This is a genomic window from Paraburkholderia sp. BR10872 (assembly GCF_040965835.1).
Lineage (GTDB): Bacteria > Pseudomonadota > Gammaproteobacteria > Burkholderiales > Burkholderiaceae > Paraburkholderia > Paraburkholderia nodosa_A.
Genome location: NZ_JBFRCN010000059.1, coordinates 1 through 56,803, shown reverse-complemented (window position 1 = coordinate 56,803; position 56,803 = coordinate 1). Strand labels below are relative to the sequence as shown.

Sequence of the window (56,803 nt, the reverse complement as noted above, 5' to 3'; positions counted from 1 at the left end):
TGCGGCTGGACGGCGGTCTGCGCCCGGGGTTCTCGGGCGCGGCGCTCGCCGATATGCGCGGTCAGGTCGTGGGCATCTGCACCTCGGGACTGATGCGCGGCGCCGGCATGGTGATTCCCGCGATGACGGTGGAGCGTGTCGCCGACGAACTGCTGGCCAAGGGACGCGTCTCGCGGGGCTACCTTGGCGTCGGCACACAGCAGGTCAGCCTGCCGAACGCATGGGCGGAGAAAATGAACCTGTCGTTCAATAGCGGATTGCTGATCAGCTCGCTTGCGCCGGGCGGTCCTGCGGAACAGGCTGGCGTGCTCATCGGCGATGTGCTGATCGAACTGGACGGCCAACCTTGCCGCGACATCGGTGACCTGCACGCCGCGCTGGGCTCGACGGGCATCGGGCAGCCGTTGCCAGTCACGTTGATCCGGGGCGGCGAGCGCCACGCGTGCACGGTCGCCGTGGGCGAACGGCCCCAACGGCATGCATGCAGGTGAGGTCCGGGACACGGCGATATGTCGGATGGCACGATGGAACCCATGGGGCCGGTGCGGGTCGCGGTAATCGCGGCATCGCCGGAGGTGCGCGCGAGCCTCGAGGCGATCGTCGAGGCGCAGCCGCCGCTCGCGTTCCTGGGTAGCGCCGCCGACGCCGAAGCGCTTGCCGCTTACCTCGCCGGTTCGGTGCCGGACGTCGTCGTGGCCGACATCGAGCCTCTGGCGAGCGACGCGCTCAGGACGCTGTTCGAACCTGGCCGCGTGCCGCCGGCGCGAGTCCTGTTGCTCGACGACCCGGACAGCGACGGCCTCCTCGACGACCTGCCTGCGGATGCGACGGCAATCCTGTCGCGCGACGTGACGCCCGTCGAGATCGTCGCGGCCATCGAAGCGGCGGCCGCCGGCCTGTGCGTGCTGTCGCCCGACATCCTCGCAAGGCTGCTCGCTGGACGAAAACCGTTGCGCCAGTCGGCATCCGGCGGACCGTTCGAAGCCTTGTCGCTACGGGAGATCGAAGTGCTGGCGATGCTCGCCGACGGACTCGGCAACAAGGAGATCGCCCGGCAACTCGACATCTCGGACAACACGGTGAAATCGCACCTCTCGTCCATCTTCGGCAAACTCGGCGCGACCAATCGCACCGAAGCGGTGATGCTCGGCATGCGGCACGGATACATCATGGTGTAAGCAGGCCACGACCGCACCGCGATAAAAGCGGCACGGACAGCGCTCAAGAAACCGTCAAGCTTGCCGATAACACACGGATAGGGCGTTATTCGGCAGCGCTGCGCAGCCCCTGACTTACGGCGAGAAAGATTCCATGCAGATTCAACCCATTACCGCGACGACGACCACGACGACCGCCTACGGCGGCGGCACGCAGGCTTCGACGAGCGGCGCAGGCAACGGCGCTTCCTCGGGCGCGGCATCGTCGAACTCGAATGACAGCAGCACGACGAGTTCGTCGACGAGCACACCCAGCAGCGGCACCACGTCGACGTCGACTTCGACGCAGAGCACTTCGGCGTCTTCGAAGTCGGGCGGCGGCGCTGGAGGCGCAGCGGCATCCTCCAGCAGTTCGTCTTCGAGCGAAGTCGACGAATTGAACGCGCTCATCGCGTCGCTTCAGGCGCAACTCGCACAGGTGTCGTCGCAGACATCCAGCGCCGCGGCGCAAGGCTCGAACTCGGGCGAGGTCAGCCAGATCAAGGCGCAGATCCAGAATGCGCAGAGCGCGTTGAGCTCGGCGTCGCAATCGGACGCGAGCCAGGTCAGCCAGATCGCGTCGCAACTGGCGAGCGTGCAGACTTCGCTGGCGCAGCTGATGGTCGCGAGCGGCAAGACCACGGGGCTGGTCTCGGCGACGGCTTAAGCGGGGCAGGCTGAGTCGATCAGCCTGCCGGTGGCCGAGCGCAACGGCGGCTGGGCTTGCTACTATCGTCGGCGCCAACAACGGAGCCGACTGTGACCAACCCCGCTCTCCACCTCTACGCCGACGCCCAGTACGCCAGTCCCTACGCGATGTCCGTCTTCGTCGCGCTGCACGAAAAGGCGCTCGCGTTCGAGCTTTCGACGGTCGATCTCGCGAAGAGCGAAAACCAGCAGCCGGAATTCGCGGCGAAGTCGCTCACGCGGCGCGTGCCGACCCTGATCCACGACGGCTTCGCGCTCTCGGAGTCCTCGGCGATCACGGAGTATCTCGAAGAAACCTTCCCCGGCGTGGCGTTTTATCCGGCAGACCGGCAACAGCGCGCCCGCGCGCGCCAGGTTCAGGCGTGGCTGCGCAGCGATCTCATGCCGATCCGCCAGGAGCGCTCGACCGAGGTTGTGTTTTACGGCCCGACCACGGCGCCCCTTTCCGGCGCGGCGCAACTCGCGGCGGAGAAGCTCTTCGCGATGGCCGACGCGCTGATCGCTCAAGGCGAGAAGCATCTTTTCGGCGAGTGGTCGATCGCCGACGTGGACCTCGCGTTGATGCTGAACCGTCTGGTGCTGAACGGCGATCCGGTGCCGCATGGGCTGGCGCAATACGCCCTGGCTCAGTGGCAGAGGCCCTCCGTGCAGCGCTGGCTCACTTTCGAGCGGCCGCCGCTCTAAGGCTGTGTCGTCACGCAGGGCTTGCGGATGCTGACCGGATGACGTTCACCCAGGCCTCAGAAAATCGAGCGCCCGGTGCGCGTCGTCAACCACTCCAGCGCCAGCGAGCCGACCAGCGAATTCCCCGTCGCGTCGAGGCCCGGCGACCACACGCACACCGCGAATTCGCCGGGCAGCACCGCGATGATCCCGCCGCCCACACCGCTCTTCGCGGGCAAGCCGACGCGGTACACGAAATCGCCGGCCGCGTCGTAGGTGCCGCAGGTCAGCATCAGCGCGGAAAGGCGCTTGGCCGAACTCGCGTCGAGCACGGGTTCGCCGCTCGCGGGCGAGACGCCGCCGTTGGCCAGAAAGAGTGCTGCGCGCGCCAGTTCCACGCAGCTCATCGAGATCGCGCACTGGCGGCAATACGCGTCGATCACGGTATCGGCGGGCATCTCCAGGTTGCCAAAGCTTGCGATGAAATGCGCCATCGCGCGATTGCGTTCGGCGTGCGCGAGTTCCGACTGCGCGACGCGCAGGTCGTAGCCGATGCCGGGCTCGCCCGAGAGGCGCCGCATGAAATCGACGAGCGCGGTTTCCGCCTGCACGAAGCGGCGGCACAGCACGTCGGTCACGACGAGCGCGCCCGCGTTGATGAACGGGTTGCGCGGCTTGCCCGCCTCGAATTCGAGCTGCACGAGCGAGTTGAATGCCGTGCCCGAAGGCTCGCGGCCCACGCGCTGCCAGAGCACGTCGCCGAGCAGCTGGAACGCGAGCGTGCAGGCGAACAGCTTCGAAATGCTCTGGATGGAAAAGCGCACATCGGCGTCGCCGGTGCGGTACACCTGGCCGTCCACCGTGACGATAGCCATGCCGAAGTGATCGGCGCGCACCGTGGCGAGTTCGGGAATGTAGTCGGCAACGCGGCCCGTGCCGATATACGGCTGCAGGTCGCGATGGATGGCGTCGAGGATGGGCGTGTAGTCGAACGTGTGATTCATGGGAGGGAGCCAGGCAATCGCGGCAGAGCGCCCGCCGCGGTCCCGCGATTGTAGCGGCTCGCGCTTACCGCCACGGCTTCATTGCGCGCCCTGACTCGACCTCTCGGGTCAATGCGCCCCTGCTGCGCCGCCGCCTGCGCCGCCCTTCGTCGACTTCGTGATCCAGATGAGCGGAATGATCACGAGAAAGATGATCGCCGAGATATGGAAAATGTCGTTCAGGCCCATCATGGCGGCCTGCGTGGTGAGCTGGAAGTCGAACAGCGCGCGTGCGGAGGGCTCGCTCATATTCAGCACCTTCTGGGTCTGGTCCATCGCCTGCACGAAAGTCGGGTTGTTGACCGAGGCTTGTTCCGTGAGTCGCGCGTGATGCAGGATCGTGCGGTTGTTCCAGGCGTTGGTCGCGATCGAGGTGCCCACTGCGCCGCAGAACACGCGCACGAAGTTCGAGAGGCCAGCCGCCGCCGGCACGCGGCTCGGCGGCTGCCCCGCGAGAATGATCGCGGTGAGCGGCACGAAGAAGAGCGCCATGGGGATGCCTTGCAGCAGCGTGGGCAGCACGAGATGGAAGGTATCGATTTCGATCACGTACTGCGAACGCATGTAGAACACCCCCGCGAACATCACGAACGCGATCGTCGCGATGATGCGCGCGTCGGAGCGCGGCAACAGGCGCCCCACGACCGGAGACAGGATCACCGCGAACACGCCGAGCGGCGCGGTCACGAGGCCCGCGTCCACCGAGCGATAGTTGAGGTACTCCTGCATCCATTGCGGCAGCAGCACCAGATTGCCGAAGAACACCGCGTACGCCACTGAAATCGCAATCGTGCCGCCGAGGAAGTTACGTTGTCCGAACAAACGCAAATCGACGATCGGGTGCTCCTCGGTCAGCTCCCACACGAGGAAAAACGCAAAACTGATGAGCGCGAGGATGCCGAGCGTCACGATCACCGGCGAGTTGAACCAGTCGAGGTCCTTGCCCTTGTCGAGCATGATCTGCAGCGAAGCAACCCAGGTGATGAGCAGACCGAGGCCCACGACGTCGATAGGCGGCTTGCGCGTGGGTGACTCGCGGTTGCGATAGATCGTCCACGTGACGAAGCCCGCGAAGAGGCCCACCGGAATGTTGATGTAAAAGATCCACGACCAGTTGTAGCTATCGGTGATCCAGCCGCCGAGCGCCGGTCCCGCGATCGGGCCGACGGTCGTGGTCATTGCCCAGAAGGCGAGCGCGGTGGACGATTTGTCTTTCGGCCAGGATCCGAGCAGCACGGCTTGGGAAAGCGGAATGAGCGGGCCGGCCACGGCGCCTTGCAGCACGCGCGCGACGAGCAGGAACGGCAGGGTCGGCGCGATGCCGCACAGCCACGACGCCAGCACGAACGAGAGGATCGAGGTGACGAACAGGCGCACCTGGCCGAAACGCTGCGTGAGCCAGCCGGTCAGCGGAATGGAAACGGCGTTGGCCGCCGCGAACACGGTGATGACCCATGTGCCTTCGTCGACGGAAACGCCCATGTCGCCAGAGATGGTCGGAATGGCGACGTTGGCGATCGACGTGTCGAGCACGTTCATGAAGGTCGCGAGCGAGACCGCGATGGTTCCGAGGACCAGACTGCCTCCCTGGAGCGGCGGCGGCGGCGCGGGCGGCGCCGATGATGCGGCGGGCTGATTCAAGCGTGTTCTCCGCGTATTCGGTTTGCGGCACAGGATACCTGTAATCGCCTTTTGTCATCGCCAGCCGCGGAGCATCCCCATGCGGCGCAGGGTCATGGGGCTTGCGAATGGCTTTCGCGCGCGATCGGGCTGCCGTTGCGGCTTTATGTAACGCCGGGAAATGGAGTCTTTCGTACACGCGTTGCGCGGCGAGCGTATCCTTGCGCCTGCCGCGCGCCGCGCAAAATGCGTGCGCTGGACACACAATACGATCGTCAGTACAGGGGAGGTCCGACCATGAGCTGGGAAGCATTCGAAGGGGGCTGGCGTCTGGCGCCGGCCGATGGCGCCGCGCACGCGCTCGTCGTGCTGCTGCACGGGGTAGGCAGCAACGCACAGGACCTCACGCCGCTCGCCGACGTGTGGCGCGACGCGCTGCCGGGGGTCGCGTTCTCGTCGCTCGACGGCAGCGAGCCGTTCGACGGCGGCTTCGGCGGACGCCAGTGGTTCAGCCTGCGCGACATCAGCGAGACCAATCGCGAGGCGCGCGTCGTTGCCGCCTCGCAGGTGTTCGAGCGGCGGCTCGCCGCCGAACTCGCCCATTGGGGGCTCGGTCACGACGCGCTCGCGCTGGTGGGCTTCTCGCAAGGCTCGATCATGTCGCTGTACCACGTGGCCACACAGGCGGCGGGCGCGGCGGCCGTGGTCGCGTATGCGGGCCGGCTCGTCACGCCCGTGGTCGCCAAAAGCCGCACGGTGCTCACGCTCGTGCACGGCGAGGACGACGAAGTGATTCCGGCGAGCGAACTGGAGCGCGCCGCCGCCGCGTTCAGCGACGCGGGCTTCGCGGTCACCGCTTTCGCGCTGCCGGGCGTCGGCCACACGATTACGCCGCAGGGCGTCATGCTTGGGCGCGACGCCCTGGTGCGCGCGCTCGCGCGCGGCTAATCGAGAGACCGATCCGGTCGCTGGCGGGGACGAGGTCGGTCCCCGTTAATCAGCAGGTATCGGCCGGCATCGGCGGGCTAAATCGGTACAAATTGGCAGTGGCATAAGCCCGTAGTGTCGTATTTCGGCCATATTTTCCGCATAACCTAGGCAGTTGTTTTTGGACCGGCTAAAGTTCGCGCCGGTCGCGGCCGTTAATACGGGGAGTCGCCGCGACCTTATGGGCCGCGTAGGCCCGTTCCGCCCGGCGCGCGGCTGGTTCGCGCTGCCTGGACGAGGCCGCCATCGGGAATGCCATCCGGCGGCGCGTCGTCTGCCGGGTCGCCAAAAAGAACCGAACTTCAGACCAATATGGCCCGAGCCAAGCCGCAATCCATTTTTTCCAAAAGGCTGTTCCGCCAGGACGTGGCGCTCGATCTCGGTACGGCCAACACGCTCATCTACACCGCCGACAAGGGCATCGTGCTGAACCAGCCCTCCGTGGTCTGCTTCGAGCGGCGCGCGGGGGCGAGCGAGACGACGGTGGCCGCGGTGGGCCGCGAGGCGAAGGATCTGCTTGGCCGCGCCCCGGCCAATATGGAGACGGTGCGGCCGCTCTCGCACGGCGTGATCGCCAACTTCTCTGCTGCCGAACACATGATGCGCCGCTTCGTGGCGATGGCGCAGCCGCGCCGTCTGCTCGGCCGCCGTGCGGCATTCACGGTGTGCGTGCCGGCGGGCGCGACGCGCGTCGAGCGCCGCGCGATTCGCGAGGCGGCCTTCGCGGCAGGCGCGGCGAGCGTGAACCTGATCGGCGAGTCGCTGGCTTCGGCGCTCGGTGCGGGTTTGCCGGTGCACGCGGCGACGGGCTCGATGGTCGTCGATATCGGCGGCGGCACGACGGAAGTGGGCATCGTCGCGCTAGGCGGCGTGGCGTGCAGCGGCTCGGTGCGCGTGGGCGGCGACCAGTTCGACCGCGCCATCGTCGATCATGTGCGCACGCTCTATGGCGTCGTGCTGGGCGACCAGACCGCGGAACACGTGAAAAAGACGATTGGCTGCGCGCTCTACGGCGAACCCATCGAACGCATACGCGCGACCGGACGCAGCATGGAAGACGGTCTGCCGCGCACGGTCGAGATCACGAGCCACGACGTGGTGGACGCGCTAGCCGCGCCCTTGCGCGTGGTGATCAACACGGTGCGGCAGGTGCTGGAGACGGCGCCCGCCGAACTCGTCACCGATATCGCCGATAGCGGCATCGTGCTCACGGGCGGCGGTTCGCTGCTCGGCAGGCTCGACCAGTGCCTAGCCGCCGAACTTGGCGTGACGGTGCGCGTGGCCGACGAGCCGCTCACCTGCGCGGTGCGCGGCGCGGGCGCGGCGGCCTCGCTCATGAGCGAGCACGCTTTCGAAATGGTCGAATAACGGCCCAAGCCGGCGCACGAGGCAAGGCCGCTTCGCGAGGGCGCCGGCTTGACCGCTGTTGGCGCCGCGGGCATGGGACAATACGCCACTTTGCCGGCGTGCGCCGCGATGGACTGCCCGTAGGCCGTTGTCCGTTGCAATGCGCCGCTGTCCCGTTGTCTCCACATCGTCCAGCCGTGAATCCAGCCGCCTTTCCGGCCCCCGGTACGTTCATCGAACTGCCCGGCGGCCTGCCCATGCCCTATGTCGAACGAGGCGCGGGCGAACTTCTTCTCTTCGTGCACGGCTCGCTTTGCGACTACCGCTACTGGCAGCCGCAGCTGGCCGGCCTCGCGCAGCAGTATCGCTGTGTCTCGGTGAGTCTCACGCACTACTGGCCCGCCGCGGAGGCGGCACGCGGCCTGCCGTTCAGCTGGCGGCAGCATGCGGATGAGCTTGCGGCGTTCGTCGATGCCCTGGGCGCCGGCCCGGCGCATGTGATCGGGCATTCGCGCGGCGGCCTCGTGTCGTTCCAGTTCGCGCGGCGCCATCCGCAGCACGTGCGCACGCTCACGCTCGCCGATCCTGGCGGGCCGGTCCAGCAGCCGGGCCAGACGCTCGCCACGCTGCCCGAGAACGTCAATGCGCTGCGCGCCCGCGCCGTGGCGCTGATCGAGTCGGGCCAGGTGGACGCGGGGCTGGAGTTGTTCGTCGATTCGGTGAGCCGGCCCGGCTTCTGGGCGAAGAGCACACATGGGTTTCGCCGCATGGCCACCGACAACGCGCACACGCTTGGGCCGCAGTTTCAGGATCCGCTGCCTGCGTACTCGCGCGAGCAAGCCGCCGAGGTGCAATGCCCCGTGCTGCTGATCGACGGCGAGCTGAGCCCGGAAGTGTTTCATCGGGCCGTGGCCGCGCTCGACGCCTGGCTGCCCGATGCGCGCCGCGCGAGTGTGGCGGGCGCATCGCATGGGATGAATCTGGCGCGGCCCGCGGCGTTCAACGAGTTGATCGACCGCTTCGTGAGCGGCCACGGGCGCTGACGCGCGCTGATTCACGCGATGCGAAAAAGGGGCGGCCACGCGATGCGGCCGCCCCTTTTCGTTGCTGCGAGAAATACCGTAGTCCGAAGGACTCTCGCCTAGTCGCGACCGTGCGCGTGGGCGTCGAGCTTGTGCTCGGCCGCCTCGCCGACGAGGCCCGCGTAGTAGAGGTGCACGCCGATCGCGAGCGAATCGTTGCGGATTTCGTGAAAGGCCTTCCATGCCTTCACCGGATCCTTGAACACGAGATAGTGCGCTTCCTGCGAAACGAGGCGGGCGACCTGGTGCAGGCCGTGGCCGTTGAGCGCGTCCACGAGGTGATCGAGGCTGCGGTGCGTGCGCGCGTCGGTGCGCGGATACAGCATGTGCAGCACGGCCACGCGTTCGCTGGCGAGCGCGGCCGACAGTGCGACCACGATGTCCTGGTGATTGAGTGCCGTGACAACGGCGCCCTCTGCTTGTTCGTCTTCTGCGAACAGGGTGTCGACCGAGATGTTCATCTGTTGCTTCCTTACGTTTTGCTTTAAGCGCGTGTGGCGGTGAAAACGGCCGCCCGTGAGATCCGGCTGGATTACAAAATGCAAGTAATGGAAAACCCTTGCATGTCAAGCAGTATCGCAAAGATGGGGTGCGACATGTTGCGCTGCAAGAGCAAAATATTGTTGCAGGAATCGGCGTTAAGGAAGCCGCAAGCTTCGCAGTGTTGCGGCGTTGAAGAGGGATTGTTGCTGGCTGCACTATCAATCGATGCTGCACCGCGCCGTAGAATGCGGCAAGCGGTCGCAGCGCTGCCGGCCATTCCGGCGGCTGCGTCCTGTTGCGCGAAGTTATGCGCGAAGTATTGCGATGTGACAGCAATTCAAGGACACACAATGATCGATTCGAAGACACACGCCACGCTCACGATCCCCGGCCACGCTGAAGGCGTGCAGTTGCCGGTCTACAAGGGCACCCAGGGCCCGGACGTGATCGACATCCGCAAGCTGTACGGCCAGACCGGCATGTTCACGTATGACCCGGGCTTCATGTCCACGGCGTCGTGCAACTCGGCGATCACCTATATCGACGGCGACAAGGGCGAGTTGCTCTACCGCGGCTACCCGATCGACAACCTCGCGCAAAACGCCGACTTCCTCGAAAGCTGCTACCTCCTGCTCAAGGGCGAGCTGCCCACGCAGCAGCAGAAGGACGAATTCGTGGCCTCGGTGACGAACCACACGATGGTTCACGAGCAGATGCACTTCTTTTTCCGGGGGTTCCGCCGTGACGCACATCCGATGGCGATTCTGGTGGCGGCGGTCGGCGCCCTGTCCGCGTTCTATCACGACTCGCTCGACATCAACAACGCGGAGCATCGTGAGGTGTCGGCGATCCGTATGATCGCGAAGCTGCCGACGCTCGTCGCCATGGCGTACAAGTACTCGATCGGCCAGCCGTTCGTGTATCCGCAGAACGACCTGTCGTACAGCGCGAACTTCATGCGCATGATGTTCTCCGCGCCGAGCGAGGAGTACAAGGTCAACGATGTGCTCGTGCGCGCGCTCGACCGCATTCTCATCCTTCACGCCGACCACGAGCAGAACGCTTCGACGTCTACTGTGCGTCTGGCCGGTTCGTCGGGTGCGAATCCGTTCGCGTGTATCGCCGCGGGCATCGCTTGCCTGTGGGGCCCGGCGCACGGCGGTGCGAACGAAGCCGCGCTGAATATGCTCGAAGAAATCGGCTCGGTCGATAACATCCCGAAGTTCATCGAGCAGGTGAAGGACAAGAACTCGGGCGTGAAGCTGATGGGCTTCGGCCACCGCGTGTACAAGAACTACGACCCGCGTGCGAAGCTCATGCGCGAAACGTGCTACGAAGTGCTGAACGAACTCGGTCTGCACGACGATCCTTTGTTCAAGCTCGCCATGCAGCTCGAGAAGATCGCGCTGGAAGACGAATATTTCGTGTCGCGCAAGCTGTACCCGAACGTCGACTTCTACTCGGGCATCGTGCAGCGCGCGCTGGGCATCCCGACCTCGATGTTCACCTGCATCTTCGCGATGGCGCGCACGGTGGGCTGGATCGCGCAGTGGAACGAAATGATCGCCGACCCCGAGCAGAAAATCGGCCGTCCGCGTCAGCTGTTCATCGGCGAAACGCCGCGCGTCGCGAAGCCGATTTCGCAACGCTGATCCTCACGGCGCGCGCCGCTTCCGGCGCGCGAGCGCATTGCCTACACGGGCGCCCGCACGTTACGTCGTGCCGGCGCCCGCAATTTTTTCCGCGCACGTTCCTTGCTCCGCACTGCGATTTGCCACTCATTTCGCGCGTATCTTTCGGCCGTTCTTTGCGCATTCGCCCAACGCGTGCGCCGAAGCCACTACAATCAACCGCAAGCGAACCGTACCGTAACCCTTTGCATGGCACCCAGGAGGCACGCAATGCAGGATCCTGAAACACTCGGCGGCGTCACGCGCTCAAGCGGCGTGGATCATCCCGACCAGGACACGCGGGAAACCGACAGCGCGTTCATCGCGCCCGAAACGCCGGAGGTCGCAAGCGCCGACCAGCATGTGCTGAAGTCGGGCGGCACCTTCATCGTCAACGATCCGCTCGGCGACATCACCGGCATCGACGACGGCCTGTTCGTCAACGACACGCGCGTGCTCTCGTCGCTGCGCCTCACTTTCGGCGGACGCGTGCCCTCACTGCTCTCGGGCAGCGTGAGCAGCGACAACGCCGTGTTCACGGCCCACCTGACCAATCGTCCGCTGCCGCCGCTCGGCGGCAGTACCACGCCCGAAGGCGTGATTCACGTGCAGCGCGAGCGCGTGCTCTCCGGCACGATGATGACCGAGGCCATCGAGCTCACGAACTACGGCACGGAAGACGCCGTGGTGCCGCTTTCCATCTCGTTCGCGAGCGACTTCCGGGACATGTTCGAAGTACGCGGCCTGAAGCGCGAAAAACGCGGCACGCTCATGCCGCCGCGAGTCGAAGACGGCGAGGTCCGGCTCGAATACGTCGGCCTCGACAAGGTTGCGCGGCGCGTGCGTATCGAGTTCTCGCCCACGCCGAACAAACTCCTCGCCGATCGCGCCGACTTCACGGTCGATCTGCCCGCGCAGGCCTGCGTCTCGATCTATCTCACGGTGGCGATCGAAGTCGAGGCCATGCCCGGCGCCGCGCCCGGCACACAGAGCGCGGGCATCTTCCAGCCGCCGCATTGCCTCGCGGACTCGCAGGAGCAGCGCGTGGGCCGCGCCGCTCAGCGCGCCGCGCTGGTGGATTCGCATATCGTGATGCGCGAACGCCGCCGAGCGGCGGCGCACTTGCGTTCGAGCAATCCGCTCTTCAATGCGTGGATCAACCGCTCGATCGCCGACCTCGGTCTGCTCACCACCGACCTGCCGACCGGCCCGTATCCGTATGCGGGCATTCCATGGTTTTCCACGCCGTTCGGCCGCGACGCGGTCATCACCTCGCTGCAGACGCTGTGGCTCACGCCCGCGCTCGCGCAGGGCGTGCTGCGTTTTCTCGCGGAACATCAGGCGCGCGAGGATTCGGCGTTCCGCGACGCGGCGGTCGGCAAGATCATGCACGAAATGCGCAAGAGCGAGATGGCTGCCACAGGCGAAGTGCCGTTTGCGCTCTACTACGGCGGGGTGGACACCACGCCGCTCTTCGTCGTGCTGGCGGGCGCTTATGTCGAACGCACGGGCGACGTTTCGCTGATCGACGAGTTATGGCCGGCGCTGGAGCGTGCGGCGGCCTGGGTCGCAGGTGTATGCGACCGCAATAAACTCGGTCTGCTCGACTACCGGCGCGAATCGGAGGGCGGGCTCGCGAACCAGGGCTGGAAGGACAGCCACGACTCTGTATTCCACGCGGACGGCCGTTTCCCCGATGGCCCGATTGCGCTCGTCGAAGTGCAGGCATATGCGAGCGCTGCGTTCGAAACGATGTCGCGCTTCGCCACGCATCGCGGCCAGATCGAAGACGCAGCGCGCTACGCCGCACGCGCCGCCAAAATCCGCCTCTGCGTAGAGGAGAAGTTCTGGATGCCGGAGTCGGAGTTCTACGGCATTGCGCTCGATGGCCACGGCGATCTGTGCCGCGTGCTCGCGTCGAACGCCGGACATCTGCTCGCCTTCGGGCTGCCCGAGGAGGAGCGCGGCCGCGCCGTGGCGGAAGTGCTCGAATCGGCGCTGTTTCACACGGGCTGGGGCGTGCGTACGCTCGCGGCGGGCCAGGCGCGTTTCAATCCCATGGCGTACCACAATGGCTCGGTCTGGCCGCACGACAACGCGCTGTGCGCACGCGGTCTCGCGCGCTATGGTCGCAAGGCGGCAGCAGTGCGCCTCTTGCAGGCGCTGTTCGAGGCTGCGGTGACGTTCGACATGCGTCTGCCCGAACTGTTCTGCGGGTTCCCGCGCCGGCGCGGCGAGCCGCCCACCGCGTATCCGGTGGCCTGCCTGCCGCAAGCCTGGGCCGCGGGCTCGCCGTTCATGATGCTCGAAGCGTGTCTTGGCGTGACGATCGACGCGGCGCGCAACGAGGTGCGTGTCGAGCAGCCCATGCTGCCCGAAGGCATCGACTGGCTGGAAGTGGACGATCTGCGTGTGGGCAAGAATACGGTGACGCTCATGTTCCGCCGTGTGGACGGCAAGGTGGTGGCATCGGCCGATCGCAGCGACGTGAAAGTCGTGGCGTTGCTGTGAATCTTGGCGCGGGCTTGCAAAGCCCGCGCGCTCATTTTGTGCTGGCTACGAAGCGACGCGCTCGAGTGAGAACTGCGGCGCGACGCAACCCGTCTCGACGCCCATCGTGTTGACGATGCGCGGGGCTTCGAATTTGCTTAGTTGTGCAAGCTGTTGTGGCGTGCCAATGCCCAGTTGTCTGAGCACTTCCACGACGGTGGCATGGAGCGCGGTCAAATCGCCGTCCTCGATCTTCACCGCGATACCCAATGCCGGGCCGCCCGTATGCGTTGCGGTCGCCGCGTTTGCGCGCACGCCAATCGCATAACTGCCCGCCGCGCCGAGTTTGCCGGCGAGCGCGCCTTCGAACGCGCTCATGAGCGTCGTGCAGAAGCGGCCTTCGCCCGCCACGAGTTCCGGATACGACGTCATGGCGCGATAGATGTGGGCGAGCGCCTGCGAGCGCGCATCGGCCGCGGCCGAGCCCGGCAAGGCCGCGTGGTCCTGCGCATCGGCGAGCTTCACGAACAGGCGGGCGAGCCGGTCGAGCGGGAAGGCGGGCGTGGGCAGATTGCAGCCGTCGATGCCCCACTCGACGCCCGTCTCGGGAAGATCGCAAACCTCGGCCACGACCCGCCTCACGTGTTGCTGCAAGGGGTGTGAAGGCAGATGGTAATCGGCCAGCGCCGCGCCGATGGCGCGGGCGCCGGCCAGCATGCCCGCGTGCTTGCCCGAGCAATTGCTGCACACCGCGCCCGGCGTGAAGTCGCGTTTGATCCACGCCTTGTAGACGGCGTCGGAGATCGGCACATGGCCGCCGCAGCGCAAATCCGATTCCGTGGCGGACACCTTGGCGAGCATCGCGCGCGTCCGCTCGATATGGCGGTCCTCGCTGCTATGCGAGGCGCACATGAGCGCGAGATCGGCGTCGTCGAAGCCAAAGCGCTCGAGCGCGCCGGTTTCGACCACGGCGAGCGCCTGCGCGGGCTTGGCCGCCGAGCGCACGAGCGTCATGCGATGCGGGTCGCCGAGCGCGTAGAGCAGGCGGCCCTGGGCGTCGACCACGGCAATGTGGGCGATATGCGTGGTTTCGATGACATCGCCGCGCAGGACTTTCACGGCGGGTTGGGGAGCGCTCGTCGTCATGGTGCCGTTTGCCTTGGGTCTCGGATGGGATCGTGCTGCGCGGTCGATGTGCGAGTCTAATCCGCGCGTGCGGGTCAGCGCATTTGCCGGGCCACGCGGCACGCGGCGAGATCCCAGGCGCCGCTGCCGACGGTCTTCAACAGCACCGGACTGCCGTCATGTGCCGCCCCGTCCGTTACAGCGGAGCCGATCGTGCGCACGTTCGCCCAGTCGACGCCTGCCTGCAGCAGGTCACCGGCTTCTTCGCGCGCGGCTGCGAAATCGTCGACGAACACGCGGCTCGCACGCACCGTCTCCTGGGCGATTTCGGCCGCGTCCGGCGTGAAGGCGCCCACGCCGATCACGAGCCGGTCCTTGCGTGCCGCTTCGTCGTACACGGGCGTCTTGCTCGTTGTCGCGGCGATGACGACGTCGACTTCTTTCGGAGCCGCACCGTGCGCGGGCGTCACGTCCACGCCAGCCTGCGCGAAGTGGGCGCGGAATGCCGCTTCGGACGCTTCGGTCCGGCCTTTCACGTAGAGCGTCGCCGACGGATACAGCTGGCCGATCGCCTGGGCATGAAAACGCGCCTGCTGTCCGGTGCCGACGACCAGAAACGCACGCGGCGCGCCCGGGTGAAAGAGGCGCACGCCCAGCATGGACAGCGCCGCGGTGCGGCGCCCGGTGACGGTCGGGCCGTCGAGGATGAACTCCGGCTGACCCGTCGCGCCGTTGCACACCGTCACCGCGCCGAAGATGGTCGGCATGCCGAGCGCCGTGTTGGCCGGGCACACGCTCACGAGCTTGTGGATGGCAATGTCGTCGGCGCTGGCGGGCATCGAAAGCATGACGCCGTTGCCCTTGAGCGGCACGCCCGTGCGCACGGGCGCGTGAATGCGGCCCGCGTCGTGATCCTGCGCGGCCGTGGCGAGGGCGTCGAGCAGCACGCCGAAGTCGAGCAGTCGCGCCGTGGCGGTTGCGTCGTAAATCGCGATGGGCTCCATCGAATCTTCTCTCCTGATGAATGATGCGTGGGTGTGGCGGCGTGCGTTCCTGCCGCCGGCCTCAAAAGCGGTCGATGCGAAACGGCGCGAGATCGACGGCGGGCGTCTCGCGCGCCATCAATTGTGCGACGAGTTCGCCGCTGAGCGGCCCGAGCGTGAGGCCCAGATGCTGATGGCCGGTCGCGACGAACACGTTCCGTGCGCCGCGCATCTCGCCGATCATCGGCAGATAGTCGGGCAGCGTGGGGCGCTCGCCGTACCAGCGGCTTGCGACCTGCGCCGCGCGTGCGCCGGGAAAGAGCGTCTGGAATTGCGTGGCGAGCAGATCGGCGCGGCGCCAGTCGGGTGCGCCGCGCGCGCCGAGTTCGACGGTGCCGGCAAGCCGGATGCCTTGCGCCATCGGGTTACAGGTGAAGCCGCGCTCGACGAAGCTCACGGGCACGCGCAGCGTGTCCTGCGAGGGTGCGCCGAGCTGCACGTGATAGCCGCGCTCGTTGGTCAGCGCAATCCTGGCGCCCAGTTGCTGTGCAAGTTCGGCGCTGCGCGAGCCGGCTGCTATCAGCACCTTGGCGGCTGGGTGCGTCGCGCTGCTCAGCGTGACGCCGATATGGCCATCGGGGAGGGCGCGCAAGGCGTCGACGGCAGCGCGCGTGTATTTCGCGCCCGCTGCGAGCGCCGCCTCGAAGATGCGCTCGACGACCTGCTGCGGATTCGTGACCGAGGCCATGCCGGGAAAGTAGCGCGCATGGCTGATATGCGGCGTGAGCGACGGTAGATAGTCGCGCCGTACCTGCTCCGCTGTGAGATTCACGTAGCGCACGCCGTACCGGTCTAGCAGATCGAGTTGCGCGCATTCCGTTGCGTGCGCAACGGGTTGCTCGAACACGTAGAGCGAGCCGATGTCGCGAAAGAGGTCGGCGGCGATGTGCTGATCGAGCAGACGACGCCAGGCCTGCGCCGCACCGGTCACGAGACTCGCGAGCGCACGCGTGTTGCGCCGAAAGCGCGGGCGCTGCGCCTGCGCGGCGAACTCCAGCACCCACGGCGCCATGCGCGGCAGGCTGCGTTTGTGCAGGCGCAGCGGGCTGTCGCGGCGCAGCAGCATGCGGGGCAGACCGGCCATCGTCTCGGGGCTCGCGAGCGGCGCGACGTGATCGACCGCGATCAGGCCCGCGTTGCCGAACGAGCAGCCCGAACCGGGCGGCGCGCTGTCGACGATATGCACGCGCATGCCACGCTGCGCCAGATTGAGCGCGGCGCAGACCCCGATGATGCCTGCACCGATGACGACGACATCTTCCATGTCAGTCTCGCGACGAAGAAGTGATTTCGTTCGATGCTAACCTAACTATTTCCTATAGGAAACTTTTTTCTGATCGTATATCACGCGTACTCGACCCGCCGATCAGCGTTGCACTTGCGAAGCGTTGTAGGCGCTCGCCTGCTCGAGCAGCCACGCGCGGAACATCTCGAGTGGCTTGCCGTGGCTGAGTTCGGTGGGATAGACGAAGTAGTAGCCGCCATCGGCAATAGCAGGGGCTTCGAACGGAATGACGACGCCGAACCGCTCGAGCTGGCCTTCAACGAAGAACTTCGGCACGAGCGCCACGCCGAGGCCGGCGGCGGCCGCGGCGATCAGCATCGTGTGCAGTTCGTAGCGCACGCCGTGCATGGTGGCGTTGTCTTCCACGCCGAGGTCGGAGAACCAGCGCGTCCAGGCGTCGGGGCGCGTGGTGGAGTGCAGCAGCGGGTAGGCGAGCAGTTCGTGCGCCTTCTTGACGGGGCGCGCAAGCAGTGACGGAGAACAGACGGGCACCACTTCCTCGCCGAACAGGAAGTCGGAGGACGTGCCGGGCCAGGTCGGCTTGCCGTAGTGGATCGCGGCTTCGAAATGCGACTCCTCGAACGAAAACGTCTCGGTGCGCACGCCCATGTTCACGCGCACGTCGGGCGTGCGGTCGTAGAAGTCCTTGAGGCGCGGAAGCAGCCATTCGGACGCGAAGGTCGGCAGCACGGCGAGCTCCAGATAACCGCCGCCGCTGCCGTGCGCGATGATGGAGAGCGTGTCGCGATCGAGGTTTTCGAGCGCACGCCGCACCTGGGTGCTATAGAGCCGGCCCGCGCGCGTGAGCACGACCCGCTGTTTGGCGCGCACGAACAGGCGCACGCCGAGATTCGATTCGAGCGTGGCGATCTGGCGCGAGACCGCGCTTTCGGTGAGGAACAGCTCCTTGGCGGCGTGAGTGAAGCTCTCGTGCCGCGCCGCGGCTTCGAAGGCCGTCAGCGCGCCGATATTCGGGATCTTGAACTTGCGCATGGTGATTCCAGAAACTCATCAAGTGACAATTTAAACTCGCTTTACGCGGTGCGCAACCATTTGAATAATGCGTTTTACGTATAGCTGGCCGAAACCGATGGCCAGAGGCCCCTTTGATGACTGCCGCCAGGCGGTCGTTTCCTGTGAGATTGGTGATGCGCAATTCGAACGTAGAACGCTTGTTGTCCGCGCTGCTGGGCCGCGAGAAAACTGAAACCCTGTTTGCAACGCTGAACTTTCCGTCGATGCTCGGCGACTGGGAAAGCGGCACCGTCACGCGTGCCGAACTCGCCCAGGCGATGAACATGGCGCTGTTCGAAGACCTGCTGGAGCGCTCTCCCAACGGCCGCACGTACACGAACGACACGGTGGCGCAGGGCGGTGCGGTGTACTTCGACCATGGCGCGCTGCGCACGGTGCGCTGGGCACAGAACGGCGCGCTGCCGCCCGGCGAAGCGGCGTTCACGCGCATTCTGCGGCCGCTCGGCTTTCGCCTGAATGGCCGCTATCCGCTGGACAAGCTCGGCATGACGGGGCGCGCCTACGCCCACGAAGACGCACCCGACGAGATCGCGCAGTTTTTCGTGAGCGAGCTGCACCCCGAGCGCTTTTCGGCGGCGTTCCAGCAAGCCGTGACGAACGTGGTGGGCGCATCGAAAGATCCGCTTACGCCGCTGGCCGTGGCGCAGCTCTCCGAACTGGAACGCGACGGCTCGCTGCCGCTCGACGCGGCGCTGCAACTGCTGCCCGTGATCGTCGGTGCATTCGCACGACAGCACGACGTGCCATCTATTTCGGACTACGAGACACTGCTGCAGGAATCGGCGGAAATGGCATGGATCGCGACGGAAGGCAACGCCTTCAATCACGCGACCGACCGCGTGGAAGACGTATTTCAGCTTTCGGACGACGAGAAGGCCAAGGGGCGCCCGATGAAGCCCAGCGTCGAGACTTCGCGCTCGGGCCGCGTGTTTCAGACGGCCTATCGAGCCGACACCGTGACGCGCGAGTTTCGCACGGCGGACGGCCAGCGTGTGACGCGTGAGGTGCCGGGCTCGTTCTACGAGTTCATCACGCGCAAGCGCACGTTCGATCAGGTCACGCGGCGCTGGCAGACCGATCTGCGCTTCGATGCGGGTAACGCCACGGGCATCTTCAAGATGACCGCGAACGCCGCGTAAGCATGAAGGATCAAACGCCCGGCGCGCCGTCCTGCGTGTCCGGGTGCGGTTCGTTGATGAGCCAGAGGACTTCGGCGTCCTCTTCGCTCGTGGAGACGGCCGCATGCCCCGTGCGGCTGTCGAAATAGAGACTGTCGCCGGTTTCGAGATGTGTCGGTGCGTAAAGCTCGGAGTAGAGACACACCGAGCCGCTCAATATGAAGAGAAATTCCTCGCCTTCATGCCGGCCCCATTCCGTGAACTCGTCGAGCGAGTGCGCCGTCACGCGAATGCGAAACGGGTGCATCGCCTTGTGGGCGAGTTCCGTCGCCAGCAACTCCATCTGATAACAGCCTGCTGAATGCTGTTGCCCATCGCCCTTGCGGTTGAGCGCGCGGCGTCCGCTCGCGCGCGGCCTGGGCGCAGAGCCGAACAGTTCGCCGAGGTCGATCTTCAGACCGTGAACGATCTTCTGCAGCACGTCGAACGTCGGCGACATGACGCCGTTTTCCACCTTCGAGAGCGTGGAGCGCGACACGCCGCACACGCGGCTGGCGGCCTCGAGCGTGTAATCGTGCTTCAGCCGGGCCGCCTTGACGCGCTTGCCAAGCTCCGCCGAAGCATTCTCGGCGGCCTTGAGGGACGGGGTTTCCATTCGGGAACTCGGGGTGTTCGCTGATGGTTCGTATCGTACTCTATGTTTCCGATAATAACATTTGCGTATCGCGCGACGTTTGGCGCGCCATCCAGCAATTAACAAGCATGGCTAAGTAAATCGATCGCCCCGAAGGTTGATGATTTCTGACGCAAACCCAGACGGCGCAAGGCCTGGCGTGCGCTCGATCCGGGCTCGCATGGCATCCACGCACAGGGAGCATATCGGCGTTATCGGGTATTTCCCAATGCCAGCGGGGCCGCGTCACGCCTTGCCGTATTCCCCGCGTGGACGGGCTTGATGAGAAAAGCGCATTACGTGGTGATTAGATTTCGTTTGATGCCGCCTGCACGGCTGCCGACAATCCGCTTACGTCCCGCCGCTCGGCATAGCGGGATGAATCCAGTGCGTCCGAAGGTCCGCGCGACCATTCGAACGCATCACGTGCCGGCTCCAGATACCGAAGGAATATCGCATGTCTCCTCGTTTCCTCGCTTCTCGTCGTGGCTGCGCGATCGCAGCGTCGTTGATGTTGGTTGCCGGCGCGGTGAGCGCACAGGAAATGGTCGTGAAGATCGGCGTGGCCAGCCCGCTTACGGGCGGCGGGGCAGCGTATGGCAAGGACATCGAGAACGGCGTGCGTCTGGCCGTGGACGAAGCCAACGCCGCGCATCCCACCATCGGCGGCAAGCCGGTCAAGTTCGTGATCGACTCGCAGGATGACCAGAGCGATCCGCGCATCGGCGTGCAGGTCGCGCAGCAACTCGTGGATGACAACGTGGCCGTCGTGATCGGCCACTTCAATTCGGGCACGACGCTGCCGGCCTCGAAGATCTACGCGAAGGCGGGCATTCCGATGATCACGCCGGCCGCCACCAACCCGGCCATCACGCAAAGCGGCGCGCCGACCATCTACCGCGTGATCGCCACCGACTCGCAAAACGCAGGCAACGCGGGCAACTATGCGGCGACGGTGACGAAGGCGAAACGCATTGCCATCATCGACGACCGCACGGCCTTCGGCCAGGGTGAAGCCGACGAGTTCGAGAAGGCCGTGAAGGCAAGCGGCGGCACGATCGTCGCGCGCGAGTTCACGAACGACAAGGCGGTGGATTTCAGCGCCCAGCTCACGAGCATCAAGCGCACGAATCCGGATCTCGTGTTCTTCGGCGGCCTCGACGCGCAGGCCGCCATGATCGTCAAGCGCATGCGCCAGCTTGGCCTGAAAGCGCAATTCCTCGCGGGCGGCGGCGTCATGGACGCGAACTTCATCAAGCTCGCCGGCGATTCCGCCGATGGCGCTTCGGTGTGGGAATACGGCCAGCCGCTCGGCACGCTGCCCAAGGGTAGGGGCTTCGAGGCGAAGTTCAAGCAGAAGTACGGCATCGACATGCTCGCCTACGCGCCGTTCGCCTACGACGCGGCGTGGGTCGCGATCACGGCGATGGAGAAGGCCGGCTCGGCGACGCCCGCGCAGTTCAACGCCGCGCTCAAGGCCACGAACTACGACGGCATTACGGGCAAGATCGCTTTCAACGCCCAGGGCGACCTGAAGAGCCCGAGTTCGACGCTGTATCAGGTCAAGAACGTGGCGTGGGTGCCGGTCACGACGCGAACCGCGGACTGAGATCACACGCCTCTGCTACCTTGAAGGGCGCCGGCACTGCCGGCGCCCCAATGCATTGTTTCCAATAGGAAAACAAAGGTGTGCCCGCAGTGCGGGCACATGCCATTTTCATGGCGCAAAGCCGGGCGGAAGCGGTACACGCGGCATGGCGAAATTACCGTCGATTTTCGTGTTGTCGCCGCAAAATTGCGCGTGTATAGTTTCCTAAAGTAGCAATGTTTCGTATCGGAAATTTTTAAGGGATTCTACCTATGAAAGCCTCCTCCATCCTCTCGGATCTCGGTATCTCCCAGCTCGCGGAAGCGGGCGACATCGCCGTGCATTCGCCGATCAACGGCGAACTGATCGGCCGCGTCGCGAGCCAGTCGGCGGCCGACGTCGACGCTGTGCTCGCGAAGGCGCAGGAGGCGTTCAAGACCTGGCGCAATGTGCCCGCGCCGCGCCGCGGCGAACTCGTGCGCCTGCTGGGCAACAAGCTGCGCGAACAGAAGCGCGCGCTCGGCAGCCTCGTCTCGCTGGAAACCGGCAAGATCTTCCAGGAAGGCTTGGGCGAAGTGCAGGAAATGATCGACATCTGCGACTTTGCGGTCGGCCTCTCGCGTCAGCTTTACGGTCTGACCATTGCTTCGGAGCGTCCCGGCCACCGCATGGCCGAATCGTGGCATCCGATGGGCGTGTGTACCGTGATTTCCGCGTTCAATTTCCCGGTCGCCGTGTGGTCGTGGAACGCCGCGCTCGCGCTCGTGTGCGGCAACGCTGTGGTCTGGAAGCCTTCGGAAAAAACGCCGCTCACCGCGGTTGCCGTCAACAAGATCATGCAGGACGTGTTGAAGGAATTCGGCGATGCGCCCGAAGGCCTCACGAGCCTCGTGGTCGGCGGCCGTGAAGTGGGCGCGAAGCTCGTGGCGGACCCGCGCTCGAACATCGTCAGCGCAACGGGCAGCACCGAAATGGGCCGCACCGTCGGCGTCGAGGTCGCGCGCCGCTTCGGCCGCTCGCTGCTCGAACTGGGCGGCAACAACGCAGGCATCGTCTCCCCGACAGCCGATCTCGAACTCGCGCTGCGCGGCATCCTGTTCTCGGCGGTCGGCACGGCCGGCCAGCGCTGCACGTCGCTGCGCCGCCTCTTCGTGCACGAGAGCGTGTACGACAAGGCAATCGAGCGCCTGAAAGCGCTCTACGGCAAGGTGGTGATCGGCAATCCGCTGGAGCAGGGCACGCTGATGGGGCCGCTCATCGACGAGCAGTCGTTCGCCCGCATGCAGTCGGCACTCGAGCAGGCGAAGCGCGAAGGCGGCAAGGTGTTCGGCGGCGAGCGTCACACGGTAGCGGGCAACGAGAAGGGCTTCTACGTTCGCCCGGCTATTGTCGAGATGCCGTCGCAAACGGAAGTTGTCCTGCAGGAAACCTTCGCACCGATTCTTTACGTCCTCAAGTACAGCGACTTCGGTGACGCGATCGATGCTAACAACGCCGCCCACCATGGCCTGTCGTCGTGCGTATTCACGACGGACCTGCGCGAGAGCGAGCGCTTCACGTCGGCCGCGGGCAGCGATTGCGGCATCGCGAACGTGAACATCGGCCCGAGCGGCGCGGAGATCGGCGGCGCGTTCGGCGGCGAAAAGGAAACGGGCGGCGGGCGCGAATCGGGATCCGACTCGTGGAAGGCTTACATGCGTCGTGCGACCAACACGGTCAACTATTCGTCGGCGCTGCCGCTCGCACAGGGCATCGATTTCAACGTCGAATAAGCGCGTTTGAGGTACGTGACCGGGTGCATCGTGCGCCCGGTCGATGGATCGATTCGCGCAAACCCAATCCCATGCGCGCTGCAGTTTTCCGCTATCTGGAGCAAGTCGTGAGTTCTCAAGTCGTTATCGTTGGCGGCGGGGTAATCGGTAGTTCTATTGCTTACTTTCTGCGCGCAGCCGACCCAACGGTTTCCGTGACCGTGTTCGAGCGCGACCCCAGTTATGCGCGCTCGTCGTCGGCGCTTTCGGCCGCGTCGATCCGGCAGCAGTTTTCCACGCCGTTGTCGATCCAGATGTCGCTGTTCGGCATCGAGTTTCTGCGCGGCATTGGCGAGCGGCTCGAAGTGAACGGCAGCCGCCCGTCGATCGATCTGCACGAGGGCGGTTATCTCTTCCTCGCCACCGAAGCCGGCGATGCGACGCTGCGCGAGAATCACGCGCTGCAAACGCGTCTTGGTGCCGACATCGAACTCATGTCGCGCGACGCGCTGCACGCGAAGTTTCCCTGGCTCAACGTCGAGGATCTCGCGAGCGGTGCGTATGGCCGCAGCGGCGAGGGGTGGTTCGACGGCTACGGCCTCGTGCAGGCGCTGCGCAAGAAGGCGCAGTCGCTCGGCGCGCGCTATGTGCCGGCGGATGTGACCGGCGTCGTGCGCAGTGGCCGCAAGGTCACGCACGTGATCGCGAGCGACGGCGAACGCCATGCGTGCGACACGCTCGTGAACGCAGCCGGCGCGTGGGCGCGCAAGCTCGCGGAAATGATGGACATCGACATTCCGGTTTATGCGCGCCGCCGCAGCATTTTCAACGTGTCATCGCCGGCGCGGCTTACCACCTGCCCGTTGCTGATCGATCCGTCCGGCGTGTATTTCCGCCCCGAGGGCAACACGTACATCACGGGAACGTCGCCGAGCGCGGAGAACGACCCCAACGATCTGCCGCTCGACGAAGTCGATCACGCCATCTTCGACGACGTGATCTGGCCCACGCTTGCGCACCGCGTGCCGGGCTTCGAGGCGCTGCGTGTGGAGAACTGCTGGTCCGGTTATTACGAGTACAACGTGCTCGACCAGAACGCCATCATTGGTTACCACCCGGCTATCGACAATTGCGTGTTTGCCAATGGTTTCAGCGGGCACGGTCTTCAGCAGGGACCGGCAACCGGGCGCGGCGTGAGCGAGCTGATCCTCAACGGCCGGTATACGACGCTGGATCTGTCTTCGCTCGACTGGTCGCGCGTGCTGGAAAACCGGCCGATCGTCGAAAAGAACGTCGTGTGACGGTGGCGCAGGCAGGCCGCACAACGCACAAAGTAGAGCCCGCGACAGCGGGCTTTTTTATTGCGCGCCGGCTTGATGAGCAAACCGCATGACGTGGTGATTAGATTTCGTTTGATGTGCCCGTGAGGGCTGACCACAATCGAAGCTTGTCCGTTGCCGCGCTTAACCGCCATCGACTCCATGTCCGCCATGTACGATTTCACCGCACCCTTTCAGCATCCCGCTGGTTCGCCCATTCGCGAGCTTTTCAAGTACCTGGGAGAACCAGGCATGATTTCCTTCGCTGGGGGCTACCCGGCCAGCGACCTGTTCGATGCCGATGGACTGCAGGCGGCAGCGGCCCAGGCATGGCAGGCTTCCACGCGCTGTCTGCAATATGGCCCGACCGACGGTTTGCCCGAATTGAAGACGCAACTGCTCGCGCTGATGGCGCGCCGCGGTGTGACCTGCGCTCCTGAGGAGATGCTCGTCACCACGGGGTCACAGCAAGGCCTCGACCTCTTGTTGCGTGTGCTGCTCAATCCGGGCGACACGGCCTTGACCGAGCAGCCCGCCTATCCGGCCACGCTGCAGGCGCTCAGGCTCCAGCAGGCGCATGTCGTGACGGTGCCTGTCGACGGCGACGGTCTCGACGTGGACGTACTCGCCGCGCAGCTTGCTTCGGGCGCGATCGTCCGGCCCAAGTTGCTGTACACGGTGCCGACCTTCGCGAATCCCACCGGGGCCACGCTCACACGCGAGCGGCGCGTTGCGCTCCTGCGTCTCGCCGTTCAGTACCGCTTTGTGATCGTCGAAGACGATCCGTACGGCGATCTGCGTTTCGCTGGCAACGCGGTGCCGTCGATGCTGGCGCTGGCAAGCGAGGTGCAGGGAGCACGCGATTGGCTCGTGCACTTCTCGAGTCTTTCGAAAGTCGTCGCGCCTGGCTTGCGCGTAGGCTGGACTATTGCGCCCGCTGAAATCGCGCGGCGCTGCGTGATCGCCAAGCAGACCGTCGACCTGTGCAGTACGCCGTGGACTCAGGCTATCGCCGCGCACTACCTGGCGGCGGGCTCGCTCGAACGGCACCTTCCGCACATCACGCAGGCGTATCAACGCAAGTGCAAAGCGCTTTGCGATGGCTTGCGCGCGCAATTCGGCGACGAGATCGCGTTTCATCAGCCCGAAGGCGGCATGTTCGTGTGGGCGCGCATTCCGGGTGTGGCGATCGATGCGCTCTTGCCGAATGCGATTGCCAACAAGGTGATTTTCGTTCCCGGCAAGGCGTTCTTCGCTGACGAGCCCGACACCGCGTCGCTGCGCCTTTCGTTTGCGGCGCCGAACGTCGATGAGATTCGCGAAGGCGTGACGCGTTTGAAGCGGGCCACGCACGCCACGCGAACGGCGGACGTCACGTCGGCACCTGTCTGAATTTCGCGCGGTTCATGAGGCGCCGCGCGTGTCCCGTTACGCGAGCGCCTGTGCAAGCTCGACGAAGCGCTCCACGTAAGGGCAACCGCCTGGTTGACAGCCCAAAGGAAGCGGCCGACAGTGAGGTGCCGAGTTATTGACCAGCGGAACAAGGGAGATCATCGTCGCGGTTGCGCGTAAGGACACCGATCTGGCCGAGAAGCTTACGCGCGAACAGTCGATGCTTTCCGGAAACGCTTCCTCGAGGCAATCGCCGCCATGCACTTCCGAAAGGAGTAACCGTGGAATTGACCGACTTCGACACACTGACTTTCGACTGCTACGGCACGTTGATCGATTGGGAAAGCGGCATCTACGCTGGCCTTAAGCCCCTGATCGAACGGGCCAGGGTGCAGCTGTCGAGAGACCAGGTTCTGGAGGCCCATGCGCGACACGAGTCGTCGCAGCAGAAGTACACGCCGGCCAAGCGATACCAGGAGCTGCTGCCCATCGTCTACAAGCGGCTGGCCGAGGAATGGGGACTGCCCTTCACGCACGAGGAGTGCATGGCGTACGGGCGGTCGGTGCGGAACTGGCCGGTATTCGAGGACACCGTAGCCGCGTTGCAGTACCTGAAGCAGCACTACAAGCTGGTCATACTCTCCAACGTCGACAACGAAACTTTCAGCTACAGCGATGCAAGGTTGCAAGTAGCGTTCGACGCCATTTTCACGGCGGAAGATATCGGTTCGTACAAGCCATCGCCGCGAAACTTCGAATACATGCTCGAGAAGCTGGGTGAGCGTGGCATCAAGAAGGAAAAGATCCTTCACACAGCCGAAAGTCTTTTCCACGACCACAAGCCAGCCAGTGAATTTGGTCTGGCGTCGTGCTGGATTTACCGCCGTCATTCGCAGCCGGGCTTTGGCGCGACCATGAATTCCGGATGGCTGCCGAACGTCGCTTTCCGCTTCAACAGCATGGCGGACTTTGCGAAGGCGCATCAGGAAGCCGCGGCGCAAAAGTGAGGCGCGATTGATGCCCACGCCCGCCGAACACGAATCGCTGAGAGCACGCCTCGCGCGGGCGCGCCGGCTACTGGCACTTGCGCAAACGGGGTTGCACTACGCCACGAGCCCATTCGACACGGAACGGTACACGGAAATCGCCAGCATCGCGCATCAGCAACTCGCGGAAATGGCGTCCATGCAAACGAGCGATCTCGCCGCGCTGTTTGCTCTCGAAACGGGATACGCGAATCCTAAACTCGATGTCAGATGCGCCGTATTCAACCAGTCCGGTCAAATCCTTCTCGTGCGAGAGTCCGTGGACGGCTTGTGGTCTCTGCCCGGCGGTTGGGCCGACGTGGGCGTTTCGCCCGCCGAGAACGCGGCAAAAGAGGCACGTGAAGAAAGCGGCTACACCGTGAACGTCGTTCGCCTATTGGCCGTGTGGGACATGCTCAAGCACGGGCATCCGCCTTCTGTGTTTCACATCTGGAAACTGGTTTTCCTTGGGGAAATCGTGCGCGCGGGGAAAATAGCCGGAGCCGAAACCGACGCCGCTCAGTTCTTTGATATCGATAACCTGCCAGCCTTGTCCCAAGGCCGGATTCTGCCGGAACAAATTCGACGACTGGATGCACTGCGCAATAACAGTGACGTCGAATTCGACTGAAGTTTTGCTTTAACGCCGGGGCGGCGTTTAACCCGTCATGCTTTCAGGCGGCGCCGGAGTGCTCTGTTCTGACTTTTGCCAGGCGGCTGCCGGCAAATGGGTCCTGTCGCCAGTCCACGCTTGGGGCTTTCACTGATTGCTGTTCAGGTTCAGCCGCCTCGCCGACTGCAAAATGCTCGAGCGACTGCCCCGCGCTTGTCGCCTGCACCACCCACCGCGGGGCGTCGCCCTTGCCGTCCCACGTGTGGCCAGCCGCATCCCGGTAACGGGCGGCGCGCATTTGCGCGGCGTCTGCTGCCATTGACGCAGCAACATCTTCGGGTTCAATACCATATTCGGCCATCCGACGCCGCAGATAGGCCACGATGCTTTCGCGTTTTCGTTCGTCCATTTCTAGTTGTGCTTCGCTCTGAATGCAACTCTTGAGCAGAATATAGCGCAAGTCGCGTGCCGCCACGATATCACAGCTTGCATAGGCGTCCCCGGCGGCTGTCGCGAAAGGTCCGGCGGGAATCAGGTGTTGAGCTTCTGGGTGCGCTCGGCTTGATGTTCTGCGGCCCGTTCCTCCGCATGCTTTTTCGCAACGTGATGCCCCACGATGCAGCCGCCAACGGCGCCAGCAACGGCGTGGTGGCCCGCATAATGTCCGGCTACACCACCCACGACAGCGCCTTTGAGGCAGCCGGCGGCATGTGCGCTGCTGGCTGCCGCGAGGCCTAAAGTTGCCGCCGCGGCAAGCACCCTGATTCGATTATTGACGTTCATGATAAACACTTGTGTGAAATATTAGCTTTGGAACCGGCTCAATAGCCCCAGCGGCCATTATCGTGCCACTCGCGCTCACGCCATTGGTGTTCGCGACGCTCGTGCTCCCGCCATTCGTGTTCCCGCCACTGACGCGCGCGCCAGTCGTCGTCGCCGCGCCAGGCCACCGCGACCGGAGGAGGCGCATAGGCGACAGGCGGCGGAGCAACGTACACGGGCTGAGCCGGAGCGTAGGCGGCGCCAGGCAGTGCGACGCCCACGGCCAGATCGACGTGCGCAAACGCTGCGCTCGAAGCAGCCAGTGCGGCCGCGCCCAGTACCACGCCGAGAATCGTCCTTTTCATTTCACTACTCCTTCGCACCTGTCGTGCGTTTCTGGTGAGCACGGTTCGGAGTGTAGGCGGCGAGCCCGGACACAGGTGCAACGGCCGTGCGATTTTCGTAACGGCGCGTTATTTCGCATGTTCCGATATGTAAAAAAAGCGCGGACGCTCATTCACAGCGTTCCGGGCTGCCAGGTACCAAGAGGAAGAGGGCTAGCGGACAAGGAATCCGTAAGTCAGCGGATCGCGCTCGTCTACGATCCAGGTCGCGAAGCCGCACACGAACGCGTTGCCTTCGACTTCGGGAATCACTGCCTCGAAGTCGCCGACGGTCGTTTCGCCGAGCACGCGTCCCTTGAAAACCGTGCCGATAATGGACTCGTTCACGAGGGTCTCGTCTTTGCCGAGTTCGCCACGCAGGTACAACTGGGCGACGCGTCCACCCGTGCCGGAACCGGTCGGTGAGCGGTCCACTTCGCGGTCCGCGAACACGCAGCAGTTGGCTTGCGTCGAGCCTTCGTGCCGCGGTGCATTGGCGATGATGGTCCCGTAAATGTGGTTGATTTCGGGAATCTCGGGATGCTCGACAGGGTAGGCCTTGTTCGCGGCTTCCTTCACCTCTGCGCCGAAGCGGATGAGTTCCTCGACCGACGACTCGCGCACGGCGAGCCCATGTGGCTGGCCGTCAGTATAGAAATAAAACGCGCCGCCGAAAGCAATGTCGACCTTCACCGTACCGAAGGACGGCGTCTCGACAGTCACATCGCGCTTCCAGATGAACGAGGGGACGTTCACGAATCGCACGTTGCCCGCGTGTTCGCCATCCCATTGAACGAAGGCTTCGATAAAGCCACAGGGAGCGTCGATGCCGACACGCGTTTCCGGAACACTGCGCTGCACCCAGCCAAGCTCGACCGCTGCGGTGGACAGCGCGATCACGCCGTGTCCGCAGTGGTCGCTATAGCCCTCGTTGTGAAGGAAGATGATGCCGAAGTCGGCGCTCGGGCTGACCGGTTCGGTCAGATAGCCGCCGTACATATCGGCGTGACCGCGCGGCTCGAACATCAACGCGGTGCGGATTTCGTCGGCGTTTTCCTTGAGCCACGCACGACGCTTCACGATCGTGTCGCCGGGCAGGCGAGGCAATCCGCTGGTGACGATACGGAATGCTTCGCCGCCGGTATGCACTTCGACGGTCGTTATCGTGCGAGTAGTCTTCATGATGTTTTTACGCTATTGACTCACTGGCCGTACGGAACCGGCAGGCCGTCCTTGATGACGTAGACGGTCGTCGGCGGCGAAAGCGATCTTGCACTGCTGCTGTGACGGCGAGGCGCCGTCACGAACGACGTTTAGCGCAGGGCGTCGCGAGCGACCGGCAAGCCGCCAGGTCCCATTCGGTAGCCTTGGGTTCTGGGTGTCGAAAACCGGCCGCATGGTGAGTTTCTGGCTTCAGTCCGAGCAATTTCTCGGGCGCAATGTGGAACCAATCTATACCACTTGTGGTGGATAGCACGAAATGTGTCAATGTGGACTTAAACTAGACCAAAAAGTCTCGTCAGGTCCGGAAAATTGGTTTCTTCGCATGAACATGCCGCCAAGGCCAGCAGGGAGTGGTCGCGAAAGTGGTATGTTTGAGAACAACTCAAGGCGCACCGAGAACTCACGATGACCGCTCGCGGAAGAAATTGCATCGACCATGGGCCAGTCGCTGTGCAAGCGACTCAAGGACGATGGGATTGACGACCCGGCTCGCATTCGGCTGTACGTTGCCGAGCATCGTCTGATTTACGAAGCCATTGTCTGCGGAGACGCCGATGCGGCGGCGTTCTATGTCGAGCAGCATATTCATCGGGTGCAGAGAGATATCACGCCGCAGTAAGTGACTTTATTGCGGCTCCCGGCAGCGTCATCGAAACGACATCCAGGCAACATGCTTCGTTCACCGTTTCAACAAACTGATGGTTGAAACTGGGGCCTTTGGCTAATACAGCAGAGGTGAACGATGTCGACGAAGGTCCGCAGCTATCTCTCCCCGACGCTGGTTTTACTCGCGCTCGACTGGCCGGACGGTGCGACACGTGCCGACTTCCTCGGTTTCGCTATTGAACGCGCCCCGGGCTTCACTAGCCCGGACGGTAAATCCCATGAGACGAGCAGCTGGCTCCCTAATCGAATCACGTTCAAGGGGCCCGTGCCGGACGGTAAACCCGATGCGCCTTCGAATATCGCGCCGATTCAAAAATTCATGTGGTGGGACGCGCGCATCGAGGAAGCCGACAGAGGCAAGCAATTCAGGTACACCATCTACCCGGTAGTCGGTACGCCGGACAATCTGAATCTGCTGAACGCAGAGGCGAGTTCGTGTGAGGTCACGTTACCGGCGCATATCGAAGACGGCGTGGGTACCTGGTTCAACCGCGCGGTGGTGAGCTCGCAGGCTTTCGCACGACAAGTGAAGGCGATGGGAATCGATCCGCATACCGCGCCGCCGGCCGCACAGGCGTTTGAACTTCGTACGTGGCTCGCCAACGATATGCAGCTCGTGTTCAAGGAAATATTCCAGGACGCGTCGCGCGCTGCAGCAGCCGTCTATCACCTGACCGACCCGCTTTGGGCGATCCCGGCGTTCAAGGAGTTCGGATCCGCTCACGGCAAAGCCAATGTCGCCGTCGTATACGACTCGCATCGGGTTCGCGAAAAAGGCAAAGCGCCCGCTGCATCGCCCAATCAACCCACGGTCGATGAACTGGGCAACGTCGTGACGTTCTGCCCGCGTGACAAGACGCACATCATGCACGACAAGCTCATCGTGACGGATAGGGGCGATCGGCAAGGCAACCCGGCATTCGTGGTTGCGGGTTCTGCGAATTTCACGACAGAAGGCATTACGGAGCAGGCCAACGTACTTCATCTGTTCGATTCGGCAGACCTCGCGAAACTGTACGACGACAGAACGAAAGCCATCGCCGGCAATCCGCCGATCAACCAGACCGCCGAACTCACGAATGGCTGGTCCGATTCCGTGACGGTGGGAAGCGCAGCCGTGCGCGTTTGCTTCTCTCCGGAAACGAAAACCAGACGTACCCAGATCGATACCATCGTCGAAGCGATAGGAAAGGCGCAGCATTCGGTTTTGTTCTGCCTCTTCATGCCGACAGACGAACCGCTTCGCGACGCCTGCTTTGCCGCCGGCGACAAGGGGCTCATGATGTTCGGCCTTGTCAACAATATCAGCGAAAAGTCCGCTGAGAATGCGCAAGAGGCGCAAAAAGCGGGAGAGGCAGTGAGTACGACTGCGCTGGTAAACCTCGCGCTCTATCATCGAAGCAGGGAAAACCGCGACGTCATCGATGCATCGTACTTTTCCCCGGCGACCGTGCCTGAAGGTTTCGAACCCGAGCTCCGCCTCTTTCCCGGCGAAGTCGCGCCCAGTTACGCGCCGGTCATTATCCACCATAAGTTCATCGTCATCGACGCCGAAGGAGACAATCCGATTGTCTACACGGGCTCGGCCAACATGAGCAACAACTCCGAGCATTTCAACGACGAGAATCTGCTCGAAATAAAAGACAAGCGAATCGCCGCCATTTACCTCGCTGAATTCATGCGGTTGTACGAGCACTATCGTGCGCGCGCCGTTGGCATCGAGGAGCAGCAGCATAGAACCGTGCAACGGCTGTTGCTGCAGCCCGACCGCGAGTGGGCCGACAAGTATTACAAGGCGAATAGTCCGGAGGAGAAGGCGCGGATTGCGTTGGCATCGGAGCCGGCCAGTTGATGCATTCGCTTCTGTGTTTGCGAAGTCACCGCGCACGCCTCGCACGACGAGGCGGCTGCGCGTTGCCGGCTAAAAATCCAGCGTGAATTGAGGCGACTCGTTACTGGAAGCTTCTCCGGTGTGTTGGAGGTTGCCGGCCTTCACCCCTAGCAGCCTGATGGATTTAACGAGTTCGACTCTTTTCAGGCACTCAGTCGCCGCGCGCCGCAACGCTTTCGCGTCATCAATAGGCTCGGGAAGCGTGACGTCACGCGTGACAGTCTTGAAGTCATTAAAGCGCAGCTTGATGCCGATCTTCCTGGCCAGATAGCCTTTTCGCTGGAGGTCGAGCGCCACCTGTTCGCATAGGCGGGTAAACGCTGCGCCCAGTTCCTGTCGATGCCGCACCGCGTGCAGATCGCGCTCGAATGTGGTTTCGCGACTCATCGAGACGGGCTCGCTATACGTCACCACCGGCCTGTCATCTAGTCCGTGTGAAACTCTGCGAAGCCACGCCCCGTAGCTTCGTCCGAAGTTTTCGATGAGCCAGTGCTCGTCGCGCGCAGCGATCTCACCGATGGTCGTGATTCCAAAAGACGCAAGCTTGGCGGCCGCCTTGGGGCCAACGCCGTTGATCTTGTTTGCGGCCATTGGCCAAATCCTGGATTGCACGTCCTCCGGCGTCAGGATTGTGATTCCGTCCGGCTTTTGCATATCGGAGCACAGCTTGGCGAGCAGCTTGTTTGGCGCGATACCGACGGAGCATGTGAGATTGGTTGCTTCGAAGACGGCGGATTTCAACTTGCGCGCGATTGCCTCCGAATCGCCATTCGTGAGTGAAACGTCTGCGTAGACCTCGTCGATTCCAACGTCTTCCATGTTCGAACTGATTGACCGGACGGCATCCTTGAACAGTCGCGAGTACGTTCGGTAGAGGTCGAAATTCACTGGAAGGAGAATCGCATCTGGCGCTAACCGGGCGGCTTTCATGGCGGGCATTCCGGAATGAACGCCGAGCGCGCGAGCCTCGTAGGTCGCGGTCGTCAGGACACCTCTGCCCACATAGTCGCGCAGGCGCGAGAATTCGCGAGTGCCGTCCGGCTTCGTTCGGGGCGTATCCGAGCGACGGCCAGCAACCACCATGGCTTGGCCTCGTAGCTCCGGATACTGCGAAAGTTCACACGACGCAAAGAATGCGTCCATGTCGATGTGGGCTATGCGCCGATCATCTGGCATGCCTTGGTACTCAAAAATAGCTCTCGATGGCTCCGCGCGACCGGCACGCTACTCATCATCGGGTATGGCGGCAGGAGCAGCGGGACGACGGCACCGTGCGTCCTGTGGAAAATTGAATGGAACTGTACATTTATACAGTCACTTTGTCAGGATACTGGAGCTGATTCGGAGATATTTTTTTGAGTGCGGAGATGTTCGCAAACGGCTCTTCCGCGGACGCCGCCGCTCTGACTGTGGAATCCAAAAAAAGCCCGCCATGCGGCGGGCTGTTGCGAACAGGCTGGTGGAGCAGCCTGTCATGTTTCAGTCCTGGCGCGGGTGCAAACGCCGGTAGACGCTCCAGATCGCCACGGCGGCGATGACGACGACAGCGGTGAGAATAAGCATGTTCAGTCCTCCGGTTGCTTGTCTGTTTGGTAATGCTTCAATGCTACGGAGCTTGGGTGCGCGCGAGGAGTGGCGCGACGTCGCGAATGGAATACCTGGTCGAATTCTGGTCCGCTACGGATTCCGCCTTCAAACGTCATCAGGAGCGAGGGTTCGCGAGCAGGCCCCGAATTACATGGCATCGACCGTCCGGTTTACTTTGCATGCGAACTACCTATATACTTCGCATGAAAACTAAATTTCAGGAGAGCACATGAGCGCGGAGATTCACGTCGAACAAGCCGATGGCATTCTGACGATTACGCTGGCCCGACCGGACAAGAAGAATGCATTGACGAACGAGATGTATGGCACGCTGGCAGACATCATCGAGAATGCGGAGCACGACAGCGATGTCCGCGTATTGCTGCTGCAAGGGGACGGAGACATGTTCACCGCGGGCAACGATGTGGGCGAGTTTGCAGCCATTGCATCGGGGAAGGGGCCCAGTGAGCGACACGTGCATCGCTTTTTGCACGCCCTGGCGAAGTCGAGCGTGTCCATCATCGCGGCGGTTCAGGGCAAGGCGGTCGGTATTGGCACGACGCTTCTACTGCACTGCGACTACGTCCTGCTCGCGCCAGACGCAGAACTGATCACGCCGTTCGTCAATCTCGCGCTCGTCCCCGAGGCGGCGTCCAGCTACCTGCTTCCGCTGCGCGTCGGCCACGTGCGGGCCTTCGAGATGTTTGCGCTGGGCGAGCCGCTCGACGCGCAAACCGCTGTCGCGTGGGGCCTCGCCAACAAGGTCTGCGCAAAGGATCAACTACGCGACGACGCGCGCAGGATGGCGGAAAGAATCGCCGCCAAGCCGGCCGGTTCACTGAGCGCCATGAAAAAGCTGATGCGCGAAGCCGAAACCCTGGTTGCGCAAATGGACAGCGAGAGCGCGAAGTTTCAGGAGCGGCTGACGAGCGCCGAGGCAAGAGAGGCATTCGCGGCCTTTGCCGAGAAGCGCAAGCCGGACTTCGCGAAGGTTGCCCGGCACTAGCCACTGCCTTGCTGGCCGGCCACGGTCGAGGTTACGCGTCGCCGTCTTCGGCGAGCGGAAACCTGGTCTGCAGGCTGGTCAGCCACCGCGCCACGACGTCGATCTCCGCTTCCGTAAATCCTTCGGTCAATCGGGCGTTCAAGTCTTTCATGCGAAGCTTCGACTTTTGGCGCGCGGTACGTCCTGCTTGCGTCAACCACAGGCGCGACACCCGGCCATCGGTCTCGTCAGCCCGACGTTCGATCAACCCTGCCTTTTCTGTCCGGTCAGCGAGACCGCTCATGCCTGGTGCGCCCAGATCCAGCGCAGCAGCGGCTTCGCTCATGAGTGCGCCGTTGCGATCACCCAAAAAAAACAGCAGCCCGGCCTGGGCTGCTGTGACGCCGCCTCCGGCCGCGCGTGTTTGCGACCACCGTTGCAGCCGGCGCTGTCCGACGTTCAATAGATAGACGAGGCGATGTTTCATTTCCGCGCAGATAACATTGTGCGATTTAGTTCGCGTGCGAATTATATCATGCGGTGATCGACCCTTTCGAAAGGGCGCGAAGACGTTCAATGGCTTGCGGCCGTCGCGACAATCCCACTGGCCACGAACGGCTGATTGAGCACGGGTACACCCGCCTCTTGGACCCACGGCGTAGTGGTGAGGTCCGTGCATGCGGGAACGCCTTGCAGCAGGCCCAGCTTCGCGAGTATCAGCGTGGCGGAGCACTGTGCTCCGAGCAGCTGGCGCGTTGGGTCGAGCCGGATTTGAGACATCAGCGCAGCATGGACTGGCGACGGCGGCTATTGAACGGCGCGCGGGATGACGAAATGCGTCTGGCAGGGCCGATCATGAATGAAAAAACACCCCAAAGATTGGATCGACGTCCAACTCTTGGGGTGCAATTCACTAGCCAGGATTTCTTTGTCGGGGCAATGCGTCCACGACCCCGAGCTTCTGAACCTGCTATTAGAACCGGTGGTACATGCCAATGTTGGCTTGAACCTGGTTGCCGCCCGACGCCGTGTTGCCGAAGTCAGCAGCCGAAGCCTGAGCGCCCTGAGCATGAACGTAGGCACCCATGACGTATACCGACGTGAGCTTCGACAGCGCGTACGTAGCACCCAGCGAGGCCTGGTTGATCGAAGCCATCGTGCGGCCCTCAGCGGCTTGCGCAGGCGTGGCTGCCGAACCGTAGACGTACGTGTACCCAGCAGCCAGCGACAGCGCCGGGGTTGCCTGGTACTGCAGAAGGGCGCCCACTACGTTGAAGTGGATCGACTCCTGGCCGTCGTTGCCCTCGTATTGAGCGTTCGAGTACCGAAGGCCAGCCGTGTACCGGCCAAACTCGTATTGGCCAGCGATTTGAGCGATGCCCGCGCTCTTGAACGCATTGCCACCGTAGTAGCCCGAGCTCGGATAGCCCAGCGCACCACCGAACGACGGTTGTGCCGTTGCGTTCTGCCAGCCGTTCTCACCCTGGTTTGCAGCATGGAAGTAGCCGCCAGCGACCGTCAGACCACCTTGAGCGTAGTCCGCAGCCACCGACCACGATTGACCCGAACCCATCGCACCGGCAACGCCGCCGAACGAGTACGCGCCTTCAGCCTGGAAGCCGTGGAAAATCGGCGAAATGTACTTGACGGCGTTGTTCTGGTTCGTCGTATTGTCGTTGTTGTCCACGTCGCCCGGGGTCGAGAATGTCGACGCCGAAACGGCGTCGCCGGTCAGGCCCTGAACCATTTCCGTTACGGCGTCGATCTGGCGACCCATACGCAGGGTACCGTACTGGTCCGACGTGAGGCCTACATAGGCCTGGCGGTTGAACAGCGAACGCGAGGAACCGATGGGGCCCTGGCCGCCGATGCCACCGCTGGCAATGTTGAAACCGTTTTCGAGCTTGAAGACCGCCTTGAGGCCGCCGCCGAGGTCTTCCTGACCCTGGAGGCCCCACTTGTTCGAACCCGAGGCGCCGCCAACGAGGCCGACCAGCGAGTGGCCACCGACGTTCGAGGTGTAGCTGATACCTGCGTCCAGCATGCCGTACAGGGTGACCGACGACTGTGCCATTGCTGCCGAGGATGCGGCGAAAGCGGCAACAGCGGTAACCGTTGCCTTGATGGTGATGTTCTTCATCTGTAATTCAGTGTCCCTGAGTATCTTTTGGATTGGTTTATTCGTTACTGCGCGCCGGAGGATACGGCACGTCCTGCAAACTCACGAAACGAAAAAAAAAGACTGTCGCGAAAACGTAACAAAAGGCCCAATGCCTTGTGCGGCGGGCGATCGATGGACTTCGTGCCAGATCGGCAACAGCGGATGGTGGGTGCTTTCCGGAGGCGACAGGGTTCGACGTCCGGCCGAAACATTCTGTGACCCTATCTTGTACGAGAATCAGCGGTCCCTGGAGATCAAAACATCGCGCAGTACGCTGACGAACGGAGTCTTCCTCCTGACAGTTTGACTGCTGCGTTCAGCGGCCGTAACGACGAGCGCATTCAGAGCGACTTCGCGAGTGGCATACGGAGTGGGGTGCATGGAACACCCACGCTGTTTATCAACGGCCATCTCTACGGCGGAGAGCACGACGCCCGAAGCTTGCTCGAAGCGTTGCAGGGTGCAGGGAAACGCTAGCGATCGTAACGATGCCAGGTTTCAAGTTCCGCACAGGCGCGATCTCAGTCTGCTGACGCCAGCGTTTTGAACTGTGCGGCGCGAGGCCGTCCCATCAGCACGGGCTGAAATACCACCGCGCCAATCAGCGTAGACACAAGCGACAACGCGAGCAGAGCACCCAGACTCGATGTCCCGGGATGATGTGAGAACCACAAGCTACCGAACGCTGCGCCCGTTGTCGCTGCGCTGAACACAACCGCATAAGTCAGGCTGGATTCCAGCAGCCGTGTTGCGCCACCTCGCCAGGCGATCACATAGTAGATCTTGAATGCGACGCCTACGCCAAGCATGAGGGGCAACGCGATGATGTTCGCGAAGTTCAACTGCAGATCGAGCGCTACAGACAATTCGAGTGTCAAAAGCGCGGAAACGAGCAACGGCACAACGGTTCGAAGGATGTCGTCGACCCGGCGCAGCGCGATCCACAAGATGACGACGATCGCTACCAGGGCGTATCCGCTCGCCTGAAGGAATGCCTTGATGACGAGGTTAGCTGAGTACAGGATCGAGATCGGACCGCCGATCGCATTCGGTTCCGCAGAACTCACTGCGTTGGCGAAGCTTCTCAACATCGCGTCATCATTGGGGTCGATACCGCTCGGGACGCGGGGAGAGATTTCGACGATTGCCTTGCCGTCGGCGGCGACCCAGTCTCTTGCGATCCCGGGCGGTAAATTGGCGCGGGTGATCTCGGCAGGATCGAGAAGCGCAACCAATCGCGCGAGCGCGATCTTCAACGGTGCCGTCATCGCATGGTCGGCGCGATCGCGTGTCGTGCTCGGCGCGTCGGCCAGACGGGTCAGCACGTGTGACAGTCGCGTCGCCTCGGCGGCGCCGGGCCCGGGGTGATCCTCTGCGGCAAGCGAGAGCTGGTGCGCCGCACGACGCAAGGCGTCGACGCGAACGGCGTCGCTTGCCGGCGGCGCGGGCGCCTGCGCCAGGACGGGGTCCAATACACGGGCAGCGTCTGCAATTGCGGCGAGTTTCTCTGCCTGGTCAGTCGGAATGAAAGTGGTGAGCGTGACCGTTCTGCCCACCTGCGGCAGCGTTGACAAGCGGGCGGCGATCGCATCGGCTTCGCTCAAGGAATTCGCCATGACGCGCACATTGTTGATGCCAATTTCGGGCGAGTCTTTCAGTGCGAGCAGGGTTGCCATCGATTCCGTGCGTGGATCCTTGAGATGCAGTGGATTGAAATCGAAGCGCAGGTGCAGCAGCAAGGGCGACGCGCCGAGAATGGCAACCGCCGCCACGGCCAACATGGCTTTGCGATGCCTGTCGAGGAAGTCGTCGGTTCCGGCAAGCCGCCTGAAGCCCGGCGACACTTTTTCGTCTCCTGGCCGCAGCACGCTGATGAGCGCGGGCAAGAGCGCCACACTGGTGAAATAGGCGACGATCATTCCCACTCCGGCGATCTTGCCCAGTTCCGACACGCCGCGATAAGCAGTCGGAATAAACGAAAAGAAGCTAACGGCGACGGCAATCGCGGCGAGGGACAGGCGACCGCCTAGCGTATTTGCCGTACTCATCAATGAGACGGGGATACGACTGTCCTTGTAGTGCTCTTCCCGATATCTCACGGTGAATTGCACACCGAAGTCGACGCCCAGGCCGACGAATAGCACCATGAACGCGACCGAGATCATGTTGAAGGCGTGCACCATCACCAGTCCCAAAGCTGCAGTGATGAGCAACCCGACGACGAGGCAGATAAAAACGGCCAGTACCAGTTTGGCGGACCGAAGCGCCACCCAGAGAATGCCGAGTACGACGAGAAGCGTCACGGCGCCATTCAATGCCGCACCGTCCTGGACCGATGCGAATTCGTCATCGGCGAGCGGTTGCTCGCCGGTAAGGCGCACGCGTGCGCCAAATCTCGCATCGAGATGCAGCGAGGCCGCCGTGTCGCGTATCAATGCCGATGCGTTGCCGCCTGCCCTCAGCGATGCGTAATCGAGCACGGGCTGCACGAGTACGAATGCGCGCGCAGGTGACGTCGCGTGGGAATCCATCAGCGACCGCCACGAAAAAGCGGCGGCCTGGTTCGCTAGCACGCGGTCCATGACGTCCGCGCTTTGATCGAGAAGCGGAGCCATCTGCTCCAGCTTGACCCGCCCGATTTGCAGCGGCAAAAGCAGGGTCGTCGTCAGCAAGTTGGCGAGACCGGTCAGACTGGGGTCATGCGAGAGCGCGTTGAGCAACGGGCGCGCTTGCGTCAACTGCGATGTCGTGGACTGCACGTCGCGCAACGACAGAAAAAGCAACCCATTGTGTTCGAAGAAGGGACCGGCACCCGGCTGCGTCACCGCAACGAACCGGTGCGTGTCCTTGCGCAATGCAGTGGCAAGCTCGCTGGCGGCGGTGTCGGCGAATTCCGGCGCACTCGATTCCACCACGACGAGAATGGAGCCCCCTCGTTGCGGAAAGGCGCGATCCAGCGACCTGGACAAGCTGTCCCACCGCTTGTCGACAGTCAGTAGCCGGTCCGTAGCCGTGTTGATCTTGAAGTGATGGGAGACGTAGTAACCGCTCAGCAGCGCGAGGACGAGCGATAGCGCAATCACGCTGATCCGGTGACGGATGGACCATGAAACAAGACGGGCAACCGACGACATGATGGCGAAGGTTCAGGCGCGACGGACATCCCAGTCTAGCGTAATTATCCGGAACGTGTCCGCACGTGGTCGAAGCGGTGCCGATCCGTCGATATCGCAATTGAACGGCTTGCGTACACGCACGAGTCGCGGCACGGATCAGCCGAATTGAATTAACGTTGACTGAGGAAATCGGGCTGGCGAACGACCCGACGAGTTGCATTCGATGATGGCGGTTCCGCTCATCGTGCGTGAGTCTTGCGGCAGCGCAATCAGACAGGCGTAGCCGCCGACATGGCTTTTACTCGCGTTTCCTGACTGGAAGTCAGACGACTTACCGATTTTGAAATAGAAAGTAATGTTTCTCAGTGCCTCGCGCAAACTAATTCGACACCAAATGTTGTATTCGTCGTTCGATGTGGCATAGTGGAAAAAACTAACTTATCAAAGGAAATCCACGAATGGCTACGCTCCAATCGATTCAGGCAAGAATCGCAAAGCTGCAGGCTCAGGCAGAATCGCTGGTAACGACGAAATCGTCGGCGGTACTCGAGAAGATTCGCGGCCTGATGGACAAGCATGCCGTGACGGTTGCCGACATCGAGGCGTTTGTCGGCAAGCGGCGCGGCCGCAAGCCGGGAAAGGCCGTTGTCGCGAAGCAGGGCTCGTCGGCAGCGAAATATCGCGATCCCAAAACTGGCGCGACCTGGACCGGCCATGGTCGTGCTCCCGCTTGGATTGCAAACGCCAAGGACCGAAGCAAGTTCCTGATTGCAGGCGCGGCGCCGAAACCGGCTGCTGCAGTGAAGGCGCCCAAGGCAGGTAACTACGTGCGCGGGCCGCAACCGCCAAAATATCGCGACCCGAAAACCGGCGCGACGTGGTCCGGTCGTGGCATCGCACCGGCATGGCTCGCTGGCGCGAAGGACCGGTCGAAGTTTTTGATTGAAAAGGCCGAGCCTGTAGTGAAGACAGCCAAGGCGCCGGCAGCGAGGAAGGCCGCCGCAAAAAAGAACGCTGCATCGAAAAAGGCTGCTGTCAAGAAGGTATCTTCGCCGGCACGCAAAGCTGCGCCGAAGAACGGCGCAGCGGCGAAATCGCCGGCCGTCCGCAAGGCCCGTGCGCCGAAGCTTGTGGTGAAATCAACGGCGCCCGTCGAAGTTGCCGCGCCTGCGGCGGCCACTGAAGCTGTGAGCACGGCCGCTGCGGCCTGAGTGGCGCACACCGGGCTCCGGAAGCCTGCTTCCGGCCCGGTTCAGCGCTTGTTACTCGTGGCGGGGACCGCTTGAACACACGGACGGTTGCTGGCATCGACGTAGGCGGTGACAAGAAGGGCTGCCATCTGGTCATTCTGGAGGGCAGTCGAGCTTTCCGGCCTGCCGATACCATAACCCCGCAGGAGATGCTGCGAGCCTGCCTCGAGTACGGCGTGCAGGCCGTCGGGATCGATGCTCCATGCCAATGGGGTATCGAACGTAAAGGGCGGCGTGCGGAACGGGAACTTGCGCGGCAACGCATCTTTTCCTTCGCCACGCCAACCCGACAACGGGCCGATGAGAATCCTGGGCGCTTCTACCGGTGGATGTTCAACGGAGAAGCCATTTACCAAGTCTTTTCTTCCGACTATCCGCTACTGTCATCTCGCGATTTCCAGGGCGGGCGTGTTAGCTTCGAAACATTTCCCCATGCCGTGACTTGCGCTCTCCGCGGCAAGGATGGGACGTCTGCGAAGGAGAAGCGCCGGCAACGGCCAGAAGTACTGGAAAGCGCTATGATCGACGCCTCTGGCTTGAAATCGATTGACGACTTCGATGCCGCGCTGTGTGCGCTGACCGCGAGATACCTGGTCGAAGGGCGCACATATGCTTACGGCGACGTGAAAGGTGGTTACATTCATGTTCCGATTCCACTGCCTTGAACACGTATTGACGCTGAAACCGTGCCGCCGTGCGGGAACGCGTTGCAGTTGGCTTGCCGTGCGTTATGTGCCACTGCAGTTGTCACAAAGGCAATCACAGCTATGGACTCGAGCAGCGAATTTACTTATTTCGCGTATGGCTCCAACATGTCGGTACGACGCCTCGTCGCGAGGCTGCCGTCAGCGAGTGTTGTCACCACGGGGTTCGTGACTGGCTACAAACTCGTGTTCGACAAATTGAGCAAGAAGGACGGCTCGGGGAAATGCGATTGAGTGTCCGGGTTGAAACCGCGACTGGCGGAGTGTATGCACTGACCTACGTCGCTGCGAAAAAGCAGCCAGGCCTTCAGCCCTACCTTCGTATAGGAATCCATGATGTCGTTGAGCACCTGGCTTCCGCTCCTGATACTATTGCTCACTCCCTAAGCAAACTCACTCAGCGACACCCGATCATCCCCGGACGTGTTGCGTTTCAGTGCGATTTTAAATATTGACTGGATTCTGCACCCTCACCCCTTTCCGAGCGGCGGCCGACGTGAGAATCCCGCCATATTGCTCAACTGGGCCAGTTCATTGGCCGCCTCGCGTAGCAGTCCAGAGTACTCGTGAATCTTCCCGGTCGTTAGCCGTACCCGGGGACCGGCAACACTGATGACGCCGACGCAGCGCGAACCGTTCACCACGGGCGCCGCCACTGCCGACATACGCGGGGCAAACACCTCGTCGATCATCGCGTAGCCACGCACGCGCGCAGCATGCACGAAACCCAACAGCGCTTTTAGTGTCGTCGGCGCATTGGGTCCGAACTCATTCGGCTGTCCGAAGCCTTGCTTCAAGACCAGCGAGGCCGCCTGTTCATCGGTCATCGTCATGAGCCATGCATGTCCGGTCGACGTGCATGAAAGTCGTGCCGCCTGGCCCATGTCGGGATCGTAGCGGAAGCCGGTGCGCTGTCCGTCCGCCTTCCCGACCCAGATGATCGCTTCGCCATCCACCAGCGACAGTCGCGCGAGTTCGCCTGTCTGGGCAGCGACGCGTTCGATGATCGGCTGGGCGATGTCCGCGATGCCCGTGAGGCTCAGGAATTCGAGTCCGTTCGACGTCATGCGCATGGTAAGGATGTAGCGGCTGTGATCGACCCGCTGCCTGACATACCCGCTTTCGATGAGTTCGGCGAGCAGGCGGTGGCAGGTGCTGCGCGGCAGAGACAAGGCATCGGCAATAGCCGCGAGGCCTGCACCTTCGCCTTGCGACGCCAGCAGATCGAGAATTCTCAGGCCGTTTCTAAGCGACATTTTTCGCCAACTTCCATATTATGAAATGGAGTTCCGGTGCGGAACGCCCCGCCTGTCCAGCGCAAACAATAGCACCTGTTCGTCGCCAGAAACGAACGCTTCGCCATATCGAGAATCCAGGAGACAACATGTCATTTTTCGCTGATTCGGACCTCGCCGGGGAAGGGCGGTCCGCGCAAGCTCACTTGATGGCGCGTCGGGCAGTAGCGGGGGCAACCGTCGGTACAGCGCTCGAATGGTTCGACTTTGCGCTGTATGGCGTCGTCGCGGCCACGATCTTTCCCAAGCTGTTTTTTCCGTCGCTCGACCCGACTGCTGCGCTGCTCGCGTCGCTGGCGAGTTTCTGGGCTGGATTGGCCGCCCGCCCGCTCGGCGCGGTGATCTGCGGGATGCTCGGTGACCGTTGGGGACGCCGCAAACTGATGCTGATCACCGTATCGGTGATGGGCGCGTCGTCGTTCCTGATGGGCTTGCTGCCCACTTACCACCAGGTTGGCATCCTCGCGCCGACACTGCTGGTGTCGCTGCGCATCATTCAAGGTTTCGCGCTTGGCGGCGAATCGACGGGCGCGCAACTGATGGCGGTGGAGCATGCCTCTGCTAACCGGCGCGGCTGCTATTCAGGTCTGCTTGGCATTTGTTCGCCACTCAGCCAGATTCTCGCCAACTTTTCGCTCTTTACATTGGCCGCGTTGCTTTCATCGGACGACTTCGATACCTGGGGCTGGCGAGTGCCGTTTCTCGCGAGCTTCGTTCTGGTGCTGCTCGGCATCTACATCCGCAGGAAGGTGAGCGAGACACCGGCGTTCGAGGTGCTCAAGAGGACTGGCGCATCCACACGCGCCGCCAATCCGCTCGGCACGGTCTTCAAATATCACTGGCGCACCGCGCTGCGCCTGACGCTGTTCTTCTGCGGCCCGGCCGCGCTGTTTTATCTGATCGTGGTCTTCTCGCTCAGCTACCTGACGAAACACCTCGGCGTGCCTAAGCAGACCGGTTTCATGCTGTTGATGGTGGCGAATGTCTGCGCCATCGTGGGCGCGCTGGCGGGCGGCTATCTGAGCGATCGGATCGGACGCAAACGTGCGCTGATGATCGGTTCGGCCTGCACGCTGATCTGCTGCCTGATTTACTTTCCAATCCTCAACCACAACTCGATCGCGATGACGATGGCAGTCATGGGCGCGTTCCTCGGCTTTACACAGTTCCAGAGCGGCATCCAGCCAGTCTGGTTCGCCGAGTCATTCCCGACCGAGGCGCGCTACACAGGGTCCGCACTGTCGTATTCGGGAGCCAACCTGCTCACCGGCGGCCCGATGCCTATCGTCGCCGTGGCGCTGCTCAATGCCTTTCACGGTTCCCCGTGGGCCATCGTAGCGGTCTGCGGCTCGCTGAACCTGATCTCCTTCCTGATGATCGCAATGTCCCGGGAAACCAAGGACACGGTCCTCGAACGCTCTTCTACACACTGACACCATGACGCGCAAACTCTACATCCTCAATGGTTCCAACCTGAACATGCTGGGCGCGAGGGAGCCTCATCTTTATGGCAGCACTACGCTGAAGGACATCGAACAGAATTGCCTCACGCTGGCCGACGCGCTCAAGTTCGACTGCGTATTTCGTCAAACGAACAGCGAAAGCGAGTTGATCGACTGGATTCAGGAAGCATTCCTGCAGGACGCCGCGCTGATCATCAATCCGGCCGGCTTTTCATTCGGTCGGATTCCGGTGCTCGATGCAGTCAAGCTCATCCGCCGGCCAGTCGTGGAATTGCATATCACCAATATTCACCAACGCTCGGAAGAATATCGTCACTCGACGATTTCGGTGGCGGCCACCGCGGTAATTTGCGGGGCAGGAGCGAACGGATACTTGCTCGCGATCCGAGCGATTGACGATCTGTGGGGCAAACAGGCTTGAACCGACTCTTCGATGTATGAAGCACGCGGGCGCCTGGATGGAGCCCGCGTCCGTCGGCATGCGCGACATCGTCATCTGTCCCGACTTGCAACATCCGGCAACACCGGTGGTAACATTTGTTGTCACCCACTGCCAGAGCGACGCATGCCAGACAGTTTCGACCAGCTCGCCGCGCTGATCCGCGCGCGTTTCTCCGATTTGAGCCCGCAGTTCCAGACCGGCGCTGCCTTCCTGCTCGACCATCCCGACGAAGTGGCCGTTTCGTCGATGCGCAAAGTGGCCGAGCGCGCCCGCGTGCAGCCTGCTTCGCTCGTGCGGCTTTCCCAGCAACTGGGCTTTCCGGGCTGGAACGAGCTGCGGGACCTGTTCGTCGCGCGCGTGCGCACGCGGCCGGAGCCGCTTTCCTCGCGGGCCCGCTCGCTCGTGGCGGGCAATGCGAAGGACGGCCTTGCGCGCGACCTGCTCGTCGCACAACAGCACAATCTGGAGGCGAGCGCCGCGCACAATACCCGCTCGATGGTCGAGGCGGCGCGCGTGTTGCGTCGCGCGAAGCATGTGCACGTGGCGGGCTTTCGCTCGTGCTATGCAGTGGCGTTCGGGCTCGTCTACGGATACCGCCTGTTCCGGCCTTCGGTTTCCTTGCTGGGCGGCGAGGCGGGGACGCTGGAGATGCAGTTGCTCGGCATCGAGCGCGACAGCGCAACGATTGTTGTCAGCTTCGCACCGTATTCGGTCGAGGCGGTGCGCGTGGCCGAGGCCGCGCTCGCCAAAGGCAGCCGCCTGATCGCGATTACCGACAGCGCCGTCTCGCCCATTGCGCTGAACGCCGACAAGGCGCTGATCTTCACGCACGAAAGCCCATCGTTTTTCCCTTCGCTCGTCGCTGCGACGGCCCTGGCCGAGTCGCTCGTCGCCCATCTGCTGGCGCTCGAAGGCTCGGGCGCGATCGCGCAGCTCGAACAGGCCGAGCGTTCCTTGAACGCACGCGGCGCTTACGTGCCCTGAGCGCCACCCCCGGCATTTCCGCGCCATTTCGCGCCTGTTTTCCCGCAGCCGGATGTCGTTGTGAGCAGGCATCCGGCTTTGCTTTGCTCGTTTCCATCGCATTTGTTGTGATCGATTTTTAATTTGACAACATATGTTGCGGTGACGTATAAAGCGCACTATAGGAAGAGGTAGACCCATACCGGTAGCAAAAGCGAGAAACAGATGCAGGAACTCAAGACTATCCGCGTGGCCGGTTCGCCTGAGGCGATCGGCCGGCAGCTCGGCGCACTCGTGAAGCCGATCTTTGCGGATTACATGGCGCAAAGCAGCGCCTGGCGGGCGGTGAGCCGCTGGCGCGGCAGTGCGTTTGCGCAGCAGTTGCGCGCCGCAGCCGCACAGTATTTTCCGACCTATGTCGCGGAAATCGACGCAATGGCGCAGGCGCTGGACTGGTCCGCGGAAGACCTGTTCCTCTGGAATTGCCGCGGTGAACTGATCCACCACGCACCGGACGGCTGCACGACGCTCGCGGTGCGCACGCCGGGTGTGGGCCTGATCGCGCACAACGAAGACGGCGACCCCTGGCTGCATGGCCACTGCAGCGTGGTCGAGGTCGAACCCGACGGAAAGCCCGGTTTCCTCAGCTTCTACTATCCGGGCTCGCTGCCGGGGCATACCTTCGCAGCTACGCGTGCGGGACTTGCGCAAGCGATCAACAACGTGCGCATCCGCGAGCCGCGCGTGGGTGTGCCGCGCATGATCCTGGCGCGCGCCGTGCTCGATTGCGCGACGCTGGAAGAAGCCCTCGCGCTGCTGCGCGACACGCCGCGCGCGAGCGGCTTCCACCACACGATCGGCGGGACCGACGAGGCGGGCGAGGTGCGTGTGGTTAGCGTCGAAGCCACTGCGCAGCGCGCTTCGGCGCGCGAAGTGAGCGCGCCCTCGGGACACGCGAATCACCTCATTCACTCGGGCTGCGAGCGTGAGGCGCAGATCGTCACCGACTCGTCGCGCGATCGCCAGACCCGTCTCGCCGAGCTGTTGCCCGCGCTTGGCGCGCAGCCCGACGGCGCGGCTTTCGTGCAGGTGCTGCAGGATCGCGCGGGCGCCGGCCTGCCGATCTTCCGCGACGATCCGCACGACCCCGACGACGAGAACACGCTCGCCACCGCCTGCATGCGCGTCGAGCCGCGCGGCGTGGCGTTCGACGTCTGGCAGGGCGGCGAGCGCGTGCTTGGCCGCTTTATCGATTCGAACGCGCGCCATGCAGACGGCGCGAACCGCTAAATATTCACGGACTTCATCGAGGACACATATGACCAAGGTGTTTCACCGGATGCCGAAGCAAAGCTTGCCCGTCGCGGTGGCAGGCGAAGGCATCGAAATCGTCGATTCCACCGGCAAGCGCTACATCGACGCAAGCGGCGGCGCCGCGGTTTCATGCCTCGGCCACAGCAACCAGCGCGTGATCGACGCGATCAAGCGTCAGGCGCAGCAACTGCCGTACGCGCACACCTCCTTCTTCACGACCGAGGTCTCGGAGCAACTCGCCGATCACCTCATCGCCGCGGCGCCCAAGGGGCTCGACCATGTGTACTTCGTGTCGGGCGGTTCGGAGGCGATCGAGGCCGCGCTCAAACTCGCGCGCCAGTACTTCGTGGAGAAGGGCGAGCTTGCGCGCCGCCACTTCATCGCGCGCCGGCAGAGCTATCACGGCAACACGCTCGGGGCGCTCGCGATCGGCGGCAATGCGTGGCGCCGCGAGCCGTTCCTGCCCATCCTGATCGAATCGCATCACGTGAGCCCTTGCTTTGCGTACCGAGAGCGCCACGAAGGCGAGACCGACGAGGCCTATGCGCAGCGCCTCGCCGATGAACTCGAGCAGAAGATTCTCGAACTCGGTTCCGAAACGGTTGCGGCCTTCGTCGCGGAAACCGTGGTGGGCGCAACGGCCGGCGCGGTGCCGCCCGTGCGCGACTACTTCCGCAAGATCCGCGCGGTGTGCGACCGCTACGGCGTGCTGCTGATCCTCGACGAGATCATGTCGGGTATGGGCCGCACCGGCCATCTGTTCGCCTGCGAAGAGGACGGCGTTGCGCCGGACCTGCTGACGATCGCGAAGGGCCTGGGCGCAGGCTACCAGCCGATCGGCGCGACGCTCGTGAGCCAGCGCATCTACGAGACGATCGTGGGCGGCAGCGGCTACTTCCAGCACGGCCACACGTATATCGGCCACGCCACGGCCTGCGCGGCGGCGCTCGAAGTGCAGCGCGTGATCGCCGAGGAGAAGTTGCTCGCCAACGTGCTCGCCCGCGGCGAACAATTGCGTGCGCGTCTGCGCGAGCGTTATGCGGACCATCCGTACGTGGGCGATGTGCGCGGCCGCGGCCTGTTCGTCGGTGTCGAGCTGGTGAAGGACCGCGCCACGAAGGCCACCTTCGACCCGGCGCTCAAGCTGCACGCGGCGATCAAGCGCGAGGCGTTCGCGCGCGGCCTGATGGTCTATCCGATGGGCGGCACCGTGGACGGCCGCAACGGCGATCATGTGCTGCTCGCGCCGCCTTTCATCTGCACGGAGCAGAACATCGACTCGATCGTCGAGCGGCTTGCCGCGGCCGTCGACGGTGCGCTCGACGTAACGGGCGTGGCGCGCCCGGCGTAAGCTTCGCTGTATGGAGTTGAAGTGCAACTAACTGTCCGCCGCTAGCGGCGGCCGAGATCGCGGCGACCGCAAACGGTCGCGCGCGCCGGTCATAACCTCCAACGGAGTCCATTGATGACGCAAAACCCGACCTCGCGGCTTCCCGCTTTCGACGCTGCCCAGGCGACGCCGGAGCAGAAGGCGGTGCTGGACGAGATCCTTTCCGGTCCGCGCGGCAACCTCAACGGTCCGTTCCTCGGCTGGATCCACAGCCCGGAACTGGCGCAGCATGCGCAGCGCCTTGGGGCGTTCTGTCGTTACCAGACAGGCCTGTCGCTGCGCCTCTCAGAACTGGCGATTCTCGTCACGGCCGCGCGCTGGCAGGCGCAGGCCGAGTGGTACATCCATTATCCCATCGCCCTGAAGGCGGGCGTGCCCGAGGTGCTGGCCGAGCAGATCCGCACGGGCGTCGCGCCCCGGTTCGACGAGCCCGACGACGCGCTGATCTACGCGTTCACCACCGAGCTGTACGACGCGAAGCGTGTGTCCGACGCGACCTACGCGCGTGCTGTCGAGCGCTTTGGCTACGAAACCACGATCAACCTGGTCGGGCTGCTTGGCTACTACGCGCTCGTCGCAATGACGCTCAATGTCTTCGCCATGCGCGCGGAAGGCCAGACGACCTTGCCGTTTGCCGAATAAGCGGACTGACCGCGTCCTGCGCGCGCAGCCCCATCCGGTTTTGCCGGATGGGGCATTTTTTTGCACCGCACTGCAATTCCATTTAAGTGACAACCGTATTTCAACCGCAGAATTTTGAGGGCATCGGTAAAACATGAGGATTTCCCCCCAGGAGAACAGTTCAAGTGCGGCGTGGGCGAATTAATCGAACGGACGGTTTATCCGTGTAGAAAACGTTTCCACTCGCTCTGGCAGGGCTTCCGGTTTTTGGACGAAATCGTTAATGCAGTTGCCGTGTGCCATGTTTATTGCCGCTGCATTGCGGGATTTTCTGGTTGGGGATTCGAAATAATATGACTGTTTTGGGGGAAACCTTGCCCGGTAGCTTTTTCCAGCCATGTACGGCTTTCCGCGTAAATTGTGCGGGAAGGGATTAAACGGGGGTTTCGGCGTGCGTCGAATAACAGGGTTTTCAGCAGGTTTAATGGAAACCACTTGCACGCATTAATTCGAGTTGTTAGTCTTGCCAAACTTATTAATGACCGTCCCATTCTGATTATCGAAAGGGCGGGCGGGAGCCAGGGGCTAACCCGCCCGGGTTTTTTCTCTGTGCGACTTTTTTAACGGGGCACATCATGCTTGATACGACCATCGACGTAGCCGAAAAGCCGCTCGCTGCCATGGCCGGAATTGGCGACGTTGTCACCCTGAAATCGGGCGGTCCGCGCATGACCGTCATGTATGCCGGTCCGGTTGGCTTTGCCAGCGGTCACTGGCTGATCTGCCAGTGGTTCGACGAGCAAGGCGAACTGCGCCAGGACATGTTCGCTCAGGACATGGTGCAGATCGAACCGCGCTCGATTCCCGCGGCGTTCGTCAAGATGCGCAGCCCGGCTGGCGGAAGGGCCATCGGCAGGGTCTGAGGCGTAGACCCACGCAGACTGCACACGCGCCACAGGCGCGTCAAATACGATGAAGTAGCGGCCGGGCCGGATGCGCCCGGCCGTTTGCTTTAGCGCTGGCCTTCGGCGGCGATACGCACGGCGAGTCCGGCCAGTACCGTCCCCATGAGCCAGCGTTGAAGCTTGAGCCAGCCCGGCCGGTCGCCGAGAAACGCTGCAATCGTGCCCGCCGTCATCGCCACGGCGGCATTCACGCTGATCGAAAGCGCGATCTGCACGCTGCCGAGCACGATGGACTGCGCGAGCACGCTGCCGTGATGTGGGTCGATGAACTGCGGCAGCAGCGACAAATACAGAATGGCAATTTTCGGATTCAGAAGGTTCGTGACGAACCCCATCAGAAAGAGCTTGCGCGGGCGGTCGGCGGGCAACTCGCGCACCTGGAACGGCGAGCGGCCGCCGGGCTTGAGCGCATGCCACGCGAGCCAGAACAGATAGAGCGCGCCGCCCAGGCGCAGCGCGTCGTAGGCGAACGGCACGGCCATGAGCAACGCGGTAATGCCGAAGGCGGCGCACAGCATGTAGAACACGAAGCCGAGCGCGACCCCGCCCAGGGAGATCAGGCCCGCCTTGCGCCCCTGGCAGATCGAGCGCGAGATCAGGTAGATCATGTTGGGTCCGGGCGTGAGCGCCATGCCGAGTGCGACGGCGGCAAAGGCGAGCAGCGGGGCGGCGTGTGGCATGACGAGGCTCCGTGTTGATGTTTGCTTGGGTTGCTGATGGGTGTGAAGGCGACTCGAGCGATGGGCACAACGCTGTGCGCTTCAGCCTGATATAGGGCGATCAAAACGATCAAAACGGCGCGGCCAACGCAGCTTGATTCCCGGTGATTATTTCATGCGACGGCAGCGCTTGCGCGCCATGGCCTGAAACGTTGGCCAAACGGATAAGCCGCGACGGCCTCAATGCGGCGAGCGCTTGCTCTCAGTGGCGCGGCTTTCGCGCGCCTGGACCCGGTCGTCGAGCCGGCGCGAGAAGAGCAGCATCCCCAGCCGGCGGCTGCGAATCCTGGTCTGGCCGCCGAGATCCTTCGGCGGATTCGGTTGCAGCGCCCAGAAGAGCGCCAGCAGCCAGCCGAGCAGTGTCCAGCCGAGCACGGCATTGAAGACTGCGATGACCAGCAGGTCGTGTCGCTGACGCCTGTCGGCGATCAGCGCTGGGAGAAAGTAGAGCGCGACCACCGCTGCGAGAACGATGATCTCGAAGACGGAACGGCTCACCATATTTCCATTCTCCAGAAAAAAGGGCGGAATATGCCCGAACGATCATTGTCGCGCGGATTGGCCCTGAGCGCACGCCATGCCCTGGCCGGACGGCCATCACCGGGCGCGAGGGGTGTCGGCCGGTGGGGGTTCGGGTCTATCATCGGGTTTTTCATCGCTGGGAACCCACACCATGATCACCGACCCGTCCGAGGCCACCCGTCAACTCGACCACGACGAACTGCGCGCCTTCGTCGAACGGAAATGGCATGACGAGATCGTGCCCGCGTTGACCGACTACATCGCGGTGCCGGCCAAGAGCCCGGCATTCGATCCGCAGTGGGCCCAGCACGGCTATCTCGAGCGCGTCGTGCAGGAGGCCGCGAAGTGGGCGGAACAGCAGCCGGTGCGCGGCCTGAAGCTGGAGATCGTGCGGCTGCCCAATCGCACGCCGGTGATTTTCTTCGAGGCGCCCGCCACGCGCTCGGGAAGCAGCGAGACGGTCGTGCTCTACGGCCACCTCGACAAGCAGCCGGAATTCGCGGGCTGGCGCAACGACCTCGGCCCCTGGACGCCGAAGCTCGAAGACGGACGCCTCTACGGGCGCGGCGGCGCTGACGACGGCTACGCGATCTACGCGAGCGTCACGGCGCTCGCCGCGCTCGACGCGCAGGGCATCGAGCGTCCGCGTTGCGTGGGTCTCATCGAAACCTGCGAGGAGTCGGGCAGCTACGACCTGCTGCCTTATGTCGACGCGCTGCGCGAGCGGCTCGGTAACGTCGGTCTCGTCGTGTGTCTCGATTCGGGCGCGGGCAACTATGACCAGCTCTGGCTCACCACGTCGCTGCGCGGTCTCGTGGCGGGCGACCTCGAAGTCGAAGTGCTCGAGGAGGGCATTCACTCGGGCTCTTACGGCGGCATTGCGCCGTCCAGTTTCCGCGTGATGCGGCAGCTCTTCGAGCGTCTCGAAGACGCCGCGAGCGGCACGCTGCTGCCCAAGGGTTTCCATTGCGCGATCCCCGCGCAGCGCTTGAGCGAGGCCGAGGCCACGGCGAAGATCCTTGGTGAAAGCGTCTGGAAGACCATGCCTTGGGCGTGCGGCCAGGACGGCCGGCGCGTGCTGCCCACCACCACGGACCCGCAGCAGGCGCTGCTCGACTCCACGTGGCGGCCTTCGCTTTCGGTCACGGGAGCGGCGGGCCTGCCCGCACTCGCCGACGCCGGCAACGTGCTGCGGCCGCGGACGGCGTTCAAGCTCTCGCTGCGCCTGCCGCCGCTAGTCGAGGCTTCGAAGGCCGTAGCCGAACTGAAGGCGCTGCTCGAACTCGATCCGCCGTATAACGCCAAGGTCACCTTCAGGCCGGACGCGGGCGCGGCCAACGGCTGGAGCGCGCCGGAACTCGCTCCGTGGCTCACGGAAGCGCTCAACGCCGCCTCGCGCACGCATTTCGGCGCGGACTGCGCGTATCTCGGCCAGGGCGGCACGATCCCGCTCATGAACGTGCTGCAGGCAGGGTTTCCCAAGTCGCAGTTCATGGTGTGCGGCGTGCTCGGCCCGAAGTCCAACGCGCACGGGCCGAACGAGTTCCTCCATGTGCCCTACGCGAAGAAGCTCACGGCCACGGTGGCCGAAGTGATCGCCGCCGCGCCTTGAATTGCCCCTTGAGCGGCTAGTGGCGCTGAGGGGATGGCGCGCCGTCTGCAGGCGGCGCGTCCTGTGCAGCGTGCCCGTCACCATGGCATGAGCAGCTTTCGTCGTCGACGGGCTTTTCGAGACTCTTCATGATCCCGCACTCCGCGCTGCTGCTCTGATTGGCATGGCAGCTCTCGCGCAGCGTGCGTAATTGCTGCTCGAGTACGCGCATCGCTTCGATCTGCTGATGGATGCGCTCGATCTGGCTGTCGATCAATTCGTTGACTTCGTCGCAGGGTTGGCTCGGGTCGGCCTGGAAGCGGCGCAGCATGCGAATGTCCGTGAGCCCGATGCCGAGTGACCTGCAATGACGGATAAAGTTGAGCTGCGCGGCGTGCACGGCCGTGTAGCTGCGGTAACCGTTGGTTTCGCGCGCGGGCTCGTCCAGCAGGCCTTCGCGCTCGTAAAAGCGCACCGTTTCGACGTCGCAGTGCGCGCAGCGCGCCAGTTCACCAATTCGCATGGTCGCGGCTCTCCCAAATCACTTGACCCTGTAGCGGCTACAGGCTGTTCAATGATTGTGTCACTTTTGGGAGAAACCGGCTATGAACCAGAGCTACGTGTCGCGGCTCGGCATTGCGCAGCGCCTTCGCGCGCGTGATGAGGAACGGACGGTGGGCGGCGCTCACGGGTCTGGTGGCGTGGGCGGCGCGTGCGGCGGCCACGGGCATAGGCACGACCAGGATCAAGGGCACGACCATGATCGTGCCCATGGTCACGAGCACGCCCACGACCAAGGCCATGCGCACGGCCACGACAACGATCAGGGCCGCGGTCACGGCCACAACCATGACCACGACAACGAGCACGGCCACGGACAAACCGAGCCGAACAGTCACGCGCACGCCCATAGCTGCTGTCACGGCGACACTGCGCACAGCACGCCGCCGCAAAGTCAGCGCAACACGGCTCCGGCGCCCGAAGGCACGCGCCGCGCTCGCTGGCGCATCCAAAACATGGATTGCCCGACCGAAGAGCGCCTGATCCGCAACCGGCTCGAGTCCCTGCCGGGCGTCGTGCGCCTCGATTTCGACCTGCTCGCGCGCGAGCTGACTGTCCATCATCGGCTCGACGATACACAGCCGGTCGTCGCCGCGCTGCGCGCACTCGACATGGCGCCGCGTGAGTTGGATGAAAGCGCGTCCGCGCAAGACGCCCCGCCTGCGCCGGTCGGTCTCGTACTGCGCCAGAAGCTGCTGCTGGCGGTGAGCGGCGTGGCAGCCGCAGGCGCCGAGGTGCTCGCCTGGCGCACCGGCCGGGAAACCAGCCTGCTCGTACTCGCTTGCGCAGCCATCTCGATCGTGTGCGCGGGTCTGCCCACGCTGCGCAAGGGCTGGATCGCGCTGCGCAACTTCACAATCAACATTTATTTTCTGATGTCGCTGGCGTTGATCGGCGCCATTGCAATCGGCAAGTGGCCGGAAGCGGCGATGGTGGTGTTCCTGTTCGCCCTTGCGGAGGAAATCGAGGCGCTGTCGCTCGAACGCGCCCGTCAGGCCATCCGTGCGCTGACCGCGCTCGCGCCTGAGGCCGCCGAAGTCTGGCAACCCAGCGAGGGCGCATCCGGGCAAGGCGAATGGTGCGAGTGCGCGGTGGGCGATGTGGCTGTCGGCAGCCGTGTTCGTGTACGTACAGGCCAGCGCGTGCCGCTCGACGCGCGCGTGATCGCCGGCCGAGCCGCGCTCGATCAGGCGCCGATCACGGGCGAAAGCCTGCCTGTCGACAAGGAAACCGGCGCGGTGCTTTACGCGGGCAGCATCGTCGTCGATGGCGTGGTCGAAGCGCTCGTCACCGCGACCGCGAAGGACAGCACGCTCGCTCGCATCGCCGCGGCGGTGCAGGAGGCGCAGGCGCAGCGCGCGCCCACGCAGCGCTTCGTCGACCAGTTCGCGCGCTACTACACGCCGGCCGTGGTCGTGCTTGCCGTGGTGCTGGCGCTGGCCGGGCCGCTCGTCTTCGGTGGCGCGTGGAGTGCATGGCTCTACAAGGCGCTCGTTCTGCTCGTGATCGCCTGCCCGTGCGCGCTCGTCGTCTCGACGCCGGTGACGGTCGTGAGCGGGCTGGCCGCCGCCGCGCGCCACGGCATGCTCGTGAAGGGCGGCGTGTGGCTCGAACGCGGCCGGCTGCTCAAGGCCGTCGCGCTCGACAAGACCGGCACGCTCACACGCGGCGAACCTGTCCTGACCGATGCGCTCAAGGCGCCGATTCGGGCGCTGGTCGGCGCAGGGGAGTCCAGCGAACCGCCGCTTTCAACAGAACAAGCACTGCGCATTGCCGCGAGCCTGGACGATGCGAGTACGCACCCCGTCGCCCGCGCGGTGGTCGAAGGCTGGCGGGCGCGACAGCCGGAGGCACGCCTGCTCGCCGTCGATCAGTTCGCGGTGCTGAACGGTCGCGGCGTGCAGGGCCGCGTCGACGGCACGCTCTGGCGCCTCGGCAATCACCGTCTGGTGGAGGAGCTCGGCTTGTGCTCGCCCGAACTCGAAGCGCAGCTGGCCGCGCTGGAAATAGCGGGCAAGACGGCGATCGTGCTGTGCGCGCCGCAGGAGGCCGTCGCCGTGTTCGCCGTGGCCGACGCGCTGCGTACGGAAAGCGCACCGGCCGTGCGCGCCTTGCGCGCGCTCGGCGTGACGCCCGTCATGCTGACCGGCGACAACGCGTCGACCGCGCGGGCGATCGCCGATCAACTCGGCATCGACGACGCGCGCGGCGATCTGCTGCCGCAGGACAAGCAGGACGCGATCGCCGCGCTCTCGAAGCAGTACGGGATGGCGGCAATGGTCGGCGATGGCGTGAACGACGCGCCCGCGCTCGCACGCGCCGACATCGGCTTCGCGATGGGCGCGGCGGGCACCGCGACCGCACTCGAAACCGCCGACGTCGCGATCATGGACGACGATCCGCGCAAAATCGCCGCGTTCATCGGCCTCTCGCGCAAGACCGCGAGCGTGCTCAAGCAAAACATCGCGCTTGCGCTCGGCATCAAGGCCGTGTTTCTCGTGCTCGCGATGGCGGGCGAGGCCACGCTCTGGATGGCCGTGTTCGCCGACGTGGGCGCGAGTCTGCTCGTCGTGGCGAACGGCCTGCGCGTGCGCCGGCATTTCGACGGCACGCGCAACGTGCTGAAGCCTTGCGCGCAGGCAGAGCAACGCAACTAACAGCCAGTCCCGCCCGCGCGCCCAGCGCGCCTCACCAGGGCTTCGCGAGGCGGGCTCGGAGTTCGGCGCGGGTGCTTTCGTCGAACTCGCCGAGAAAGCCGAAGCGGCCGGCAATCAGGGTGGCGGCCGGCACGCCGTCGCGGAACACGATACGGTTGCCGGCGAGCGCGGGCACCTTCTCGCCAGGCAGCAGCGTGCCGAGAAGATTGAGGGGATCGGCGGCGCTCACGCAGACGAGCGCGCCGCCTTCACCTTGCGCTGCTGCACGCCGCCGCACGTCGCGCAGGAGCGCCACGGCTTCGGGCAGCGCGAACT

At 63.7% G+C, this 56,803-nt stretch carries 51 protein-coding genes and 3 pseudogenes; 31 read left to right on the top strand and 23 right to left on the bottom strand.

The window, feature by feature from the left end:
• A partial coding sequence (locus tag AB4Y43_RS33435) for a S1C family serine protease (protein ID WP_368729725.1) occupies positions 1-491 on the top strand: 491 nt, incomplete at its 5' end.
• A gap of 42 nt (positions 492-533) precedes the next feature.
• Complete coding sequence (locus AB4Y43_RS33430) at positions 534-1,178, top strand: response regulator transcription factor (RefSeq protein WP_368729728.1); 645 nt, start codon at positions 534-536, stop codon at positions 1,176-1,178.
• A 177-nt stretch (positions 1,179-1,355) separates the two neighbouring features.
• Here AB4Y43_RS33430 and AB4Y43_RS33425 read toward each other — a convergent pair whose 3' ends face one another.
• Positions 1,356-1,607 carry a hypothetical protein gene (locus AB4Y43_RS33425; RefSeq protein WP_368729724.1) on the bottom strand — a complete coding sequence of 84 codons (252 nt, stop codon included), beginning with the start codon at positions 1,605-1,607 and terminating at the stop codon, positions 1,356-1,358.
• Between AB4Y43_RS33425 and AB4Y43_RS33420 the strand changes: the two genes are divergently transcribed.
• On the top strand, positions 1,594-1,863 hold the full coding sequence (locus tag AB4Y43_RS33420) for a hypothetical protein (RefSeq protein ID WP_069262009.1): 270 nt from the start codon (positions 1,594-1,596) through the stop codon (positions 1,861-1,863). The two genes, AB4Y43_RS33425 and AB4Y43_RS33420, sit on opposite strands and share 14 nt — an antisense overlap.
• A gap of 92 nt (positions 1,864-1,955) precedes the next feature.
• A complete protein-coding gene (yfcF, locus tag AB4Y43_RS33415; RefSeq protein ID WP_368729723.1) occupies positions 1,956-2,588 on the top strand; it encodes a glutathione transferase in 633 nt (210 codons plus the stop codon).
• Positions 2,589-2,644: 56 nt separating this feature from the next.
• On the opposite strand, the gene AB4Y43_RS33410 is transcribed toward yfcF, so the two are convergent.
• Positions 2,645-3,571 (bottom strand): glutaminase, encoded by a 927-nt coding sequence (locus tag AB4Y43_RS33410; RefSeq protein WP_069262008.1) that lies wholly within the window; start codon positions 3,569-3,571, stop codon positions 2,645-2,647.
• Between the two features lie 108 nt (positions 3,572-3,679).
• Positions 3,680-5,251 carry a DHA2 family efflux MFS transporter permease subunit gene (locus AB4Y43_RS33405; protein WP_368729722.1) on the bottom strand — a complete coding sequence of 524 codons (1,572 nt, stop codon included), beginning with the start codon at positions 5,249-5,251 and terminating at the stop codon, positions 3,680-3,682.
• A gap of 276 nt (positions 5,252-5,527) precedes the next feature.
• On the opposite strand from AB4Y43_RS33405, the gene AB4Y43_RS33400 reads away from it, so the two are divergent.
• The 3 genes from AB4Y43_RS33400 (at position 5,528) to AB4Y43_RS33390 (ending at position 8,607) form a co-directional block, all read left to right on the top strand.
• Complete coding sequence (locus tag AB4Y43_RS33400) at positions 5,528-6,178, top strand: alpha/beta hydrolase (RefSeq protein WP_069262006.1); 651 nt, start codon at positions 5,528-5,530, stop codon at positions 6,176-6,178.
• 351 nt (positions 6,179-6,529) lie between these two features.
• On the top strand, positions 6,530-7,585 hold the full coding sequence (locus tag AB4Y43_RS33395) for a rod shape-determining protein (RefSeq protein WP_069262005.1): 1,056 nt from the start codon (positions 6,530-6,532) through the stop codon (positions 7,583-7,585).
• A 236-nt stretch (positions 7,586-7,821) separates the two neighbouring features.
• On the top strand, positions 7,822-8,607 hold the full coding sequence (locus tag AB4Y43_RS33390) for an alpha/beta fold hydrolase (protein WP_368604837.1): 786 nt from the start codon (positions 7,822-7,824) through the stop codon (positions 8,605-8,607).
• 98 nt (positions 8,608-8,705) lie between these two features.
• Here AB4Y43_RS33390 and AB4Y43_RS33385 read toward each other — a convergent pair whose 3' ends face one another.
• On the bottom strand, positions 8,706-9,107 hold the full coding sequence (locus AB4Y43_RS33385) for a hypothetical protein (RefSeq protein ID WP_028203504.1): 402 nt from the start codon (positions 9,105-9,107) through the stop codon (positions 8,706-8,708).
• Positions 9,108-9,479: 372 nt separating this feature from the next.
• Between AB4Y43_RS33385 and gltA the strand changes: the two genes are divergently transcribed.
• Both gltA and AB4Y43_RS33375 read left to right on the top strand, forming a co-directional pair.
• Complete coding sequence (gltA, locus tag AB4Y43_RS33380; protein WP_069262004.1) at positions 9,480-10,781, top strand: citrate synthase; 1,302 nt, start codon at positions 9,480-9,482, stop codon at positions 10,779-10,781.
• A gap of 249 nt (positions 10,782-11,030) precedes the next feature.
• Positions 11,031-13,310 (top strand): glycogen debranching N-terminal domain-containing protein, encoded by a 2,280-nt coding sequence (locus AB4Y43_RS33375; protein ID WP_368729721.1) that lies wholly within the window; start codon positions 11,031-11,033, stop codon positions 13,308-13,310.
• A 45-nt stretch (positions 13,311-13,355) separates the two neighbouring features.
• On the opposite strand, the gene AB4Y43_RS33370 is transcribed toward AB4Y43_RS33375, so the two are convergent.
• The 4 genes from AB4Y43_RS33370 to AB4Y43_RS33355 all read right to left on the bottom strand — a co-directional run bounded on the left by AB4Y43_RS33370 (position 13,356) and on the right by AB4Y43_RS33355 (position 17,735).
• A complete protein-coding gene (locus tag AB4Y43_RS33370) occupies positions 13,356-14,435 on the bottom strand; it encodes an asparaginase (RefSeq protein WP_368729720.1) in 1,080 nt (359 codons plus the stop codon).
• Positions 14,436-14,509: 74 nt separating this feature from the next.
• Positions 14,510-15,418, bottom strand: coding sequence for a bifunctional Delta(1)-pyrroline-2-carboxylate/Delta(1)-piperideine-2-carboxylate reductase (lhpI, locus tag AB4Y43_RS33365; protein WP_368729719.1), 909 nt, complete (start codon positions 15,416-15,418; stop codon positions 14,510-14,512).
• A 61-nt stretch (positions 15,419-15,479) separates the two neighbouring features.
• Positions 15,480-16,721, bottom strand: a complete 1,242-nt coding sequence (locus AB4Y43_RS33360; protein ID WP_368729718.1) for an NAD(P)/FAD-dependent oxidoreductase — start codon at positions 16,719-16,721, stop codon at positions 15,480-15,482.
• A gap of 102 nt (positions 16,722-16,823) precedes the next feature.
• Positions 16,824-17,735 carry a LysR family transcriptional regulator gene (locus AB4Y43_RS33355; RefSeq protein ID WP_368604797.1) on the bottom strand — a complete coding sequence of 304 codons (912 nt, stop codon included), beginning with the start codon at positions 17,733-17,735 and terminating at the stop codon, positions 16,824-16,826.
• Between the two features lie 155 nt (positions 17,736-17,890).
• Here AB4Y43_RS33355 and AB4Y43_RS33350 point away from each other — a divergent pair, with 155 nt between their 5' ends.
• A complete protein-coding gene (locus AB4Y43_RS33350) occupies positions 17,891-18,916 on the top strand; it encodes a DUF1338 domain-containing protein (RefSeq protein ID WP_368729717.1) in 1,026 nt (341 codons plus the stop codon).
• Between the two features lie 10 nt (positions 18,917-18,926).
• Here the strand turns inward: AB4Y43_RS33350 and AB4Y43_RS33345 are convergent, their stop codons facing one another.
• Positions 18,927-19,550, bottom strand: coding sequence for a helix-turn-helix domain-containing protein (locus AB4Y43_RS33345; RefSeq protein ID WP_368729716.1), 624 nt, complete (start codon positions 19,548-19,550; stop codon positions 18,927-18,929).
• Positions 19,551-20,025: 475 nt separating this feature from the next.
• On the opposite strand from AB4Y43_RS33345, the gene AB4Y43_RS33340 reads away from it, so the two are divergent.
• From AB4Y43_RS33340 to AB4Y43_RS33315, 6 genes are all read left to right on the top strand, one after another.
• Entirely contained in the window at positions 20,026-21,177 is a 1,152-nt protein-coding gene (locus AB4Y43_RS33340; RefSeq protein WP_069261996.1) for a branched-chain amino acid ABC transporter substrate-binding protein, read from the top strand.
• Between the two features lie 251 nt (positions 21,178-21,428).
• On the top strand, positions 21,429-22,928 hold the full coding sequence (locus tag AB4Y43_RS33335) for an aldehyde dehydrogenase family protein (protein WP_368729715.1): 1,500 nt from the start codon (positions 21,429-21,431) through the stop codon (positions 22,926-22,928).
• A gap of 107 nt (positions 22,929-23,035) precedes the next feature.
• Positions 23,036-24,208, top strand: coding sequence for an NAD(P)/FAD-dependent oxidoreductase (locus AB4Y43_RS33330; protein WP_368684116.1), 1,173 nt, complete (start codon positions 23,036-23,038; stop codon positions 24,206-24,208).
• A gap of 189 nt (positions 24,209-24,397) precedes the next feature.
• Positions 24,398-25,618 (top strand): PLP-dependent aminotransferase family protein, encoded by a 1,221-nt coding sequence (locus tag AB4Y43_RS33325; protein ID WP_368729714.1) that lies wholly within the window; start codon positions 24,398-24,400, stop codon positions 25,616-25,618.
• 281 nt (positions 25,619-25,899) lie between these two features.
• Positions 25,900-26,625, top strand: a complete 726-nt coding sequence (locus AB4Y43_RS33320) for a haloacid dehalogenase type II (RefSeq protein WP_368729713.1) — start codon at positions 25,900-25,902, stop codon at positions 26,623-26,625.
• 10 nt (positions 26,626-26,635) lie between these two features.
• Positions 26,636-27,274, top strand: a complete 639-nt coding sequence (locus AB4Y43_RS33315) for an NUDIX hydrolase N-terminal domain-containing protein (protein WP_368604804.1) — start codon at positions 26,636-26,638, stop codon at positions 27,272-27,274.
• Positions 27,275-27,317: 43 nt separating this feature from the next.
• Here AB4Y43_RS33315 and AB4Y43_RS33310 read toward each other — a convergent pair whose 3' ends face one another.
• From AB4Y43_RS33310 to lhpH, 4 genes are all read right to left on the bottom strand, one after another.
• Positions 27,318-27,716 carry an H-NS family nucleoid-associated regulatory protein gene (locus AB4Y43_RS33310; protein ID WP_342946051.1) on the bottom strand — a complete coding sequence of 133 codons (399 nt, stop codon included), beginning with the start codon at positions 27,714-27,716 and terminating at the stop codon, positions 27,318-27,320.
• 71 nt (positions 27,717-27,787) lie between these two features.
• Positions 27,788-28,039 carry a hypothetical protein gene (locus tag AB4Y43_RS33305; RefSeq protein WP_368729712.1) on the bottom strand — a complete coding sequence of 84 codons (252 nt, stop codon included), beginning with the start codon at positions 28,037-28,039 and terminating at the stop codon, positions 27,788-27,790.
• A 38-nt stretch (positions 28,040-28,077) separates the two neighbouring features.
• A complete protein-coding gene (locus tag AB4Y43_RS33300; RefSeq protein WP_368604805.1) occupies positions 28,078-28,383 on the bottom strand; it encodes a hypothetical protein in 306 nt (101 codons plus the stop codon).
• Between the two features lie 192 nt (positions 28,384-28,575).
• Positions 28,576-29,583 carry a trans-3-hydroxy-L-proline dehydratase gene (lhpH, locus tag AB4Y43_RS33295; RefSeq protein ID WP_368729711.1) on the bottom strand — a complete coding sequence of 336 codons (1,008 nt, stop codon included), beginning with the start codon at positions 29,581-29,583 and terminating at the stop codon, positions 28,576-28,578.
• Between the two features lie 454 nt (positions 29,584-30,037).
• Between lhpH and AB4Y43_RS33290 the strand changes: the two are divergent.
• Positions 30,038-30,244: pseudogene (locus tag AB4Y43_RS33290) on the top strand (FCD domain-containing protein); the annotation flags it as partial.
• Between the two features lie 123 nt (positions 30,245-30,367).
• Positions 30,368-32,143: a phospholipase D-like domain-containing protein gene (locus AB4Y43_RS33285; RefSeq protein WP_368729710.1), complete on the top strand. Its 1,776-nt coding sequence runs from the start codon at positions 30,368-30,370 to the stop codon at positions 32,141-32,143.
• A 69-nt stretch (positions 32,144-32,212) separates the two neighbouring features.
• On the opposite strand, the gene dinB is transcribed toward AB4Y43_RS33285, so the two are convergent.
• On the bottom strand, positions 32,213-33,358 hold the full coding sequence (gene dinB / locus AB4Y43_RS33280; protein ID WP_069261987.1) for a DNA polymerase IV: 1,146 nt from the start codon (positions 33,356-33,358) through the stop codon (positions 32,213-32,215).
• Positions 33,359-33,998: 640 nt separating this feature from the next.
• Between dinB and AB4Y43_RS33275 the strand changes: the two genes are divergently transcribed.
• Positions 33,999-34,775, top strand: coding sequence for an enoyl-CoA hydratase-related protein (locus AB4Y43_RS33275; RefSeq protein WP_342946055.1), 777 nt, complete (start codon positions 33,999-34,001; stop codon positions 34,773-34,775).
• 31 nt (positions 34,776-34,806) lie between these two features.
• Here AB4Y43_RS33275 and AB4Y43_RS33270 read toward each other — a convergent pair whose 3' ends face one another.
• The 3 genes and pseudogenes from AB4Y43_RS33270 to AB4Y43_RS33260 form a co-directional block, all read right to left on the bottom strand.
• On the bottom strand, positions 34,807-35,241 hold the full coding sequence (locus AB4Y43_RS33270; RefSeq protein WP_069261985.1) for a MarR family winged helix-turn-helix transcriptional regulator: 435 nt from the start codon (positions 35,239-35,241) through the stop codon (positions 34,807-34,809).
• Positions 35,242-35,339: 98 nt separating this feature from the next.
• Positions 35,340-35,543 (bottom strand): annotated as a pseudogene (locus AB4Y43_RS33265) (AraC family transcriptional regulator); the annotation flags it as partial.
• A gap of 184 nt (positions 35,544-35,727) precedes the next feature.
• On the bottom strand, positions 35,728-36,894 hold the full coding sequence (locus AB4Y43_RS33260) for a porin (RefSeq protein ID WP_368729709.1): 1,167 nt from the start codon (positions 36,892-36,894) through the stop codon (positions 35,728-35,730).
• Between the two features lie 324 nt (positions 36,895-37,218).
• On the opposite strand from AB4Y43_RS33260, the gene AB4Y43_RS33255 reads away from it, so the two are divergent.
• Complete coding sequence (locus AB4Y43_RS33255; RefSeq protein WP_368729708.1) at positions 37,219-37,392, top strand: DsbA family protein; 174 nt, start codon at positions 37,219-37,221, stop codon at positions 37,390-37,392.
• A gap of 44 nt (positions 37,393-37,436) precedes the next feature.
• On the opposite strand, the gene AB4Y43_RS33250 is transcribed toward AB4Y43_RS33255, so the two are convergent.
• Positions 37,437-40,049: an MMPL family transporter gene (locus AB4Y43_RS33250; RefSeq protein ID WP_368729707.1), complete on the bottom strand. Its 2,613-nt coding sequence runs from the start codon at positions 40,047-40,049 to the stop codon at positions 37,437-37,439.
• A gap of 440 nt (positions 40,050-40,489) precedes the next feature.
• Between AB4Y43_RS33250 and AB4Y43_RS33245 the strand changes: the two genes are divergently transcribed.
• A complete protein-coding gene (locus tag AB4Y43_RS33245) occupies positions 40,490-41,242 on the top strand; it encodes an H-NS family nucleoid-associated regulatory protein (protein ID WP_368729706.1) in 753 nt (250 codons plus the stop codon).
• A gap of 71 nt (positions 41,243-41,313) precedes the next feature.
• Positions 41,314-41,946, top strand: coding sequence for a DUF429 domain-containing protein (locus tag AB4Y43_RS33240; RefSeq protein WP_368729705.1), 633 nt, complete (start codon positions 41,314-41,316; stop codon positions 41,944-41,946).
• 509 nt (positions 41,947-42,455) lie between these two features.
• Here AB4Y43_RS33240 and AB4Y43_RS33235 read toward each other — a convergent pair.
• On the bottom strand, positions 42,456-43,241 hold the full coding sequence (locus AB4Y43_RS33235; protein ID WP_069261980.1) for an IclR family transcriptional regulator: 786 nt from the start codon (positions 43,239-43,241) through the stop codon (positions 42,456-42,458).
• Between the two features lie 188 nt (positions 43,242-43,429).
• Between AB4Y43_RS33235 and AB4Y43_RS33230 the strand changes: the two genes are divergently transcribed.
• The 7 genes from AB4Y43_RS33230 to AB4Y43_RS33200 all read left to right on the top strand — a co-directional run bounded on the left by AB4Y43_RS33230 (position 43,430) and on the right by AB4Y43_RS33200 (position 50,396).
• Positions 43,430-44,713 carry an MFS transporter gene (locus tag AB4Y43_RS33230; protein WP_368729727.1) on the top strand — a complete coding sequence of 428 codons (1,284 nt, stop codon included), beginning with the start codon at positions 43,430-43,432 and terminating at the stop codon, positions 44,711-44,713.
• Positions 44,714-44,717: 4 nt separating this feature from the next.
• Positions 44,718-45,164 (top strand): type II 3-dehydroquinate dehydratase, encoded by a 447-nt coding sequence (locus AB4Y43_RS33225; RefSeq protein ID WP_069261978.1) that lies wholly within the window; start codon positions 44,718-44,720, stop codon positions 45,162-45,164.
• A 144-nt stretch (positions 45,165-45,308) separates the two neighbouring features.
• A complete protein-coding gene (locus tag AB4Y43_RS33220) occupies positions 45,309-46,169 on the top strand; it encodes a MurR/RpiR family transcriptional regulator (protein ID WP_069261977.1) in 861 nt (286 codons plus the stop codon).
• A gap of 204 nt (positions 46,170-46,373) precedes the next feature.
• Positions 46,374-47,438, top strand: coding sequence for a C45 family autoproteolytic acyltransferase/hydolase (locus AB4Y43_RS33215; RefSeq protein WP_368729704.1), 1,065 nt, complete (start codon positions 46,374-46,376; stop codon positions 47,436-47,438).
• Between the two features lie 28 nt (positions 47,439-47,466).
• Positions 47,467-48,813, top strand: a complete 1,347-nt coding sequence (locus tag AB4Y43_RS33210) for an aspartate aminotransferase family protein (RefSeq protein ID WP_368729703.1) — start codon at positions 47,467-47,469, stop codon at positions 48,811-48,813.
• A gap of 114 nt (positions 48,814-48,927) precedes the next feature.
• The gene (locus AB4Y43_RS33205; RefSeq protein ID WP_069261974.1) at positions 48,928-49,494 is read left to right on the top strand and encodes a carboxymuconolactone decarboxylase family protein; all 567 of its coding nucleotides are present in this window, start codon (positions 48,928-48,930) and stop codon (positions 49,492-49,494) included.
• A 614-nt stretch (positions 49,495-50,108) separates the two neighbouring features.
• The gene (locus AB4Y43_RS33200) at positions 50,109-50,396 is read left to right on the top strand and encodes a YodC family protein (RefSeq protein WP_069261973.1); all 288 of its coding nucleotides are present in this window, start codon (positions 50,109-50,111) and stop codon (positions 50,394-50,396) included.
• 89 nt (positions 50,397-50,485) lie between these two features.
• Here AB4Y43_RS33200 and AB4Y43_RS33195 read toward each other — a convergent pair whose 3' ends face one another.
• Both AB4Y43_RS33195 and AB4Y43_RS33190 read right to left on the bottom strand, forming a co-directional pair.
• Positions 50,486-51,118, bottom strand: a complete 633-nt coding sequence (locus AB4Y43_RS33195; protein ID WP_368729702.1) for a LysE family translocator — start codon at positions 51,116-51,118, stop codon at positions 50,486-50,488.
• 219 nt (positions 51,119-51,337) lie between these two features.
• Complete coding sequence (locus AB4Y43_RS33190) at positions 51,338-51,658, bottom strand: superinfection immunity protein (RefSeq protein ID WP_368604818.1); 321 nt, start codon at positions 51,656-51,658, stop codon at positions 51,338-51,340.
• A 172-nt stretch (positions 51,659-51,830) separates the two neighbouring features.
• Between AB4Y43_RS33190 and AB4Y43_RS33185 the strand changes: the two genes are divergently transcribed.
• On the top strand, positions 51,831-53,291 hold the full coding sequence (locus AB4Y43_RS33185; protein ID WP_368729701.1) for a M20 family metallopeptidase: 1,461 nt from the start codon (positions 51,831-51,833) through the stop codon (positions 53,289-53,291).
• A 16-nt stretch (positions 53,292-53,307) separates the two neighbouring features.
• On the opposite strand, the gene AB4Y43_RS33180 is transcribed toward AB4Y43_RS33185, so the two are convergent.
• On the bottom strand, positions 53,308-53,793 hold the full coding sequence (locus AB4Y43_RS33180) for a Cd(II)/Pb(II)-responsive transcriptional regulator (protein WP_368729700.1): 486 nt from the start codon (positions 53,791-53,793) through the stop codon (positions 53,308-53,310).
• Positions 53,794-53,971: 178 nt separating this feature from the next.
• On the opposite strand from AB4Y43_RS33180, the gene AB4Y43_RS33175 reads away from it, so the two are divergent.
• The gene (locus AB4Y43_RS33175; protein ID WP_368729726.1) at positions 53,972-56,488 is read left to right on the top strand and encodes a heavy metal translocating P-type ATPase; all 2,517 of its coding nucleotides are present in this window, start codon (positions 53,972-53,974) and stop codon (positions 56,486-56,488) included.
• 31 nt (positions 56,489-56,519) lie between these two features.
• Here AB4Y43_RS33175 and AB4Y43_RS33170 read toward each other — a convergent pair.
• Positions 56,520-56,803: pseudogene (locus AB4Y43_RS33170) on the bottom strand (ATP-dependent helicase); the annotation flags it as partial.

Coding starts and splice junctions, on each gene's coding strand:
- AB4Y43_RS33210 (WP_368729703.1), top strand. CDS start 47,467: ATGACCAAGGTGTTTCACCGGATGCCGAAGCAAAGCTTGCCCGTCGCG.
- AB4Y43_RS33350 (WP_368729717.1), top strand. CDS start 17,891: ATGCGCAATTCGAACGTAGAACGCTTGTTGTCCGCGCTGCTGGGCCGC.
- AB4Y43_RS33325 (WP_368729714.1), top strand. CDS start 24,398: ATGTACGATTTCACCGCACCCTTTCAGCATCCCGCTGGTTCGCCCATT.
- AB4Y43_RS33270 (WP_069261985.1), bottom strand. CDS start 35,241: ATGAAACATCGCCTCGTCTATCTATTGAACGTCGGACAGCGCCGGCTG.
- AB4Y43_RS33340 (WP_069261996.1), top strand. CDS start 20,026: ATGTCTCCTCGTTTCCTCGCTTCTCGTCGTGGCTGCGCGATCGCAGCG.
- AB4Y43_RS33345 (WP_368729716.1), bottom strand. CDS start 19,550: ATGGAAACCCCGTCCCTCAAGGCCGCCGAGAATGCTTCGGCGGAGCTT.
- AB4Y43_RS33400 (WP_069262006.1), top strand. CDS start 5,528: ATGAGCTGGGAAGCATTCGAAGGGGGCTGGCGTCTGGCGCCGGCCGAT.
- AB4Y43_RS33215 (WP_368729704.1), top strand. CDS start 46,374: ATGCAGGAACTCAAGACTATCCGCGTGGCCGGTTCGCCTGAGGCGATC.
- gltA (WP_069262004.1), top strand. CDS start 9,480: ATGATCGATTCGAAGACACACGCCACGCTCACGATCCCCGGCCACGCT.
- AB4Y43_RS33385 (WP_028203504.1), bottom strand. CDS start 9,107: ATGAACATCTCGGTCGACACCCTGTTCGCAGAAGACGAACAAGCAGAG.
- AB4Y43_RS33245 (WP_368729706.1), top strand. CDS start 40,490: ATGGCTACGCTCCAATCGATTCAGGCAAGAATCGCAAAGCTGCAGGCT.
- AB4Y43_RS33285 (WP_368729710.1), top strand. CDS start 30,368: ATGTCGACGAAGGTCCGCAGCTATCTCTCCCCGACGCTGGTTTTACTC.
- AB4Y43_RS33275 (WP_342946055.1), top strand. CDS start 33,999: ATGAGCGCGGAGATTCACGTCGAACAAGCCGATGGCATTCTGACGATT.
- AB4Y43_RS33360 (WP_368729718.1), bottom strand. CDS start 16,721: ATGGAAGATGTCGTCGTCATCGGTGCAGGCATCATCGGGGTCTGCGCC.
- AB4Y43_RS33305 (WP_368729712.1), bottom strand. CDS start 28,039: ATGAACGTCAATAATCGAATCAGGGTGCTTGCCGCGGCGGCAACTTTA.
- AB4Y43_RS33220 (WP_069261977.1), top strand. CDS start 45,309: ATGCCAGACAGTTTCGACCAGCTCGCCGCGCTGATCCGCGCGCGTTTC.
- dinB (WP_069261987.1), bottom strand. CDS start 33,358: ATGCCAGATGATCGGCGCATAGCCCACATCGACATGGACGCATTCTTT.
- AB4Y43_RS33375 (WP_368729721.1), top strand. CDS start 11,031: ATGCAGGATCCTGAAACACTCGGCGGCGTCACGCGCTCAAGCGGCGTG.
- AB4Y43_RS33200 (WP_069261973.1), top strand. CDS start 50,109: ATGCTTGATACGACCATCGACGTAGCCGAAAAGCCGCTCGCTGCCATG.
- AB4Y43_RS33355 (WP_368604797.1), bottom strand. CDS start 17,735: ATGCGCAAGTTCAAGATCCCGAATATCGGCGCGCTGACGGCCTTCGAA.
- lhpH (WP_368729711.1), bottom strand. CDS start 29,583: ATGAAGACTACTCGCACGATAACGACCGTCGAAGTGCATACCGGCGGC.
- AB4Y43_RS33430 (WP_368729728.1), top strand. CDS start 534: ATGGGGCCGGTGCGGGTCGCGGTAATCGCGGCATCGCCGGAGGTGCGC.
- AB4Y43_RS33390 (WP_368604837.1), top strand. CDS start 7,822: ATGCCCTATGTCGAACGAGGCGCGGGCGAACTTCTTCTCTTCGTGCAC.
- AB4Y43_RS33425 (WP_368729724.1), bottom strand. CDS start 1,607: ATGAGCGCGTTCAATTCGTCGACTTCGCTCGAAGACGAACTGCTGGAG.
- AB4Y43_RS33230 (WP_368729727.1), top strand. CDS start 43,430: ATGGCGCGTCGGGCAGTAGCGGGGGCAACCGTCGGTACAGCGCTCGAA.
- AB4Y43_RS33250 (WP_368729707.1), bottom strand. CDS start 40,049: ATGTCGTCGGTTGCCCGTCTTGTTTCATGGTCCATCCGTCACCGGATC.
- AB4Y43_RS33300 (WP_368604805.1), bottom strand. CDS start 28,383: ATGAAAAGGACGATTCTCGGCGTGGTACTGGGCGCGGCCGCACTGGCT.
- AB4Y43_RS33225 (WP_069261978.1), top strand. CDS start 44,718: ATGACGCGCAAACTCTACATCCTCAATGGTTCCAACCTGAACATGCTG.
- AB4Y43_RS33180 (WP_368729700.1), bottom strand. CDS start 53,793: ATGCGAATTGGTGAACTGGCGCGCTGCGCGCACTGCGACGTCGAAACG.
- AB4Y43_RS33235 (WP_069261980.1), bottom strand. CDS start 43,241: ATGTCGCTTAGAAACGGCCTGAGAATTCTCGATCTGCTGGCGTCGCAA.
- AB4Y43_RS33410 (WP_069262008.1), bottom strand. CDS start 3,571: ATGAATCACACGTTCGACTACACGCCCATCCTCGACGCCATCCATCGC.
- AB4Y43_RS33335 (WP_368729715.1), top strand. CDS start 21,429: ATGAAAGCCTCCTCCATCCTCTCGGATCTCGGTATCTCCCAGCTCGCG.
- AB4Y43_RS33395 (WP_069262005.1), top strand. CDS start 6,530: ATGGCCCGAGCCAAGCCGCAATCCATTTTTTCCAAAAGGCTGTTCCGC.
- AB4Y43_RS33370 (WP_368729720.1), bottom strand. CDS start 14,435: ATGACGACGAGCGCTCCCCAACCCGCCGTGAAAGTCCTGCGCGGCGAT.
- AB4Y43_RS33185 (WP_368729701.1), top strand. CDS start 51,831: ATGATCACCGACCCGTCCGAGGCCACCCGTCAACTCGACCACGACGAA.
- AB4Y43_RS33205 (WP_069261974.1), top strand. CDS start 48,928: ATGACGCAAAACCCGACCTCGCGGCTTCCCGCTTTCGACGCTGCCCAG.
- AB4Y43_RS33195 (WP_368729702.1), bottom strand. CDS start 51,118: ATGCCACACGCCGCCCCGCTGCTCGCCTTTGCCGCCGTCGCACTCGGC.
- AB4Y43_RS33260 (WP_368729709.1), bottom strand. CDS start 36,894: ATGAAGAACATCACCATCAAGGCAACGGTTACCGCTGTTGCCGCTTTC.
- AB4Y43_RS33190 (WP_368604818.1), bottom strand. CDS start 51,658: ATGGTGAGCCGTTCCGTCTTCGAGATCATCGTTCTCGCAGCGGTGGTC.
- lhpI (WP_368729719.1), bottom strand. CDS start 15,418: ATGGAGCCCATCGCGATTTACGACGCAACCGCCACGGCGCGACTGCTC.
- AB4Y43_RS33315 (WP_368604804.1), top strand. CDS start 26,636: ATGCCCACGCCCGCCGAACACGAATCGCTGAGAGCACGCCTCGCGCGG.